This is a genomic window from Rathayibacter sp. AY1D2, assembly GCF_002932695.1.
Taxonomy (GTDB): domain Bacteria; phylum Actinomycetota; class Actinomycetes; order Actinomycetales; family Microbacteriaceae; genus Rathayibacter.
Genome location: NZ_PSVX01000024.1, coordinates 1 through 50,376, shown reverse-complemented (window position 1 = coordinate 50,376; position 50,376 = coordinate 1). Strand labels below are relative to the sequence as shown.

Here is a 50,376-nt window from a genome sequence, read left to right as displayed (position 1 = left end):
CGCCGAGACGGTCGCCCGCGACGGCTTCGGCGTGCAGGAGCGCAAGACGCAGACCAACGTCGCCGACATCGTCCGCACCTCCGACACAGGCTTCACGAAATCGATGTCTTCCGTCGGGGGCAGGGGACGAGCGGGCCTCCAGGGAGAGGCACCGCTCGGCTCCGTGAGCGCAGCCTGTGCGAACATCACGAATTCATAAAGGATAACCACGGCCGGCGGGATCCGGCCAGAGGCCGCCGCGCACAGGCGCGATCGGGGCACGACGCGCGGCGAGCCCCGGCGGGATCCTGCGCCGATCCGCCTCTCGGCGCACGGAATCCTTGTCGGCCCGGCCTGGGAGAGCGGTTACACCTCGTCCGCGCGCAGGCGGCGCAGCAGATCCTCCAGCTCGGCGAAGAGAGGATCCGGTGCCGCGATGAGCAGCCCGGAGCCGAAGGGTGCGCCGTCGAGTCCCGCGACCCGCGCACCCGCCTCCTCGGCGATGAGGGCGCCCGCAGCGAGGTCCCACGGGTTCAGGCCCCGCTCGTAGTACGCGTTCAGCTGCCCGGTGGCCACCGAGCACAGGTCGAGCGCCGCCGAGCCGATGCGGCGGATGTCGCGGACCGCGCCCAGGAGCTCCTGCACCACGGCGCCCTGACGCATCCGGCGGCCCGCGTCGTAGCCGAAGCCGGTGCCCACCAGCGCGAGCGAGAGGGAGGAGGGAGCCGAGACCTGCAGCGAGACTCCGTCCCGCTCGGCTCCCCCGCCTCGGCTGGCCGTGGTCACCTCGCCCGTCGCTCCGTTCACGACCGCGCCGGCGAGCGCGGTCCAGGTCGCGGGATCCGGCTCCCCCTCCACCACAGCGATGCTGACCGCGTAGGAGGGGATGCCGTAGAGGTAGTTGACGGTCCCGTCGATCGGATCGACGACCCAGGTCAGCCCGCTCGTGCCGCCCCCCGACCCCGACTCCTCGCCGAGGAAGCCGTCGTCCGGACGCGCCTCGGCCAGGCGCCGGCGGATCAGCTCCTCGACCTCCCGGTCCGCGGCCGTCACCACGTCCTCCGGGGACGACTTCGACGCGGCGATCTCGACACCGTCCTGCCGCCGCTGGCGGGCGAGGTGCGCCGCCTCGACGGCGATCGAGCGGGCGATGGCGAGGAGGGGGGCGTTGTCGCTCATGGCCCCAGCCTAGGGATCGGGCCCATCATGAGGGGATGAGCACCCCTATCGCCCTCACCGGAGCCACCGGAGCCGTCGGCGGCCGCGTCGCGCGCGAGCTCGCCGACGCCGGTCACGCCCTCCGCCTGCTGGTCCGCGACCCGTCCCGCGCGCCCGAGCTCCCCGGGGCCGAGGTGGTGCGCTCCTCCTTCGCCGACGCGGGCGACTCGCTCGAGGGCGTGCGCCTCCTCCTGATGGTCTCCGCCTCCGAGAACGAGGAGCGCCGCGCCGAGCACCTCGCATTCGTCGACGCAGCCGCCGCCGCGGGTGTCGAGCACGTCGTCTACACCTCCTTCGCCGGAGCCGCACCCGACGCGGTCTTCACCCTCGCCCGAGACCACGCGGCCACCGAGGACGCGATCCGCCGCTCCGGCATGGGCTGGACGTTCCTCCGCGACAACCTCTACCTCGACTTCCTGCCCGCGATGCTCGGCGAGGACGGCGCGATCCGCGGACCCGCGGGAACGGGCCGGGCCGCCGTCGTCGCGCGCGAGGACGTGGCCCGCGCCGCCGCCGCGGTCCTCCGTTCCCCCTCCGAGCACCGCGGAGCCGCCTACGAGCTGACCGGGCCCGAGGCCCTCACCCTCGACGAGGTCGCCGCGACACTGACGGCGGCCGGCCGCCCCGCCGTGTTCGTCGACGAGACCCTCGAGGAGGCGTACGCATCTCGCCGCCGCTGGAACGCACCGGACTGGCAGCTGGACGCCTGGGTCAGCACCTACTCCGCGATCGCCGCCGGACAGCTGGAGCACGTGTCGGGCGACGTCGAGCGGCTCACCGGACGGCCGCCGCTCTCCCTCGCGGGGTTCCTGGAGCAGGAGGCGCGGGGCTGAGGCGACGGCGCGGGCCGGGCCGACAGCGCGGGCCGGGCGACCGCGGAGGCCGGGCCGACGGCGTGCGGGGTGCGACGGGACGAAGACGCCGGGCCCGGCGATCCGCCGGACCTGTGCTCCCCCGGAAAGGCACTCCGCCGGAACGGCGATATCCCGACATGCGGAACGCCCCGCGCATCTCATGATGCCGGGGCGTCTGCTGGGTGTTCCTGCTCGGTGGCGAGTGAGGGATTCGAACCCCCGAAGGCTACGCCGTCTGATTTACAGTCAGATCCCTTTGGCCGCTAGGGTAACTCGCCGTGGCGCACCCGACCGCGTGTTCACAACCGGAGGCGCTCAGCAAGGATACCCACGCGACCGGCGGATCGGAAATCGGTGCCGCGAGGCCTCAGTCCGCCTCCGCCGCGTAGCGGGACGCCGCCTCCGCGACCTTCCCCGCGTAGCTCCCGGCCGGGTTGTAGGCCGCGATCGCCGCCCGCCATCCCGACTCCGTCGAGAGGTCGCCGCCGGCGTCGCAGAGGTACCGGGCGGCGGTCACCGCCTGCTGGTCCACGTTCTGCGGATCCCATCCGCTCGACGCCCACGCCATCCACGTCGCGGGGATGATCTGCAGCGGACCCATCGCCCGGTCGACCTCGGCGTCGCCGTCCAGAGCCCCGCCGTCGTTGTCGGGGACCCGGTCGAAGCGCGTTCCGTCCAGGCGCGGACCGTAGATCGGCTCCGTCGGCCGCCCGTCCTCGCCCAGCTCGCCGCCGTCGATCGTGCCGTGCCTGCTCTCGACGTAGCCGATGCCGGCCAGGGTCGCCCAGTCCAACCGGCAGTCGGGGTCGACCGACGCCGTGAGGAGGGCCGTGCCCGCGTAGGCGGTGAGCGCACGCAGCGGGATGCCGCTCCCCTCGGACGCCGAGCCCAGCCACGCCTCGTCGGCGAGCAGTCGCACCGGCGTCGCCGCGGCCTGCTCGGGATCCTCCAGCACGACGGGGTCGGCCGCGACGGGAGCGGTCGCCGCGGGAGGCACGGTGGACAGGCCCTCCTCGACCGTCAGCGCGGGCGGCCGCTGGCCGCAGCCGGCCAGGAGGAGGCCGGCGAGCGGGACGAGGACGAGAACGGGGAGGCGGCGCACCCCTCAGAGGTACCAGCCGCGCCTGGGCCCGGGCTCCGCCACGCCTGAAAGCTAAACTCGGAGCCATGGCAGATTCAACGTTCGACGTCGTCAGCAAGATCGACAAGATGGAGGCGGACAACGCCCTGAACCAGGCCCACAAGGAGGTCGAGCAGCGCTACGACTTCAAGAACGTCGGCGCCTCGATCGCCTGGAGCGGCGAGAAGATCCTGATCAAGGCCAACACCGAGGAGCGGGCGAACGCCATCCTCGACGTCTTCCAGTCGAAGCTGATCAAGCGCGGCATCAGCCTCAAGAGCCTCGACGCGGGCGAGCCCTTCGCGTCCGGCAAGGAGTACCGGATCGAGGCCACCCTCAAGGAGGGCATCGACCAGGAGCACGCGAAGAAGATCAACAAGCTCATCCGCGACCAGGCGCCGAAGTCGGTCAAGTCGCAGATCCAGGGCGACGAGCTCCGCGTCTCCTCGAAGAGCCGCGACGACCTCCAGGCGACCATGGCGCTCCTGCGCGGGGCCGACCTCGAGCTCGACCTCCAGTTCGTCAACTTCCGCTGAGGAATGACGCACACGGGAGCACGCGCGTGACCGCCGGCATCGACGAGCCCGACCGGCGGGGCCGCACCGGACTCGACCGGGAGGGCCTCGACCTCGTCGGGAACCCCGACGTGGTCGTGAAGGAGGTCACCCTCCTCTCGAGCGACTGGTACGTCCTCCGCACCACCCGCTTCGACTACCTGCACCGCGACGGCAGCTGGACGAGCGAGCAGCGCGAGACCTACGACCGGGGTAACGGCGCGGCGGTCCTGCTCTACGACGCCGACGCGCGCACCGTCGTTTTGATCCGGCAGTTCCGCTACCCCGCGTACGTGAACGGCGACCTCGACGGGATGCTCCTCGAAGTGCCCGCCGGTCTCCTGGACGAGGACGGGCCCGAGGAGGGCGCCCGCCGCGAGGCGTCCGAGGAGACCGGACTCGAGGTCGGCCGGCTCGAGCACGTGTTCGACGCGTTCATGAGCCCCGGCTCGGTCACCGAGAAGCTGCACTTCTACGCCGGGCGCTACCGCGCGGGGACCCGCAGCGGAGCGTTCGCGGGACTCGCCGTCGAGGGCGAGGACATCGAGGTCCTCGAGCTCTCGTTCGACGAGGCGCTGACCCAGATCGGCGTGCAGATCGTCGACGCGAAGACGATCATGCTCCTGCAGTGGGCGGCCCTGTCCGGCCCGTTCTCGCGCTGACCCGCGGACGTCGCGGCTCCGTGCGCCTCAGCGCGCGTACTCGGCGAGGGCGCGTCCGGTCAGCGTGTCCGCCGCCGCGAGCCCGACCGGAGTCCCCTCGAAGACGATCGTCCCTCCGTCGTGCCCGGCTCCGGGCCCCACGTCGATGATCCAGTCCGCGTGCGCCATCAGGGCGCGGTGGTGCTCGATCACCACGACCGAGTTCCCGGAGTCGACCAGCCGGTCGAGCAGTCCGAGCAGTGTGTCGACGTCCGCGAGGTGCAGGCCCGTGGTCGGCTCGTCGAGCAGGTAGACGGATCCGGACGAGGCCATGTTGATCGCGAGCTTGAGGCGCTGGCGCTCGCCCCCGGACAGCGTGTTCAACGGCTGTCCGAGCGTGAGGTAGCCGAGACCGACGTCGACGAGACGGGCGAGCACCGTGTGCGCCGGTCCGCTCGCGAAGAACTCCGCGGCGTCGACGATCGGCATCGAGAGCACCTCGTGGATGTTCCTCCCGCGCAGGCGGTACTCGAGCACCTCAGCGGTGAACCGCTTGCCGTCGCACTCCTCGCAGACCGACGAGACCGTCGCGGCGGGGCCCAGCTCGGTGAAGATCATCCCGGCCCCCTTGCAGACGGGGCAGGCGCCTGCCGAGTTCGCGCTGAAGAGCGCCGGTCTCACACCGTTCGCCTTCGCGAAGGCCGCCCGGATCGCGTCGAGGACCCCGGTGTAGGTCGCCGGATTGCTGCGCCGCGAGCCGCGGATCGGCGACTGGTCGGCCACCACCACGCCCGGCCGACCCGCGAGCGAGCCGTGCAGAAGCGACGACTTGCCCGAGCCGGCGACTCCGGTGACGACGGTCAGCACGCCCAGCGGGACGTCCACGTCGACGCCGCGGAGGTTGTGCGTGGAGGCCCCGCGGATCTCCACCGCCCCGGTCGGACGGCGCACGGCCTCCTTCAGCGGGACGCGGTGACCGAGATGACGGCCCGTCAGGGTGTCCGACGTGCGCAGCTGCGCCACCGTCCCCTCGAACCGCAGCTCGCCGCCGTGCGCGCCGGCCCTCGGACCGAGGTCGACCACGTGATCGGCGATCTCGATGATCTCCGGCTTGTGCTCGACCACCAGGACGGTGTTGCCCTTGTCCCGCAGGCGGCGCAGCAGCTCGATCATCCGCGAGACGTCGTGCGGATGCAGACCCGCCGTCGGCTCGTCGAAGACGTAGGTGACGTCCGTGAGGCTCGACCCCAGATGCCGCACCATCTTGACCCGCTGCGCCTCACCGCCCGAGAGCGTGCCCGACTCCCGATCGAGCGACAGGTAGCCGAGGCCGACCTGGACGAGGGCGTCGAGCGTCCCGAGGAGGGTCTCGACGATCGGAGCGACGGACGGCGCCTGCAGTCCGCGGAGCCACGCGGCGAGGTCGGTCGCCTGCAGCGCGGCGCACTCGGCGATGTTCCGGCCCCCGATGCGCGACTCCAGCGCCGCCCGGGTGAGCCGGCCGCCTCCGCACTCGGGACAGGCGGCGAAGGTGGCCACCCGCTCGGCGAAGGCGCGGATGTGCGGCTGCGCCGCCTCCTTGGCCAGGTAGAGGCGGGTGACCTTCACCAGGAGGCCCTCGTAGGTCATCGTCATCCCGGCGATGGCCATCTTCGTGGCCGGACGGTGGAGAAACGCGTCCATCTGCTCGGGCGTGAAATCGGCGATCGGCACATCGGCCGGATAGAGGCCCGACTCGGCGAGGCCCTTCCAGTACCAGCCGCCGACGACGAAGTTCGGGATCGCGTCGAGAGCGCCGCCCTCGAGCGACTTCGAGCGGTCGATCAGCGCGTCGAGGTCGATGCTCGACACCCGGCCCGTCCCCTCGCACCGCGGGCACATCCCCTCCGGCAGGTTGAAGGAGAACGCACCGCTCGTGCCCGCGTGCGGATCGCCGATCCGGCTGAAGAGGATCCGCAGCATCGTGTACGCGTCGGTCGCCGTGCCGACCGTGGACCGGCCGTTCGACCCCATCCGCTCCTGATCGACGACGATCGTGGCCGACAGTCCGTCGAGCGACTCCACGTCCGGGCGAGCCGGCGACCCCATGAACTGCTGCACGAAGGCGGAGTAGGTCTCGTTGATGAGGCGCTGGGACTCGGCCGCGATGGTGCCGAAGACCAGCGACGACTTGCCGGAGCCCGAGACCCCGGTGAACACGGTGATCCTCCGCTTCGGGATGTCGACGTCGATCCCCCGGAGGTTGTTCTGGCGCGCACCGCGCACCCGGATGACGTCGTGGGGCGCGGCCGTGGTCATGCTGTCTCCGTCCAGAGCGGTGCCCGAATCCTAGAGGAGGCGCAAGGCGTCCACGCCGGAACGACGAACGGCCCTCCGGACTGCACCGGAGGGCCGTTCGGAGACCACGCGTCAGAGCGCTACCGGCTCCGCCCGCGAGATCGCGATCATGTCCTCGCGGGGAACGACCTTCACCCGCGCACGGCCCTCGGGCTCGCCGAGCGCCATCTCGTGCTCGTCCAGCCGGTGCCAGCCGTCGAGATCCGTGTAGGCGATCTCCCGCTCCTCGAGCAGGGCGACCACGGCTGCCTCCTCGGGGTGCTCGGGCGTCCACCAGGACGCCTGGTCGTTGAGCACGTGCGCGACGGTCTCCATGGCGTCGGACTTGGTGTGCCCGATGAGGCCCACCGGTCCGCGCTTGATCCAGCCGGTCGCGTAGACGCCGTGGACCTGCTGGTCCTCGTCGTCCAGGACCTGGCCCTCGCGGTTCGGGATCACGCCGCGCATCTCGTCGAACGGGAGGCCGTCGAGCGGCGAGCCGAAGTAGCCGACCGCGCGGTACACGGCCTGCACGGGGACCTCGCGGATCTCACCCGTGCCGCGCACTCCGCCCTCGCCGTCCGGCTCGGTGCGCTCGTACCGGATCGCGCCGACCCGACCCGATCCGTCGTCCACGAACTCGAGCGGCTTCGCCCAGAAGTGCAGGTGGAGACGACGCGAGGCGCTCCCGACCTCGCGGGTGCGCCACTGGTTGAGCACCCGGTTGATGACCATGACCTGCTTGTTGGTCGCGATGGCGGCCTCCGAAGCGGGATCGAGGTCGAAGTCCTCGTCGGCGACGATCATGTCGACGTCGCGCAGCTCGCCCAGCTCGCGCAGCTCCAGCGGCGTGAACTTCACCTGAGCGGGACCGCGGCGCCCGAAGACGTGCACGTCGGTGACGGGAGAAGCCTTCAGCCCCTCGTAGACGTTCGGCGGGACCTCGGTGGGCAGGAGGTCCTCGGCGTGCTTCGCCAGCATCCGCGAGACGTCGAGCGCCACGTTGCCGTTGCCGATGACGGCGACGGAGGACGCCTCCAGCGGCCAGGTGCGCGACACGTCGGGGTGGCCGTCGAACCAGCTGACGAAGTCGGCCGCACCGTAGGAGCCCTCGAGCTCGACACCCGGGACGTCGAGCGGAGCGTCCCGGACGGCGCCGGTCGCGAAGATCACGGCGTGGTAGTGCCGCTTGAGATCCTCGAGCGTGATGTCGGTCCCGAAGTGCACGTTGCCGAAGATGCGGATGTCGCCCCGGTCGAGCACCTCCCGCAGCGCGGTGATGATCCCCTTGATGCGCGGGTGATCGGGCGCCACGCCGTAGCGGACCAGGCCGTAGGGCGCGGGCAGGTGCTCGAACAGATCGATCGAGACGTCGTACTTCTTCTCGGCCTTGATCATGAGGTCGGCGGCGTAGATGCCCGCGGGACCCGCGCCGACGATGGCCAGCCTGAGCTTGGTCATTGCGTTCCTCCTGCCGGGGCGCCGCAGCGCACAACCGGTCTCATTCCTGCGGCGCAGGGCGCGCCGCGACGATCGGGGTCAGCCGTTGCGCTCGACGACGGTGTCGGCGAAGCGCGTCAGCGCCTTGCGGACGGAGCCGTCGGGCAGCGGAGCGAGGGCGGCGACGGCCTCGTCGGCCCACCGGTGGGCCTCGGCGAGGGTCTGCGCGGTGACGTCGTGATCGCGCAGCTGAGCGATGGCGTCCGAGATGTCGGCGCTCTGCTCCTCCGTGTGCGCGATGGCGTCGTTCGAGCGGCTCACATAGCTCTCGATGCGGGCGAGGAGAGCCGCGGCGTCCCTGTCCGAGGAGGCGCGCTCGCGCAGGCGCAGGATCGGCAGCGTCGACACGCCGGCGCGGATGTCCGTGCCGGGGTTCTTGCCGGTCTCCTCCGGCTGGGGAGAGAGGTCGATCACGTCGTCGACGATCTGGAAGGCGACGCCGATCTTCTCGCCGAAGACGCGCATGGCCTCCTCGTACTCCTCCGGAGCCTCCGAGAACGCGACTCCCGTGCGGCCCGCCGCGGCGATCAGGGACCCGGTCTTGTCGGCCAGGACGGACAGGTAGTGCTCGACCGGGTCCTCGCCGTCGGTCGGGCCGACCGTCTCGTGCAGCTGCCCGAGGACGAGCCGCTCGAACGTGTCGGCCTGGAGCCGGATCGCCTTGTCGCCGAGCTCGACCATCAGCTGGTTCGCGCGGGCGAAAAGCAGATCGCCCGTCAGGATGGCCACGTTGTTGCCCCACACGGTCTGCGCCGACGGGACGCCGCGGCGCTTCTCCGCCTCGTCCATGACGTCGTCGTGGTAGAGCGATGCGAGATGCGTGATCTCGATCGCCTGCGCACCGAGCAGGACCTGCGGCGTGTTGCCGCGGCCCAGCGACGCGGCCAGGAGGGTGAGCATCGGGCGCACGCGCTTGCCGCCCGCCTCGAGGAGGTACCGGGTGGAGACGTCGGCCACGGCGTCCGCGAAGGACAGCTGCCGGACGAGACCCTCCTCGACCTGCTCCAGACCCGCGTCGATCGTGCGGGCGAGAGCGCGGTCCGACGAGGAGGAGAAGATGCGCTCGGAGAGGCCGAGCTGCGCCGTCAGAGACGGGCTGCGACGGGCGACGGGCGCAGTGGCGTTCACAGGGAAACCCTAACGTCTCGGCCTGTGCGGACCCCGGTCGTCATCGGGTCGCCGCGATCGGCTTGACGCCGCGGTGCAGCGCCACGATGCCCGCGGTCAGATCGCGGTAGGCCACACGCTCGAAGCCCGCCGCGCGGAGCCAGGCGGCGACGACGCTCTGCTCCGGCCAGGCCCGGATGGAATCGCCGAGATAGTCGTACGCGGGATTGTTCGACGACGCGAGGCGCACGACGGCGGGCATGACCCTCGACAGGTAGAAGTCGTACGCGGCGGCAAGCGGAGCTATCGGCGGAGTCGAGAACTCGCAGATCACGACCCGGCCGCCGGGCTTCAGCACACGCAGGAACTCGGCGAGCGCCGTCCTCGGCTCGGCCACGTTGCGCAGACCGAACGAGATGGTCACGGCGTCGAACGACTCGTCCTCGAACGGGAGGTCCATCGCGTCGGCCTGGACGAACTCGATCCGGTCGTTGCCCGCCTGACGGCGACGGCCGACGGCGATCATCCCCGGGGAGAAGTCGGCTGCGACGACCTGGGCGCCCGACCGCGCCAGCGACGCGCTCGACGTGCCGGTGCCGGCCGCGATGTCGAGGATGCGCTCACCGGGCGCAGGGTTGACGGCGCGAGTCGTCGCGATCCGCCAGAGCCGGTCGTTCCCCACCGAGAGGAGTCCGTTCACCAGGTCGTAGGCGGGAGCCACGGTGTCGAACATCGAGGCGACCTCGTCGGGCCGTTTGGTGAGGTCTGCCTTCGTCACGATCCGCAAGTCTACGGCGAGACGCGGGACGGCGGCTGTGCATCCGCCTTCCCGCGCCCGGTCGGCGCGCTCCCCCCTGGGGAAGCGCCGGGACCGCCCCGCTCCGCCTCGCGCGGCGGCCCCGGACCGGATCACGGTAGCAACGGAGCCCTGCGCCCCGAGCCCCGCGGCATGGGACGTCCCACCTTCTGGCGCGGGCGTACCCTGCTGAGGTGACGCTCATCGGCGCTGGAACCCCCCTGCTGCGTGCGGAGACGACTCCACTGGACTCTCCGCAGTCGCTCCTCTCCCACTCCGACCCGAGGCGGCCCCTCCTCTGGCAGCGCGACGGCGCCGGCCTCAGCGGACGCGGTGAGGCCCTGCGCCTCGAGTTCTCGGGCCCGGAACGGCTGCGGGATGCGGCGGCGGCCTGGCGGCGGCTCTGCGACGCGGCGTCGGTGGAGGACCGGGTCGGACTGCCCGGGACGGGGCTGGTCGCGTTCGGGACCTTCGCTTTCTCGAGCCGATCCGAGGCGGCGAGTGTGCTGATCGTGCCGCGCACCGTGATCGGGACGCGCGACGGCCGGTCATGGCTGACGCGGATCACGATCGGCGAGGCGGAGGGACCGGATACGCCGGGCGAGGAGCCGCTGGGGGCGGAGTACCACGTGCCGCTCTCCCCGGGTGCGCTGTCGCCGGACGGGTACCGCGCGGCGGTCGCTGCCGCGGTGGAGACGATCCGGGCGGGCGAGCTGTCCAAGGTCGTGATCGCGCGCGATCTGAAGGGACGGCTCCCGCCGGGGGCGGACCTGCGCCGGATGCTGGGTGCGCTCACCGAGCGTTACCCGGACTGCTGGGGCTTCGCCGTGGACGGATTCCTCGGCGCCAGTCCGGAGACGCTGGTCGCGGTCGATCGGGGCGAGATCTCGGCGAGGGTGTTGGCCGGCACGGCCGCACGAGGCGAGGATCCCCTCGCCGACGCGGACGTGGAGGCCGCTCTGCTCGAGAGTCCGAAGGACCGCTCAGAGCACGCTTTCGCTCTCGCCAGTCTGGTCCGGGAGCTCGAGCCCCACACACGGGAGCTGACGGCCGGCGCCGCCCCGTTCACGCTCCGCCTGCCGAACCTCTGGCACCTCGCGACGGACGTGCGAGGAATTCTGGACGACTCCTCCAGCGCGCTCGATCTCGTCGATGCTCTTCACCCGACCGCCGCAGTGGCCGGCACTCCGACCGCCGACGCCCTTGCGCTCATCGAGCACCTGGAGCCCTTCGACCGCGGTCGGTACGCAGGACCCGTCGGCTGGATCGACGGCAACGGCGACGGCGAGTGGGCCGTCGGACTCCGCAGCGCCGAGGTCACGGCCGAGGGCGCGGTCACGGCCTGGGCGGGCGCCGGCATCGTGGCCGACAGCGTTCCCGAGTCCGAGCTCGCCGAGACCCGCATGAAGTTCCGCCCGATCACCGACGCGCTGGCATGACGCACGTCGGGAGTCGCTGAAGCCGTCGGCTACCCCGCCGGGTCGCTCTCGAGCCGGGGAGCACCCGGCCGTCGTCCTGCGCCCACCGGCGGACGCCCGGGCAGCGCCGGCGGCCGGGTCGTCACGCGACGGCCGGTCGGTGTGGTCCAGTCCGCTGTGCCGTCCGGATGGAGCAGATACGTCCACCGGTCGCCGTGGCGCACGTGGTGGTGGGCGACGCACAGGGAGGCGAGGTTGTCGGGAGTCGTCTCTCCCCCGTTCCGCCATTCGACGCTGTGGTCGGTCTCCGTCGAGGACGCCGGCCGGGTGCAGCCCGGGAAGCGGCAGGTCTGGTCGCGGAGGCGGACCAGCAGCCTCATCCTCGGCGGCGGGAGGCGGTGGCGGCGCCCGACGGAGACGACCGCGCCGGTCTCCTCGTCGGTCAGCACGGGAGTGAAGGCGGCGGCGTCGTCGATGAGCGCTCGCACCGCCTCGGCAGGGATCGGCCCGTAGCCGTCGAGCTCGGCGGCCGCCTCGTCGTCACCCGCGGCGGTGCTCGCCGCCACGGTGACTCTCACCTCGGCCCGCAGCCCGGTCGAGGGCGCCGCGGCTCCCTCCGGAGTGGTCCCCGCCACGTCCCCGTGGCAGAGCAGGTCGGCCCACGCATCGGCGCGGAGCTGCGCCAGCGTCCGCAGATCGCGGTCCCCTTCGGCGCCGTCCCGCAGATCCCTCGCGATGCGATCGAGCCGGGCGAGCGCTCCGACGGCCTCGGGCGCGGGGACGTGCGCGCACACCGTCGCCATGCCGTCGATCCCGGCTGTCATCCACACCCGGCGGTCCTCACGGGCGCGAGCGTGCCGCTCGGCGAGGGGCTCGTCGTGCAGCTCCTCCCGCACCCGCGCGAGGGCGTGGCGCAGCTGCCCCGGGGTCAGCGTCTCCGCGAGGTCGACGGCCCGGTCGTCGTAGGCCGCGCGCGCCGCTGCCGGGAGGGTCGCCGCGACGGAGCAGACGAGCTGGCCGGCCTCCCAGCGCATCCTGGCGTCGGCGAGCGCGGAACGGGTCCGCGGCAGCTCCTCCATCAGGAGCGAGGCGTGCAGCAGCTCCCTGGCGGCGGTGCGCTCGGAGACCCCGAGGGCGACGGCGAACTCCGCTCGGATCGACCGTTCGACGAGGTCCGTCGCATCCTTGCTGTCCGCCGAGGAGCCTCGGGCGAACGCGTCGGGACAGGTCAGCGCCGCGCAGTGTCCCGCGTGCAGCGCCTCCGCCGCGGACAGGAGCACCGGGGAGGCGCTCCTCGCGAGCGCCGCCGCCCGGTCGCCGAGGGCGAGGACCTCTCCTCGCACGGTCTCCGCATCAGCCATTCCTCCAGCGAAGCAGCAGCTGACGAGCTGCGGAGCTCGAACGAGGCGTCCCCGGGAGAACAGCGTCCGACGACGACCTGTGGAGGACCGTCCGACCGGACCCGCGCGGACTCAGCGCTCGAGCCGGATCTCCACGATGCCCGGCCCGTCACCCGGCGAGGTCAGCGCCTGCTCCAGCTCGCCGCGCGTCGCCGCACGACGGTGGCCCCACCCGTAGGCGCGCGCGAGAGCCTCCAGATCGGCGCTCTGCGGGGTGAACTGCACGCGGTCGAACGCATCGGGATGCGAGCTCGACGCGACCTCGAGTCCGTCGAAGATCGTGCCGCCCCCGTCGTTCACGACGACGAGCTGCACGCGCGGGCGTCGCTCTCCGGGCGGGAGGAGGAGGCCGCCGGCCTCGTGGAGCAGAGTGAGATCGCCGAGGACCGCCCGGGTGACTCCGCCGGCTCCCTGCTCGGTCGCCTGCGAAGCCACCGCGATCCCGAGAGCCGTCGAGATCGTGCCGTCGATGCCGGCGAGGCCGCGGTTCGCCAGGACGGATATCCGCTTGCCAGGCAGGGTCCCGTCGGCGACGCGGATCAGCCGCGACGCTCCGAACAGCAGCCGGTCGTGCGGCCAGGTGACCTTCCAGACCGCGGCGACGACGAAGTCGCGGGTGAGCGGTGCCCTGATCGCGGCGAGGGCGTTGCGCGCGTAGCCGCGGCGGTCCTCGACCGACATCGACCCGGCGTCGGGGACCTCGTCCAGCTCGTCGGGGTCGACCGTCAGGGCGCGGCTCGCGGACACCCAGGATCCGGCCCAGGCGCGCTCGCCGCGCTCGGGACGCGGCGACCCCTCGGGTCGGACCACGTCGACGCCTCCGACGCGGCGGGCGCGCCGGCCGGGGTTGTAGAACTGCTCGCGCACGGCGTCCACGACGATGACCTCGACGTCCTCGCGCCGCAGCAGCTCGGGGACCTCGCGGGAGAGCGTCGGGTGTCCGAGCACGATCGCCCGGCGGATGCGTCCGCCGAAGTCGGGCTCGCCGAGCAGGCCCCGCCAGGCGACGACGAGCTGCGGTCCGAAGCGGGCGCCGGAGGAGACCTCGGCGAGCAGCGGCCAGTCGCCGGCGCGAGCGATCTCCTCGGCCGCGGCGCCCGCCTTGTCCCCGGCGATGACGACCGTGAGCGGCTCATCAGGGCCGGCGGTCACGACGGCACGCGGGATCCCGGATCCGACGGCGGGCGACGAGACCGGTTCGATCCGCTCGATGTCCGGCAGAGCGGAGGAGAGCGGATCGCGGAAGGAGAGGTTCAGGTGGACCGGCCCGCGGCGCGCCGCGGTGACGGCACGATCGGCGAGCGCCCGCGCGTCCTCGGGCAGGGAGGCGTCGTCCGGAGCAGCGACGTCCTCGAACAGCCGCGCGGCTCGCCCGTACAGCTCGCGCTGCTCGGCCGTCTGGTTCGAGCGGATGCCGCGCAGCTCGTCGGGCCGGTCGGCGGTCAGGACGATCATCGGCACGTCCGAGGCGTCCGCCTCGAGCACGGCCGGGTGCAGGTTCGCGGTCGCCGTGCCGGAGGTCGTGATGACGAGCGCCGGCATCCCGGATTCGAGGGCGAGGCCCAGCGCCAGGAACCCCGCGGAGCGCTCGTCGATCCGCACGTGCAGCCGGACGTCGCCGCGGGTCTCGAGCTCGGCCGCCACCAGGGCGAGCGCCTGCGAGCGGGAGCCCGGAGCGACGACGACGTCGCGGACGCCGAGCGCGACGAAGCGGGTGAGGAGGTCGACCGCGAATCGGGTGGAGGGGGCGACCGGCCGGTGCTCAGGCATCCCGGCGGCCGGGGCCGTCGGCCTCGCCCTGCTCGTCCATGTCGGCGAGGTCGCGCTCGAGCTGGGCGATGCGCTCGGCCTGCAGGCGTTCCTCCTCGGGGTCGCGCTCGGTGCGGAGGGTGCCGAGGAAGTCGGGGTCGTCGTCCGGAGCGGTGTAGCGGCGGCCGGCGGCGCGCTGCTTTCGGGGGCGGCCGATCCAGAACCACAGTCCCGCACCGATGACCGGGAGGATCAGCACCACCAGGAGCCAGGACCACTTCGGGATCGCCCGCACGGCGTGACGGTTGCTCATCGCGACGTCGATCACGGTGTAGACCGTGAAGACGGCGAGGGCCACGAGCAGGCCGATGACGAGGCGGATCATGGACACGAGTCTACGTCCGGCACCCCCGTCGGGAAGGGTCCGCACGGACGCTGGACAGGAGGCTCCCACGGTGCTCACGGAAGCGCGTGCAGGGGCCGACGTACACTGTCCCGGTGAAACTGAGCCGCGCGGTCGTCGTCTACTCGCTCCTGCGCCTGGCGATGTTCGCCGGCGTCTTCGTGCTGGTGTACCTGCCGGCGCGCACCTTCGTCGACTCGGAGCTGACGGCCGCGGTCACCGCGGGCTTCGTCGCCGCGATCGCGAGCCTGTCCCTCTCCTACATCCTGCTGAGGAAGCCCCGCGAGCGCATCGCGGAGGCGATCTACGAGCGCCGCAAGGACGTCCCGCGCGCCCCGACCGACGACGACGTCGAGGACGCCGCGGTCGACGCGACCCGCGACGACCGCTGAGCCGGGCGCTCCCGCCGGCGAGGGCTCCCCTCGGACGCGCTGACCCCGCTCGCACCAGGCCCGGCACGCAACAGCCGTTCTCACCCGAATCCGGCCCACCCGAGCCCGCCTCGTGCGAGCCGCCGCTCTAGAACGCCAGCGCCGCCCCGAGGATGACCGCGTAGGCGAGCCCGCCCAGGCTGGTCAGCTGCAGCGCCAGGATGAGCTCCTTCGCCGTCTTCGCCGTCAGGGTGATCAGGATGGCCGGCAGGATCATCAGAAGCACGAAGAGCGTCAGCCATGCCAGCGGGTAGAACAGCGCGAGGATCACCGCGATGCCGAACGGGATCAGCACGAAGCCCGTGTAGATCGCCCGGGACACGGCCGGTCCCGCGAGGACCGCGAGGGTCCGCTTGCCCGAGAGGCGGTCGGTCGGGATGTCGCGGATGTTGTTGACCATGAGCACGGCGCAGGCGAACAGGCCCGCCGCCACGGCGCCGAGCCACGACTCCTGGTTGGTGCGGCCGATCTGCACGAACGTGGTGCCGACGGTGGCGACCAGGCCGAAGAACACGAAGACGAAGAGCTCGCCGAGCCCGAGGTAGCCGTAGGGGCGGCGTCCGCCGGTGTAGAACCAGCCGGCCGCGATCGCCGCCGCGCCGACGATCAGGAACCACCACTGCCCCGAGAGGGCGGTGAGCACGAGGCCGGCGACGGCCGCGATCCCGAAGAAGACCAGGGCGACGGTGAGCACCTGGCGGGGCTTCGCCGCTCCGGAGCCGGTCAGCCGCGAGGGTCCGACGCGGTTGGCGTCGGTGCCGCGCACGCCGTCGGAGTAGTCGTTGGCGTAGTTGACGGCGATCTGCAGGGCGAGCGAGACGGCCAGGCAGAGCAGGGCGCGCACCCAGTGCCAGCCCTCGTCGACGACCTGGGTCGCTCCGGTGCCGATGAGCACGGGGGCGACGGCCAGCGGGAGGGTGCGGAGGCGGGCGCCGGCGATCCACTCGCGGGGACCGGCGGGCTTCACGACGACCGCTCGCGGGCTGCCCCCGGGGCGGCCGCTGGAGGACTTCTTCTTGCGACTCGTACTCGACACGGAGGGAATCCTACCCACCGGCCCGTCGACGCTCGGAGCCGGTCAGGCCTGCTCGGCGAGCACCTCGAGGGCGCGGCGGTCGGGCTTCCCGGAGGCGAGGAGGGGGATGCGGCCGACCGGCAGCACGGCCGCGGGAGCGGCGGCGCGCCCGAGGCGGTCGGCGATCAGGGCGCGCAGGTCGGTGAGCGCGGGAGCCTCCTCCGCCGTGACGACGACCGGGACCTCGCCCCACTGCTCGTCCGCCCGCCGCACCACGACCGCGTCGGGGACGGGCCCCTCGCGGAGCACGGCCTCGACGGAGTCGAGCGAGACCTTCTCCCCGCCCGACACGATCACGCGGTCGAGCCGACCGGTCACCCGGAGGCGCCCGTCGACGATCGACCCCGCGTCGCCCGTGCGGTACCAGCGCTCCCCGTCGAGCTCGAGGAAGGCGGAGGCGCTGCGCTCGTGGTCGATCGCGCCGTCGGCGTCGAGGTAGCCGTCCGCGAGGGTCGGCCCGCCGAGCAGCACCTGCCCGTCCTCGACGCGCATCCGCACGTCGTGGAGCGGGACGCCGTCGTAGACGCAGCCGCCGGACGTCTCGCTCGATCCGTAGGTCAGGCGGATGCGCACGCCGAGGGCGGCGGCGCCGTCCCGCAGCGGCTGCGGCGTCGCCTGGCCGCCGATCAGGAGGGCGTCGAACGAGCGGAGCGCCTCGGCCGCGGCCGGATCGCGCTCGGCGAGATCCAGCAGCCGCGCGAGCTGCACGGGGACCAGCGAGGAGTACCGCCGCTCCCCCGCCGGCATCGTCCGAGCGAGAGCGAGGAAGGCCGCCGCGTCGAAGCCGCCGGCCGGGAGGACGACCGGGTCGGCCTCCGCGGTCAGCGAGCGGACGAGCACCTGCAGTCCCGCGACGTAGTGGGTCGGCAGGCAGAGCAGCCAGCGTCCCGGCCCGCCCAGCTCGGCGAGGGTCGCGGAGGCGCTGGTGAGCAGTGCCGCTGTCGAGAGCGCGACCCGCTTGGGCGGCCCCGACGAGCCCGAGGTCTCGACGACGACGGCGACGCGCTGCGGCACGACGGCATCCTCGGAGGCGGTCGCAGCGCCGGGGGCGGAGACGCGGATCGCCGGGCCGCTGCCGTCCAGGGCCGCGCGAAGAGCGAGGAGGACGGCCTCGACCGTCGCGTCGACACCGGCGAGCGGGCGGGTCACCTGCGTGCCCTCCGGCTCAGAACTGCCACGGGAACGGCGACCAGTCGGGCTCGCGCTTCTCGAGGAAGGAGTCTCGTCCCTCGACGGCCTCGTCGGTGCCGTAGGCGAGGCGCGTGGTCTCGCCCGCGAAGAGCTGCTGGCCCACGAGGCCGTCGTCCACGGCGTTGAACGCGTACTTCAGCATCCGGATGGCCGTGGGCGACTTGGTGAGGATCGTCTCGGCCCACTCCACCGCGGTCGTCTCGAGCTCGGCGTGCGGGACGACCGCGTTCACGGCGCCCATCTCGTAGGCGCGCTGCGCGGAGTACTCCCGCGCGAGGAAGAACACCTCGCGCGCGGCCTTCTGCCCGATCTGGCGGGCGAAGTACGCCGAGCCGTAGCCCGCGTCGAAGGAGCCGACGTCGGCGTCCGTCTGCTTGAAGCGCCCGTGCTCGGCGGAGGCGAGGGTGAGGTCGCAGACCACGTGCAGCGAGTGCCCGCCTCCCGCGGCCCAGCCGGGGACGGCCGCGATGACGACCTTCGGCATGAAGCGGATGAGGCGCTGCACCTCGAGGATGTGCAGGCGGCCGTTCCGCGCGGAGTCGATGCCCTCGGCGGTCTCGCCGTCGGAGTACCGGTAGCCGTCGCGGCCGCGGATCCGCTGGTCTCCCCCGGAGCAGAACGCCCAGCCCCCGTCGCGCGGGCTCGGGCCGTTGCCGGTGAGGATGACGACGCCGATGCGCGGGTTCGTCCGGGCGTCCTCGAGGGCGCGGAACAGCTCGTCGACCGTGCGCGGCCGGAACGCGTTGCGGACCTCGGGCCGGTCGAACGCGACCCGCGCGATGCGGCCGGAGCGGTCGTGGTGGTAGGTGATGTCCTCGAGTGCGTCGAAGCCGTCGACGGCCGCCCAGCGGTGCGCGTCGAACAGTTCGGAGACCTGCGTGCTCATGCCACGACCCTACTGATCCGGACTGCACGGCGACTCGACACCGCTCGGGCAGACGGAAGGGGACCCCGCTGACGCGGAGTCCCCTTGCCGGTGCTCGCCCCTACTTGGCGGCGGAGGTGGTGCGGTTCTCGGCCGACACCATCCAGGCGTACTGCTCGAGGCTCTGGATGATCGCGTGGAGGAGGTCCGCGCTGGTCGGGTCCTCCTCGTCCACCTGGTCGTGGACCTCGCGCATGGTGGCGGCGGTGTTCTCGAGGCGGATCGTGACCAGGTCGACGGTCTCGGCCGTGTCGATCTCGCCGTGCGGGTACTCGGGGAGGGTGGTGGTCGCGGCGACGGTGTCGCTGCGGCCGTCCGGGATCCCGTGGAGGGCGCGCATGCGCTCGGCGATGTCGTCGCTGAACTCGCGCGCGGCCTCGATGATCTCGTCGAGCTGCAGGTGGAGGTCGCGGAAGTTCTTGCCGACGACGTTCCAGTGGGCCTGCTTGCCCTGGACGTGGAGCTCGATCAGGTCGACGAGGACGATCTGGAGGCTGTCGAGCAGCTCCTTGGAGGCCTTGAAGCCCTTCTCGGCGTTCTGACGGCGGCTGGTCTTGGCACCGGAGCCCGCGGGGGCTTCGACGTGGCGTTCGAGGGTGGTGGTCATGGACCGTTCCTTTCTCTTGCAGTGCCGGGTGCGGTGTCCCGCCCCGAGTCTGGCTTCTTCGGCTGGACGGCGCCCGCACGCGCAGGGTGCGCGCGCTGGGCGGGGCCCGTGGTTGCAGGGATCAGATCGTGGCGACGGATCCGGAGTCGACGCGGTAGTTCGAGCCGTTCACGAACGAGGCGCGGTCGGAGCAGAGGAAGGCGATCACGGCTGCGACCTCCTCGGCCTCGCCCCGGCGCTTCAGCTCCATGTACGGCCGCTCCTCGTCGAGGAAGGACGAGATCGCCTCGTCGACCGAGGTGCCCCTCTGCTCGGCGCGCTTCGACATCATCGCGTCGGTCATCGGAGTGCGGATGAACGCGGGCGAGACCGTGTTCACGAGGAGGCCCTCCTGCGCGTAGGAGCGCGAGAGGCCCTTGGCGAAGGCGAGGACGCCCGCCTTCGCGGCGCAGTAGGGCAGTTCGTCGTCGTAGGGCTGCACGGCGTCCTCGGAGGCGGTGAGCACGAGCCGGCCCCAGCCTCCGGTGCGGAGGTCGGGAAGGAACTCGCGCACGAGCCGCACAGGCCCGAGCAGGTCGACCTCGAGCGTGCTGGTCCAGCCCTCGTCGTCGATCTCGTGGAACAGGCCCTGCGCCCCCGTGACTCCGGCGCATTGCACGAGGATGTCGATCGCGCCGACCGCTCCGGCCACGCGGCGGTGCAGCTCGGCGAGCTGCTCCGTGCTGGTGACGTCGGCGGCGAAGGCGTGCAGGCGGCCCTCCGGAGCGTCGAGCCCGGCCGCGGCCCGGTCCAGCTCCGCCTGGTCATTGTCGGTGATCACGACGGTCGCGCCCTCGGCGAGGAGGAGCTGCGCCGTGGCCAGGCCGATGCCGGAGTCGCCTCCGGTGACGAGGGCGGTGCGGCCGCTGATCCCGAGATCCATGCTGAGGTGCTCCTTGTGGGTGCGGTGCGAGGGGGTGGTACCGGTCTACGCCCCTCGGAGCCGGCCCTCAACGGGTTGCGCGGACGCCGTCGGCGGGGTTACGCGCGGCCGACCTTCTCCGGCGCCAGCTCCTCGATGGTGATGGCCGCGTTGATCAACGCGAGGTGGCTGAGCCCCTGCGGCAGGTTGCCCCAGAAGGCCAGGTCGTCGACCGCGATCATCTCGGACATGATCCCGACGTCGTTCGGGACCGTGGCGACGAGCTCGTCCATCAGGGCGACCGACTCGTCGTGCCGACCGACGCAGGCCAGGGCGGAGGCGAGCCAGAACGAGCAGGCCACGAACGGGTGCTCCTCGCCCTCCATGCCGGAGTAGCGGAACAGCAGCGCACCGCGGCCGAGCTCCTTCACCAGGGCGTCGATGGTGGAGATCATCCGCTCGCCGCGCTCGTAGCCGCTGGGCGCGTGCAGGAGCACCGAGGCGTCCAGCTCCTCGCTGCCCGGGTACATCACGTAGGAGCCGAGCTCCTCGGACCAGCAGTGCTCCTCGATCCACTCCCGGATGCGGTCGCGCTCGAAGCGCCATCGGTCGGGGCTGCCCGCGACCTGGCCGAGCTCCGCCAGGTGCACGGCCGCGTCGAGCGCCTGCCAGCAGCCCATCTTCGAGGAGGTGTAGTGCTGCTCCTCCTCCAGCTCCCACATGCCCGCATCGCGGTTCCGCCACAGGTCGCAGGTGGTGTCGGCGACGCGGGCGAGGAGCCGACCGGTCTGGATGTCGAGGACGTTGCCCTCGTCGACGTAGATGCGGCAGATGTCGAAGAGGTCGCCGAAGACGCCCAGCTGCAGCTGGCTCTGCGCTGCGTTGCCTGCGACGACCGGGCCGATGCCGGCGTAGCCCGGGACGTCGAACTCCTCGAGGACGGTCGGCATGGAGCCGTCGAGTCCGTAGAAGATGTGCAGGTCCGGCCCGTGCTCCTTGATCGTGCGGAGGAGCCAGGACAGCGCGGCGTGCGTCTCCTCGCGCAGGCCGAAGCGCACCAGCGCGTGCATCGTGTACGCGGCGTCGCGCACCCAGGCGAAGCGGTAGTCCCAGTTCTTGCCGCCGTTGGGCGACTCCGGGAGCGACGTGGTCGCGGCCGCGGCGATGGCTCCCGTGGGCGAGTAGATCAGCAGCTTGAGCGCGAGGGCGCTGCGCTGGACGGCCTCGGACCACGGGCCGTCGTAGGAGAACTCCTCCGACCAGTCCTGCCAGCTGCGGATGGTGCGGTCGATGCCGCGGTCGACGTTCTTCGCGACCGGGAAGTGCAGCGGCTCGTCGTGCGTGGCCGACACGACCAGGACGTGCCGCACGGCGTCCTTCCCCGCGGTCACGACGAAGGAGCCCGTCAGCTCGTCGCCGGCGCCGGAGGGTGCGTCTTCGCCGTCGGGCCCGTGCTCCTGCCCGGTGACGCCGATGGTGATGTCTCCGGCGCGGATGAGCGAGCGGCCGTCGGCGTTCTGGATCCACGGGGAGAACCGGCCGAGTCCCGTTCCGGGACGCACGGCCCACCGCATCCGCACCTCGCCGTCGACACCGTCCACGCGGCGCGCGAGCTCGGCCCACGGGAGGCGGCCCGCGATCCCGGTGACGAGCGCGTCCGTCACGCGGACGGTGCCCGACTCGGTGGTGAAGGTGGTCTCGAGGACGTTCGTGTCGCGGATGTAGGCGCGCGAGACCTCGGCGGGCTCCTCGGGGGCGAGCTCGACGCAGCCGCCGGACTCGGCGTCGATCAGGGCGGCGAAGGCGGGGGTGGAGCCGAGGTCCGGGACGGGCATCCAGTCGACGCTGCCGTCCTTCGCGATCAGGGCGACCGTGCGACCGTCTCCGATCGCGGCGTAGTCGCGCAGGGGCCTGGTCGAGCGGGGTGCAGCCATCCCCTCACCGTAGGGCGCGGGCGGTGCACCGATTCGGGCTTGCGGGCGGACGGGCTTGCTTGTAGCGCCCGGTCAGGTCGTGGCGACTCCGCCGTACTCCTCGAGGCGGTCGGTGAACTCGCCGCGGTCCTCGTCCTGGAGGACCCCGTTCGCGTACCCCGCCAGGAACGCGCCCTGCGGGTCCGGCGAGAGGCCGACTCCGTCGAGCATGTCGGCGACCAGGCCGGTCGGATCGGCGTCGAGGTCGACGAGGCCCAGCTCGATCGCGGGCACGAGGTCGGCGGATGAGCGGGCGGTGACGATCCAGAGCGCGGCCGAGGCCTCCTCGTCCGAGAGGTCGCCGTCGAGCTCGTAGCCCGCCTCCGACCACTCCTCGGGGGTGTCGGCCACCTCGACGTCGTCGAAGCCGAGAGGCGAGAGCGCTGCGGTGAAACGGTCGACCGCCGCCTGCCTGTCGGCGTCGGTCGAGACGTCGGCGGCGGCGTACTCGGTCGCCGAGATGTAGTCGTAGAGGAGGGAGGGCCCGCCGTAGGCGTTCTGCGACTGCTCGTAGTACTCGTCGTCGGCCGAGGTCCACTCCTCGGGGACGGCGCCCTCGACGGCCGCGACGGCCTTCTCGGCACTCGCGCGCACGTCCTCCGCGGACGGCTGGCCGAGGATCGTCGCGGCGTCGCCGTCCTGGTAGCCGGGGTAGTCGTAGAGCGGATCGGACGGGTCCCCGCTGCCGAACGGGTCGTCCGTCGGGTCGCCGAACGGCTCGGACGGAGCGCTCGTCGACGCGCTGCCGGCGGCGGAGTCGAGCGCGCCGCCCACTCCGACGGCGACGAGCGTGCCGAGCACGCCGGTGTAGACGACGCCCACGAGGAGGCTCGTGCCCAGCGCGATCCAGGCGCCCCTGCCGAGCGGGCGGTGGGAGGGGACGGAGCCCTGCGTCGGGCCCGGGGCGGGCGCGGGCGGCGGGCTCATCGGCATCTGGCTCATCGCACTCCTCCGGACTCCAACGGCAGCCTCGTCAGTCTGGCACCTCGGCGGGCGCTCGGAGGAGGGACCCCGGGGGCTTGCGCGCGCGTCGCCGACCTCCTGCGCCCGGGTGGCCGCCGCGTCGCCCCGGCCGGTGGACAATGGCCGGATGGACGACGTCGTGCCCGCCTCCCCGCTCCCCTCCCTCGGCGAGATCGACGCGGGACTCCGCGTCGTCGCTCTGCCGCTGCGCACCCGCTTCCGCGGTGTGGACCACCGCGAGATCGCGCTCGTGCGCGGCCCCGAGGGCTGGACCGAGTTCTCGCCCTTCCTCGAGTACGGCGCAGAGGAGTCGGCGGCGTGGCTCCGGGCGGCGATCGACTACGGCTGGAGCGAGCAGCCGGCACCGCTGCGCGACCGCATCCCGGTGAACGCGACCATCCCGGCCGTCGCACCGCACGAGGTCGCCGCCGTGCTCGCGAGCTACCACGGCTGCCGCACGGCGAAGGTGAAGGTCGCCGAGCGCGGCCAGACGCTGGCCGACGACGTGGCCCGGGTCGTCGAGGTCCGCCGCCTGCTCGGTCCGGAGGGCCGGATCCGCGTGGACGCGAACGGCGGCTGGAACCTCGACGAGGCCGAGCACGCCGTCCACGCCCTCGCGGAGTCCGACCTCGAGTACGTCGAGCAGCCGTGCGCGAGCGTCGACGAGCTGGCGGAGCTGCGCTACCGGGTGAAGTACATGGGCATCCCGATCGCCGCCGACGAGAGCGTCCGCAAGGCCGCCGATCCACTCGCCGTCGCCCGGGCCGGAGCCGCGGACCTGCTGGTCGTGAAGGTCCAGCCGCTCGGGGGGACGCGCCGGGCGCTGGCCCTCGTCGCCGAGGCGGGGCTGCCGGCGGTGGTCTCGAGCGCGATCGACAGCTCGGTCGGACTCGCCATGGGCGCCGCCCTGGCCGCGGCGCTCCCCGAGCTGCCCTTCGACTGCGGACTCGGCACCGCGTCCCTCCTCGCCGCGGACGTCACGGAGCGGCCGCTGCGGCCGGTCGACGGCGGCATCCCCGTCGGCCGCGTGGAGGCCTCGGAGGAGCTCCTCTCCCGTCACGCCGTGTCACCGGAGCGGCTCGCCTGGTGGCGGGCGCGGCTCCGCGACTCCTACGCGCTGCTCTGATCGTCGGCGGCGGGCGCCGCGTCGGAGGAGCGGCAGAATGGGAGCGTCGGCCGCCGGTGCCCGACGCGTCCCCCACCCTCGAGCATCGGAGCACCGTGAGCGCATCGACCGTCCCCGTCTTCCTCGACTGCGACACCGGCATCGACGACTCGCTCGCTCTGGCGTACCTCCTCCGCTCGCCCCGGGCCCGCCTCGTCGGGATCAGCACGGTCAGCGGCAACACCGACGCCCGCCGGGCCGCCGTCAACAGCCTCGGCCTGCTCGCGCTGGCCGGCCGCGACGACGTGCCGGTCGCCGTGGGGGCGCACCACTTCCTCGAGGAGGACTACGCCGGCGGATCTCCGCACGTGCACGGCGACGACGGCATCGGCGGGGTCGCGCTGCCCGAGGGCGGCGAGCCGGTCGACGAGGATCCGGCCGACCTCCTCTTCCGTCTCGCCCGCGAGCACGAGGGCGAGCTGCGGCTGGTCGCGATCGGCCCGCTGACGAATCTCGCGCTCGCCCTCCGTGCGCACCCGGAGATCGCGTCCCTCGTCCACTCGGTGACGGTGATGGGCGGAGCCGCGCTGGTCCCCGGCAACGTGACCGCCGTGGCGGAGGCCAACATCTGGCATGACCCTGCGGCCGCCGCCGAGGTCGTCGCGGCCGACTGGGATCTGACGCTCGTGCCCCTGGACGTGACCATGCGGCACCTGCTGACGGAGGAGGACCGCGCCGTCCTGCTCGCGTCGCCCGATCCCCTCGCGCAGGCCATCGGGCAGGCGCTCGACTTCTACTTCGACTTCTATGTCGGCCACTTCGGCGAGCGCACCGCTGCCATGCACGACCCGATGGCCGCCGCGATCGCCGTCGATGCCGTCGCCCTCACCTCCGCCCCGCGCGTCCACGTCACTGTCGACGCCACCCACGGCCCCGGCCGCGGCCAGACCGTCGCCGACCTCCGCGGCATCTACCGCGGCGTCCACCCCTTCGACGCCCGCACCCGCATCGTCCTCGCCCTCGACGCCCCTTTCGCCCCCCACCTCATCGCCGTCGTCACCGCCGTCTGACCCGCGCGGGGCCACCCGAAGCCCGTCCGTGCCCCCGGCCCCGACACGCCCGTTCCTCGATCAGCACGCACCGACCCGGCGCTTCCGTACGCGGGAACTCGACAGGCTCGCTCCGAACGTTCGTGTCAGGGGATCTCGATACTCGCGCTGCTCACTACTCGATCAGCATGTCCCGTCGACCGCCGTCCCCCCGCCCTCCCGCGAAGCGCAGCTCCCCAGAACCCGACCGCGCAGCGGAGCGCTCCCCCACGGCGATCGCGAAGCGGAGCCCACCCACCTCGGCGACCGCGAAGCGGAGCCCACCCAGACCCGACCGCGAAGCGGAGCCCATCCACCACCGCGACCGCGAAGCGGAGCACTCCCCCACGGCGACCGCGAAGCGGAGCCCACCCAGACCCGACCGCGAAGCGGAGGCCCTCCCGCGGCGAACGCGACGCGGAGCCGTCCCCAGTGCGCGTCCTGGTGGGCGGTCGGCGGGGCCTGGTGGGGTCGATCGCAAGGCGGAGGCGTCGGGCGTAGCGGCGCTACGTTCGTCGCCGACAACGCCGCGAGGGACCCCGCCAGGCCCCGCCGATCACATGCCGGTGTCGAGGCCGGAGTAGGCGTGGAGTCCCTTGAAGAACACGTTGACGACGCCGAAGTTGAACATGACGGCGGCGAAGCCGACGATGGCGAGCCAGGCGGAGGGGGTGCCGCGCCAGCCGCGGGTGGCGCGGGCGTGGATGTAGCCGGCGTAGATGGTCCAGATGATGAAGGTCCAGACCTCCTTGGTGTCCCAGCCCCAGTAGCGGCCCCAGGCCTTCTCTGCCCAGACGGCGCCGGCGATGAGCGTGAAGGTCCAGAGGATGAAGCCGAGGATCGTGACGCGGTAGGCGAGGTTCTCGAGGGTGAGGGAGCTGGGCAGGGTGCGCAGGAAGCGGAGGACCGAGCGGGGGCTGTCGCCGGAGGATTCGCGGCGGGCCTGGAGGAGCTGGGTGACCGAGAGCGCGAAGCCGAGGGCGAAGAACGCGGTGCCGAGGATCGCGACGAGCACGTGGATGACCAGCCAGTAGGACTGGAGTGCCGGCGGGAGCGGGACGACGGCGACGTAGTAGTTGACGGTCGCGATGCCGAGGAGCACCAGGACGAGACCGGTGATGAACGCTCCGAGGAAGCGGAGGTCCCAGCGCAGCTGGACGGCGAGGAAGACGCCGATGATGATGAGCGTCCCGGTCATCGAGAACTCGTACATGTTCGCCCAGGGGACGCGGCCGGCGGCGACGCCGCGGAGGACGGTCGCGCCGAGGTGCAGCACGAAGCCGAGGAGCGTGAGCGAGAACCCGATGCGCATGGTCTTCGAGCGGGCGGGGGCGCGGTAGACCTCGTCCTCGACGCGGCTGCCGATGCGGGAGAGAGTCGCTGTGCGTCCGGAGCCTGCGGCGGCGACGGTGGCCTTGCCGCTGGCCGCGCGGTCGGCGGCGGCCGCGGAGGCGACGCGCTCCGCCTCCTGCACGACCTCGATCGACTCGCCGTCGGCCAGGGAGGCGCGGCGGGCGAGGTCGATCGCGAAGAAGACGAACGCCATGGCGTAGATGCCCATGGCGGAGGAGAGGCACAGCACCGAGTACTGCGAGAGGGTCGCGATCACATCCTCAGGGTAATCGCTCGCCGCCCCGCCCGCCCCTTCGCGCTTGCACAGACTCGGCCCCTGCCCAGCCGGGCGACGGCTGTGGAGGGGCGTCCGGGAGGCGGGTCAGTCGAGCGGGGCGTGCCGGTCGGCGATCGTCCGCACGGCGCGCACCAGCTGGGGGTCCTCGCCGCGGGCGAGTCCCGCGTACTCGAGGAGGAGGCCGCCGTCGTCCTGGGCGGTCGCCTTCACCCACACGCGGCGCCGCGGGACGAACAGCGAGGTGAGGAGTCCGGCGAGCACGAGGATCGCGAAGAGCAGCACCCAGCCCTGGGTCGCGTCGTGGTGGATGTCGAACGAGGCGAAGCGCTTGACGCTGTCGGTGCCGATCCGCGTCGGGTCGGCGCCCGTGTTGTCGAAGGTCACGCTGCCGAGCCCGTTCGGGAGCTCGGCCGTGTCGCCGGGCTTGAGGGTGATCGGCGCGACGCCGGTGGTGCCGCCGGTGAGCCGGGTCAGCGAGTCGGTGTTGAGCACGTAGACGGATGTGGGCACTCCCCCGTCGAGGCCGAGGTCGCCCGAGAAGACGTTCAGCGAGAGCACGGGGTACTGCAGGTCGGGGAAGATCGAGGTCGACGCCCCGGAGGCCAGCGTGTCCTGCGTCGGGTAGAAGAAGCCGGTGAGGCCCAGCTGCTCGGAGAGCCCGTCCGGCACCTTCACGACGCCGACGGAGGTCAGGTTCGCGTCCTGCGGGAGGAACGGCACCGAGTCGGTGAAGATCGCCCGGCCGGAGGGATCCCGGACCGTGATCGTCGGGGCGTAGCCGTTGCCGAGGAGGTAGACGTTCGTGCCGCCGATCGCGAGCGGGTCGTTGACCTTGATCGTGCGGTCCTCGGTGCGCCCGCCGCGCTCGGAGGTCGTGACGTTCGCGGTGAAGTCGACGGGCTGGCCGAGCGCCGACTGGTTCTGCTCCTCGTACTTCACGTCGAGGCTGTCGAGGGTCAGCTGGTACGGGTCGAGCTGGCTGCTGTCGAAGAAGCGACCGGGGTTGAAGGAGTCGTAGGCCGCGAGGTTGTTCGCGAACCCCTGGGAGCCCTCGACCAGCACGCGCTGCCCGCTGTAGCCGAATCCGCCGCCCACTCCGACGGCGACGAGGATGCCGACCAGGGCGGAGTGGAAGACCAGGTTGCCGGTCTCGCGGAGGTAGCCGCGCTCGGCCGAGACGCTCGACCAGCGGCCGCGCGGGTCGTCGTAGCGCTCGACGCGGTAGCCCGCCCGGCGCAGGACGGAGTGGGCGGAGGCGACGGCCTCCTCCTCCGTCGCGCCCTCGACCTCGCGGACGGTGTAGCCGGCGAGGCGCTGCAGGCGCGCCGGGGTGCGCGGCGGCCGCGATCGCATCGCCTGGAAGTGGTGACGCGTGCGCGGGACGATGCAGCCGATCAGGGAGATGAACAGCAGCAGGTAGATGCTCGAGAACCAGGCGGAGGTGTAGGTGTCGAACGCCTGCACCCTGTCGAGCAGGGGCGCGAGGTCGGGGTTGTCGACGAAGTACTGGGTCACGCCGTTGGGGTCGGAGGAGCGCTGCGGCACGAGCGATCCGGGGACCGCCGCGATCGCCAGCAGCAGCAGCAGGAACAGCGCCGTGCGCATGCTGGTGAGCTGGCGCCACATCCAGCGGAGCCAGCCGGTGAACCCGAGCGCCGGCTGCGTGACGGTGCCGTCGGAGTCGTAGTGGTCGGCGGGGCGGAAGGAGGCGTCCGTCCTCCGCTGCGCGGCCTCGTCGGGGCGGCGCGTGCTCTCCTCGGGCTCAGATCGCCGGCTGGAAGCCATCGATCACCGCCGAGAGGGATCCGTAGACGAGGGTGTTCCAGATGCCCGTGACCATCAGGACTCCGATCAGGACGAGGGCGGCGCCGCCGAGGATGTTGACCACGCGGATGTGGCGCTTCACGAAGGCGAGCGTGCTGGTCACCCAGCTGAAGCCGAAGGCGACGAGGAGGAAGGGGATGCCGAGTCCGAGGCAGTAGACCAGGGCGAGGAGGGCGCCGCGCCAGGGCGAGCCCACGCCGTAGCTGAGGGCGAGGATCGAGCTCAGCGTCGGGCCGAGGCAGGGCGTCCAGCCGACGCCGAAGACGATGCCGAGCAGCGGCGCTCCGATCAGCCCGGTGGCGGGACGGATCCCGGGTCGGAGCGTGCGCTGGAGGAACGAGAACTGCCCGATGAAGACGAGCCCCATCGCGATCACGACGAGCCCGAGGACGCGGGTGATCAGGTCGGTGTACTGGCGCAGCCAGAAGCCGACCGTGCCCGCCGCCGCCCCGTAGAGGACGAACACCAGCGAGAATCCGAGCACGAAGAGGAGCACCCCCAGCACGACCCGGCGGCGTCCGCGTGCCGCGCGCTCGTCGGCGTCGGTGAATCCGCCGACGTAGGCGAGGTAGCCGGGCACCAGCGGGAGCACGCAGGGCGACGCGAAGGACACGAGCCCGGCCAGGAGCGCGATCGGCACGGCCAGCAGGAGCTGACCGCTGACGACGATGTCGCCCACGCCGCTACTCCCCCTCGGCGAGCGTGTCGCCCACGAGGGTCGAGAGGATCGACGCCTCCTGGAGCTGGCCGAGGATGCGCGACGCGACGCGCCCCTCCCTGTCGAGGACGAGCGTCGTGGGCACGGCGTTGGGCGGGACGGTGCCGGTGAAGGCGAGCTGCACTGACGAGTCCGTGTCGACGATGGAGGGGTAGCCGAGCCCGAAGGTCTCGGCGAAGGCGGCCGCGGTGGGGGCCTGATCGCGCACGTTGACGCCGACGAACGACACGCCCTTGTCGGCGAACTCCGTGTTCACCGTCTCGAGGTCAGCGGCCTCGGCGCGGCACGGGGCGCAGCTGGCGTACCAGAAGTTGACGACGACGACCTGCCCGGCGAGGTCGGCGGAGTCGATGGTGGCGCCGGTCTCGTCGGTGCCGGAGAAGACGATGGGGTCGTCCCGGTCGGCGGCGGCGATCTCGGTGACGGTGCCGTCCCCCGAGATGTAGCCCTTGTTGCTGCCGTTGCGGTACTGGTCGGCGAGCGGATCCTCGGAGCAGCCCGTCAGCGCGAGCGCGGCGGCCAGCGCGAGGACGCCCGCTGCGCGGAGCCGCCCCGTCCGGCGCATCAGACCGCTCCCACGTCGGTGGCCAGGCCCTGCAGGCCGGCGGCCGGGTCGGAGTAGCCGACCTCGACGAAGCCGTCCCCGCGCCGCTCGAGGGTCGTGATGCTCGAGAGCGCGCAGCGGCGCTTGCGCGGATCGTGGAAGAGGCGCTCGCCGGCGAGGGCGCGGTGGACCGTCCAGATGGGGAGCTGGTGGCTGACGATCGCGGCGTCGCCCTCCTCCGTGCTCTCCCACGCCGACTCGATCGCCGCGTACATCCGCGCCGAGATGGAGAGGTACGGCTCGCCCCAGCTGGGCTCGAAGGGGTTGCGGAGCCAGGGCCAGTGCTTGGGGTTCCGCAGGGCGGAGCTGCGCGCGGCGAGGGACTTCCCCTCGAAGCGGTTGCTCGGCTCGATCACCCGCTCATCGGTGCGGATCTCGAGCTCGAACGCCTGCGAGATCGGCTGCGCGGACTCCTGCGTGCGCTGGAGCGGCGAGGCGATCAGCGCCGTGACGTGGCGCCGGCGCTCGAGCAGGTCGTCGGCGGCGGAGCGGGCCATGCGGTGGCCCAGATCCGAGAGCCGGAAGTTCGGGAGTCGCCCGTAGAGGACCCGGTCGGGGTTGAACACCTCGCCGTGCCGCACGAGATGGATCTGATCGGCAACCACGAGCGTCAAGTGTACGGAACGCGGCGTGGAGGAACGCCGGGAAAAGGGTCGCCTGAGCCGGACCTGAGCGGAGCCTCAGCGCCGCGCCGAGACCGCCGCCGACAGCCGCCGCACGAGCGGTCCGGGCAGATGCCGCACCACGGCCATCGGGACTCCGAAGCGCACCGACGGCACTGAGACGACGGAACCGCGCGCGACGTCGCGGAGGAACTCCTCCACCACCGCGTCCGCATCGAGCCAGAGGAAGGAGGGGATGGAGGAGGTGTCCATCGCCGCCCGCTCGTGGAACTCGGTGCGCACCCAGCCCGGGCAGAGCGCGGCCGAGCGGACGCCCGTGCCGCGCAGCTCGACGGCCAGCGACTGCGCGAAGGCGGTCGCCCACGCCTTCACCGCGGAGTAGGGGCCGAGGTGCACGAAGCCCGCGACGCTCGACACCGTGAGGATCGCGCCGCGACCGCGGGCGGTCATCGCCTCGGCCGCCGCACCCGAGAGCACGGCGACCGAGCGCACCATCACCTCGAAGGCGTGGTCCTGAGCGGCGACGTCCGGCTCGGCGAAGGTCCCGTCGATCCCGAAGCCGGCGTTGTTGACGAGGACGCGGACGGGCCGGCCCGGATCGACGAGCAGCGCGCGCACGCGCTCGACCTGCTCGCGGTCGCCGAGGTCCGCGGGCAGGACCTCGACCGCCGCGGCGCCGAGGCCGCGCAGTCCGACCGCCGCCTCCTGGAGGCGCTGCTCGCTGCGGGCGACGAGGACGAGGCTCCAGCCGCGGCGCGCGAACGCCCGGGCGAAGGCGAGGCCGATGCCGGAGGACGCGCCGGTGATCAGTGCGGTGCTCATGCTCCGACGCTACCCGTCGCCGCCCGGCGGCCCCCGAGTAGACTCCCCTACCGTGACCGACGAGACCCGCCTCCCCCGAACCACTGTCAAGAAGCTCGCCGCGCTCGAGGACGGACCCGTCCGCGTGTCCGGCTGGGTCGAGACCGTGCGCGACCAGAAGAAGGTGCAGTTCGTCGTCCTGCGCGACGAGTCGGGTGCCGTGCAGCTGGTGAACCCGGCCGTGCGCGAGGCGGTCGAGGGCGACGACGCGTCGGCTGCGCGCCTCGCGATCACCGAGGAGATCTCCGGCCTCGCCCAGGGCTCCTTCATCACCGTCACCGGCGCGCTCAAGCACGACGAGCGCGTGAAGCTCGGCGGCATCGAGGTCAAGCTCGAGACGCTCGAGGTCGTCGCCGCGTCGATCCCGGAGGCGCCGATCGCGCCCGACTCCGGCATCGACAAGCGCATGGACTGGCGCTTCCTCGACCTGCGCCGTCCCGAGCAGAACCTCATCGCCCGTGTGCAGACCACGTTCGAGCACGCGCTGCGCACGTACTGGATCGAGCACGACTTCATCGAGATCCACACCCCGAAGCTCATGGCGAGCGCCTCGGAGTCGCGGGCCGAGCTCTTCGAGGTCGAGTACTTCGAGACGAAGGCCTACCTGGCGCAGAGCCCCCAGTTCTTCAAGCAGATGGCGCAGCCCGCCGGCTTCGGCAAGGTCTTCGAGGTCGGCCCCGCCTTCCGCGCCGACCCCAGCTTCACCTCGCGTCACGCGACCGAGTTCACGAGCGTCGACGCCGAGGTCTCCTGGATCGACTCGCACGAGGACGTCATGGAGCTGCACGAGCAGCTGATGGTCGCCGGCCTCACCGCCGTCGTCGAGAAGCACGGCGCCGAGGTCAAGGCGCTCTTCGACATCGACCTGACCGTCCCGACCACGCCGTTCCCGCGCATCCCGCTCGCCGAGGCCAAGCGCATCGTCGCCGAGCGCGGCTACGAGGTGCCCCGCGCCGACGACGACATGGACCCCGAGGGCGAGCGCCGCATCGCGGCCTACGTGCAGGAGGAGTTCGGGCACGACTTCGTGTTCCTCACCGACTACGCGTCGAGCATCCGGCCGTTCTACCACATGCGCCGCGAGGGCGACGGGACGATCACCAACAGCTACGACCTCATCTACAACGGCGTCGAGATCTCGACCGGAGCCCAGCGCGAGCACCGCGTCGACGTCCTCGTCGAGCAGGCCCGCGAGAAGGGCCTGGACCCGGAGGAGCTCGAGTTCTACCTCGACTTCTTCCGCTACGGCGTCCCGCCGCACGGCGGCTTCGGCATGGGCCTCTCGCGCGTGATCATGCTGATGCTGAACCAGGCGAACCTCCGCGAGGTCACCTACCTGTTCCGCGGCCCGACCCGCCTGCTGCCCTAGGCGCGCACCACGGTCGAGGGAACCCCGGACCATCGAGACCGCCGCGGACGGCGGGTCCCCTCGACGGGCCGGGGTTCCCTCGCGCCAGCGGCTAGGGAGCCGGCAGCACCACGAGGTCGAGGTAGTCGGCCAGGCACGCCACCATGTCCACCGCGTCGCGCTCGAGCAGCCACTGCAGCTGCACGCCGTCCCAGAGCGCGATGATCGACGCCGCCACCCGCTCCGGATCGGACCCCTCGCGGAGGCGCCCGGCGGCCTGGAGCTCGCGCAGCTCGGCCGTGTACTCGCTGCGGAGCCGGCGGAACCGCGCGGCGAAGAAGTCGCGCCCCGGGTGCTCCTGCGTCGTCGACTCGCCGCAGAGCACGGCGTACAGCTCGATCACTCCGGGCGCCGTCTCGTTGTAGCGGGTCTGCCGCAGGATGCCGGCGACCAGCCCCTCCTCCGGGTCCGGCGGCGAGGAACCGTCGCCCGTGATCAGGTCGCGGTGCTCGAGGACCGCGAAGAGCAGGTCGGTCTTCGACGGGAAGTAGTGCAAGAGGCTCGTCTGGCTGAGCCCGACGCGGTCGGCGACCTCCTGGAGGGAGCCGCGGGCGTAGCCCCGTGCGGCGAAGACCTGGTGGGCGGCCTCGATGATGGCGCGGCGGCGCTCGGCCGACTTCGCGTACGGGCCGCGTCGCCTCGTCGCCTCCGCCATCGACCCCTCCTCAGCACTGGAGGCACCTCGCCGTGCCCCTCGAACGGCCAGCGTAGCGGCGGCGGAGGAGCAGTGCCGCCAATTTCGAGTACCTACTCGAATTCGTGGTAGCGTCCCGATCATCGCCGGGTGAGACTCCCCGGCTCTCCACCACGACGAAGTGAGGGAAGATGCATCCGTTCACCCGGAGACAGCTCATCGCCGCCGGTCTCGGCACCGCGGCACTCGGGAGCCTGACGGCCTGCGCGACACCGGGCACCGTCTCGGTCAACACGGCGCCGACGATCGCCCCGGCCACCGGCCCGGTCCGCCTGCAGTACTGGGGCTGGCTGAAGGACCTGCAGAAGGTCTGCGACGTCTGGAACGCCTCGCACCCCGAGATCCAGGTCGAGGCCGTCTGGATCCCCGGCGGCAACGCGGGCGGGTACCAGAAGCTCTACTCGGCCCTCGCCGCGGGCGGCGGGCCGGACCTCGGCCAGGTCGAGATCCGCTCCGTCCCCGAGTTCATGCTCGTCAACGGCCTGGTCGACCTCACCCGGTACGGCGTCGAGCAGTACCGCGACCTGTACGACCCCACGCTCTGGGGCCAGGTCAGCTACACGGGCGGCGTCTACGGCATCCCTCAGGACAGCGGCCCGATGGCGCTCTTCTACCAGCCCGAGGTGTTGGGGAAGGTGGGTGCGGAGCCGCCGACGACCTGGGACGACTGGGCTGCGGTGGCGACGGAGCTGCGCGGAGCCGGCTCCTACATCGACTGCTTCCCGCTCGCCGACGCCTCGGTCTTCGCCGCGTTCGCGACGCAGGCCGGTGCGCAGTGGCTGCGCCCGGAGGAGGACGGCTGGGTCATCGACATGACCGACGACGCCACGACGCGCGTCGCCTCCTTCTTCGACACGGCCATCGACCAGGACCTGGTGCAGACCGGCTACGGCGCCTACTCCCCCGCGTGGTTCGCGGCCGCGGCGAAGGGCGGCATAGCCTCCTGCGCCACCGGCAGCTGGGGCGACGCCCTGATCGAGGGGGTCAGCGGAGGCGCGGGCAAGTGGCGCGCTGCTCCCATGCCCGTCTGGGGCGACACCGGCTTCGGCTCGAGCTTCCTCGGCGGATCGACTGCGGCGGTGTTCTCGAGCAGCAAGCACCCGGAGGAGGCGATCGAGTTCGCCGTCTGGATGACCACCACGCAGGAGGGCATCGACGCGATGATCGCCAACAGCGGCATCGGCTGGTCTCCCGCGGTCGGCGAGATCGGCACGGCCCGCAAGGGTCCGAGCGACTTCTTCAGCGGGCAGAACTACAACGAGGACGTCCTCGTGCCCGCATCGAAGGAGCAGAACCCCGACTGGTCCTGGTGGCCCGTCACGCAGCAGTCCTTCAACATCCTCAGCGACGGCTTCCGGAAGAAGGCGTCCGGGCTCTCGCTCGTGGACGCGGTCGCCGAGGCGGAGCAGCAGATCATCACGGTCTTCGAGAACAAGGGCCTGAGCATCAGGAGGGCCTCCGCATGACCACCACGACCTCCCCCGCCGCCGCCGCGGTCGCGGCCACCACGCGGACGCCGGGCGCGCCCCGGCGCAGCCGCGCGGTCGCCCGCGCCCCGTGGATCCTCCTCGGACCCTTCCTGGCCCTGTTCGTCCTCACGTTCATCGTCCCGATCGTCGTCGCCGTCGGCTCCAGCTTCACGAAGGTGACGCGCTCCGGCCTCTTCGGCGAGGCCGGGGTCACCAGCGGGTTCGCGGGCTTCGACAACTACGCGCAGGCCCTCGCCGACGGCAACTTCATCGCCTCCATCGGGCGGATGTTCCTCTTCGGCGTCGTCCAGGTGCCGGTGATGATCGCCCTCTGCACCGTCCTCGCGCTGATGCTCGAGTCGGCGTCGGCGAAGTTCCCCGGCTTCTTCCGGGCGGCCTACTTCCTCCCCTACGGAGTGCCCGGAGTGATCGCGACGATCCTGTGGTCGTTCCTCTACGTGCCCGGCCTCAGCCCGCTCATCGACGCGGCGAACGTGGTCGGGCTCCAGCCCGACTTCCTCGGTGCGGACACGGTGCTCTGGTCGATCGCGAACATCTCGCTCTGGAGCTACACCGGCTACAACATGCTGATCATCGTCGCCCAGCTCAAGGCGATCCCGGTCGAGCTCTACGAGGCGGCGAAGGTCGACGGCGCCTCCACCTGGCGCGTCGCCCGCAGCATCCAGCTGCCGCTCATCCGCCCCGCGCTGGTGCTGACGACGATCTTCTCGATCATCGGAACGCTCCAGCTGTTCGCCGAGGCGCAGGTGCTGAAGACGGTCGCTCCGGCGATCGACAGCCAGTACACGCCGAACCTCAGCGCGTACACCACGGCCTTCGCCTACAACGACTACAACGTCGCCGCCGCCCAGGCCGTCCTGATCGCGCTGGTCGCGTTCCTGCTCTCCTTCACGTTCCTCTCGATCTCGAACAGGAGGTCGTCATGAGCCGCACCGAGACCCCGCCGACCACGACCACCGGAGTCGTCACCGCCGACCGCCCCGTGAAGGCCGGACGCGGGCCCGACCGCTCGGCCGGCCGCAACCGCGCCTCGACCATCATCGTCACCGCGATCCTCGTCGTCGTGGCGGTCTACTTCCTCATCCCCGTCTACTGGGTCGTCGTCGCGGCGACCAAGACGACCGAGGACCTCTTCGCCACCTACGGCTTCTGGTTCGCCCCGACGTTCGCGCTCTGGGACAACCTGACGCAGGTGCTGACCTACGGCGACGGCATCTTCGTCCGCTGGTTCCTCAACTCCGTCCTCTACGCCGGAGTGGGCGCCCTGCTCGCGACCTACCTCGCCGCGGCGGGCGGCTACGCGCTGGCCAAGTACGAGTTCCGCGGCAGCAGGCTCGTGTTCGGGACGATCCTCGCGGGCGTCCTGGTGCCGGGCACCGCGACCGCTCTGCCGCTGTTCCTGCTCTTCAGCCAGATGGGCATCGCGAACACCTACTGGAGCGTGCTGATCCCCTCGCTCGTCTCGCCGTTCGGGCTGTTCCTCTGCCGGATCTACGCTCAGGCGACCGTGGACACCGCGATCATCGAGGCGGCGCGCATCGACGGCGCCGGGGAGCTGCGGATCTTCCACACGCTCGGGCTGCGCATCCTGACTCCCGCGCTGGTCACCGTGTTCCTCTTCCAGCTGGTCGGGATCTGGAACAACTACTTCCTGCCCCTGGTGATGCTCTCGGACACGAACCTGTTCCCGATCACACTGGGACTGAACAACTGGCTCGGACAGGTCGACCGCCTGCCCGAGTTCTACGAGCTGACGACCGGCGGCGTCCTGCTGTCGATCATCCCGCTCGGCATCGCCATGATCGTGCTGCAGCGCTTCTGGCGCGGCGGCCTGACGGAAGGCTCCGTGAAGTGACGACTCCCCCGACGACCTCCCACTACCTGACGGACACCGGACCGGGCTCCGGCCGCCGCCGGGCTCCCCGCTCGTGGCTGCACACCGACGCCCCGGCGCTCCCGCTGGACGGGGAGTGGCGCTTCCGCCTGCTCCCCGCCGCTCCGGGGACCCCGGGCGGCGCCGGCGTGCTGCCGGAGGGCGAGGGCGTGGACGCCGTCGGGGACGAGTCGTTCGACGACTCCGGCTGGGACCTGATGCCGGTGCCCTCGCACTGGGTGCTGCAGGGCGACGGGCGCTACGGACTGCCGGCCTACACGAACGTGCAGTTCCCGTTCCCGACCGAGCCGCCGTTCGTTCCGGACGCGAACCCGACGGGCGACTACCGCCGCACCGTCGTGGTCCCGGAGGAGTGGGACTCCGCCGAGGCGGTCGTCCTGCGCTTCGACGGGGTCGAGTCCCGCTACCGCGTCTGGGTCAACGGCGTCGAGATCGGGATCGGCTCCGGCAGCCGGCTCGCGCAGGAGTTCGACGTCACCGGCGTCGTCCGCCCGGGCGAGAACCTCGTCGTGGTCCGCGTGCACCAGTGGTCGGCCTCGAGCTACGTGGAGGACCAGGACCAGTGGTGGCTGCCGGGGATCTTCCGCTCGGTGCACCTGCTCGCGCGCCCCGTCGGCGGGATCGAGGACGTGTGGCTGCGCTCCTCCTTCGCCGGCGGCGCGGGCCGGATCGAGGCGGAGGTGACCGCCGCGGCCGACGCGTTCCCGCTGACGCTGCGCGTGCCCGGGCTCGGGATCGAGACGGTCTGGGCCTCAGCGGAGGAGATCGCCGCGATCGAGGTCCCCGAGGTCGAGCCGTGGTCGGCGGAGGCTCCGCGCCTCTACGACGCGACGCTCGCCTCCGCCGGTGAGACGGTCTCGCTGCGGCTCGGCTTCCGCACGGTCGAGATCCGCGGCGACCGCTTCCTGGTCAACGGCGAGCGCGTCGTCTTCCATGGAGTCAACCGCCACGAGACGCACCCCGACCGCGGTCGAGCGTTCGACGAGGACTCCGCCCGCGAGGACCTCGCGATGATGAAGCGCTTCAACGTGAACGCCATCCGCACCAGCCACTACCCGCCGCATCCCCGTCTGCTCGATCTCGCCGACGAGCTCGGCTTCTGGGTGGTCCTCGAGTGCGATCTCGAGACCCACGGCTTCGAGCGGGTCGGCTGGGCGGGCAACCCCAGCGACGACCCCGCCTGGCGAGAGGCCTACCTCGACCGCATCGAGCGGACCGTCGAGCGCGACAAGAACCACCCGAGCATCGTGCTCTGGTCCCTCGGCAACGAGGCGGGCACCGGCGCGAACCTCGCCGCGATGTCCGCCTGGGTGCACGGCCGCGACCCCGAGCGCCCCGTCCACTACGAGGGCGACTACACCGGCGCGTACACCGACGTGTACTCGCGGATGTACTCCTCGATCCCCGAGACCGAGCGGATCGGCACCGACGGCTCGCTCACTCCGCTCCTCGGCTGCTCCCCCGGCGAGTCCGCTCGGCAGCGCTCCAAGCCCTTCCTGCTCTGCGAGTACGTGCACGCGATGGGCAACGGCCCGGGAGCGATCGACCAGTACGAGGACCTCGTCGACCGCTTCCCGCGGCTGCACGGCGGCTTCGTCTGGGAGTGGCGCGACCACGGCCTGCGGGCGCGCACGCCGGAGGGCGTCGAGTACTACGCGTACGGCGGCGACTTCGGCGAGGTGGTGCACGACGGCAACTTCGTGATGGACGGCATGGTGCTCTCCGACGGCACGCCCAGCCCGGGCCTGTTCGAGTGGAAGCAGATCGTCGCTCCGGTGCGCCTCACGGTCCGCGGCGACGGCGTCGTCATCGAGAACCGCCGGCACGACGCCTCCACCGCCGATCTGCGCTTCGCGTGGCGGGTCGAGCGGGACGGGCGGGTCACCGCGGAGGGAGTGCTCGACGCCCCGGTCATCGCGGCCGGCGACGCCGTCCACGTGGAGCTCCCCCCGCTCGAGGTGCGCCCCGGCGGCGAGACCTGGCTCACCGTCGACGCGGTCCTCGACGCCCCGACCGCCTGGGCGGAGGAGGGCCACGTGCTCTCCACCGGTCAGCACCTCCTCGCCGCGTCGTCGGCGGTGCCCGCGTGGACCCGCGCCGTCCGCGCCGCTCCGCCCCTCGAGGGCGGCGCGCTCGGAGTCGCGCGGTTCCGCGACGGCCGGCTCGCCTCCCTCGCCGGCCTGCCCGTCGACGGACCGCGCACCGAGCTCTGGCGCGCCCCGACCGACAACGACGAGGGCGCGGGCTTCCCCGGCTACGTCACCGGCGACCCGTACGACGGCGACGGCCGCGGGATGCCGGCCCCCTCCTCCGCCGCCCGCTGGCGCGAGGCCGGACTCGACCGCCTGGTCGGCCGCGTGCAGGAGGTGGACGCCTCCGCCGGGCTCCGCCGCGTGACCCGCTTCTCGGCCGCGGACCTCGATGCGGGACTCCTGATGGAGGAGCGCTGGAGCGTCGACGGGGAGAGCACGGTCCTCCGCGTCGACCTCGTGCCGACCCGGGGCTGGGACTCCGTCTGGCCGCGGCTGGGCATCCGGATCGACATGCCCGCGTCGATCGACGGCGCGGAGTGGTTCGGCACCGGCCCGCTCGAGTCCTACCCCGACAGCCTCCGGGCCGCGCGGGTGGGGCGCTTCACGGCGGAGATGGACCGGCTGACGACTCCGTACGCCCGCCCGCAGGAGAGCGGTCACCGCAGCAGCGTGCGCGAGCTGACGCTGACGGAGGCGGGCTCGCCCCGGCTCCGCATCGAAGCCGCGCGCGACCTGCACGGGCGCCTCCCCGGCTTCACCCTGGCGAGGCACACGCCGCAGGAGATCACGGCCGCCGCGCACCCGCACGAGCTGCCGGCGTCGGAGCGCGCGGTCCTCGTGATCGACGCCGCCCAGCACGGCCTGGGCTCCCGCGCGTGCGGTCCGGACGTGTGGCCTGACTTCCAGCTGCGGCCGGAGGCGCGGACGATCCTCCTCCGCTTCACCGCGGCCGGCTGAGCGCCGGGAGAGGACGAGGGAAGGCCCGCGGGATCGCGTCCCGCGGGCCTTCCCTCGTCCTCCGGACGCGTCAGTCGCTCTGCGTGCGCGGCAGCGGTCCGCCGATGAAGAGGTCCGTGTTCATGCGCCGGCGGCGCATCACGACCAGGACGGCCGCGCAGGCGACGAGCGACGCGGCGACCGCGCCGCCGCCGATCATCAGCGCGGTGGTCGGCGTGATGCCGGCCGGTCCCGCCGAGGCGGCCGTGCTGAGGAAGGCGGTGCGCGCGGCGCTGATCGCGGTGCCGCAGACCTGCTGCGCCTCCCACGGTGCGGCCGTGGTGTCGCTGTCACGGTAGGAGACGGTCACGGCTGCCGTGCGGTGCGACTCGCGACCGAAGGCGACGACGCAGTAGACGGAGGGGTCGGGGTCGGCGATGACCGCGTCGCCCAGCGCCAGCTCGGCCCAGCCGATGGAGTCGGACTGCACGGCGACGTCGCCGGCGGCCAGGTCGGCGCGGGACCCGGAGGTCTCGAAGGCGCCCACGGCGACCTCCTCGTCGGCGTCGAAGCCCCAGACGGCGCCGCGAGGCGCCTCGGTGCTGCCGTCGCCGAGCTCGCGCGGCTCGAGCAGGAGGCCGTTGCCGGTGGAGGGCGCCAGCCGGAAGACGACCTTGGCGGCGGAGCCCTGGTCGCCCGTGAGGTCGACCGTGAAGGCGCCCGACTTGGTGATCAGCGCGGTCGGCACGGTCGCGGTGCCGCTCCCCGCCTCGAGGGTCAGCGGGGTCTTGGTGCCGTTCGGGTCGCGGAGGACCGCGGAGACGGCCTCGCCGCTCGCGAAGCCGGTGTACGAGAAGCCGACGCCGTAGAAGCGGGCGAGCTCGACGGTGAGCGCCTCCGGCTGCACGGCGAGCTCGCGGGTGAGGAAGACGTCCGCGGTCGCGGCACCGGCCGCCGGCTTCGCGCCCTCGGTCGAGGTGCCGAGCTCGGTGCGTCCGGGGGCCGACGCCGCCGGAGTGACGGCGCCCGCACCGGAGGAGCCGGCGGTGCCGGACGTGGTGGTGCCGGAGGTGGTGCCGCCGCCGGAGGTGCCGCCGGACGTCGCTCCGCCGGTGGTGCCGCCGCCGGAGCCGGAGCCGCCGGAGGACGATCCGCCGCCGGTGGAGGGCTGGCCGCCGCCGGAGCCGCCCTGCTGACCGCCGCCGGAGCCGCCCTGCTGGCCGCCGCCGGTCGAGCCGCCGCCGGTCGATCCACCGCCGGTGGATCCGCCGCCGGTGGAGGGCTGGCTCGGCTGCTGGGGCGCGGGGTCGACCGGTGCCGGATCGACCGGCGCGGGGTCCACGGGCGCGGGGTCGACGGGCGCGGGCTGCTCGGGTTCTGCCGGCTCCTCGGGCACTCCGGGAACGGAGGGCTCCTCGGGGACGCCGGGAACGGGGTCGGAGCCGCCGTCGCCCGGCTGCTCGGGATCCTCCGGCACGCCGGGGATGGTCGTCGCGGCCGGCTGCTCGACCGTGGTCGAGACCGTCGAGGCGGAGGGGGCCGCGACGGCCGCTCCGGGGAGGGCCAGGCCGAGCACGAGCGCCGCGAGAGCGGCGGCGGGCAGGGCGAGTCGGCGGGATGACGGCATGGCGGTTCCTTCCTCCACGGGCGACGATCTGCGTCCGCGCACGGAGGAGCGCACTCCCCCCTCACGAGGGTAAGGGCGAGAGGCGAGCTATCGCGAGCCGTCCTGTCCCCCGTCAGAGGGACGTCGCGGTCGTGCTTCCGTCCGGACGGCCCGGGTCGAGGCTCACCCGCGATCGAGGAGGGCCCGCCGGAGCCGCGCGGGATCGACTCGCCAGAAGGTGTGCACGCGCCCGTCGATCAGCACCACCGGGATCTCCTCGACGAAGCGCTCGTGCAGCTCGGGATCGTCGAGGATCGACACCTCCGAGACGGCGACCGACGCCTCGCCGCCCAGATCGGCGACCACCTGCTCGACCACGGTCCGCGCGTCGTCGCAGAGATGACAGCCCGGCTTGCCCACGAGCGTCAGCTCCACGTCCACCATGCGGTCAGTGTACGGCGGCCCCGGCGCCGGGCGCCGAGACGGCGAGCGCCGCCGGGATGATCCGTGAACGCAGACGAGCGCCCGACCCCGGAAGGGCGGACGCTCGAGTGGGAAGAGGCGCGAGCCTACTTCTTGTTGCGACGCTGGTGGCGAGTCTTGCGAAGCAGCTTGCGGTGCTTCTTCTTCGCCATACGCTTGCGACGCTTCTTGATGACAGAACCCACGAAGACCTCACAACGTTCAGGGGGTCGACCGCCCGACGGGCGGCCGCTTACGAAAAACTGGCTCCCGCGAGCTTACACGACCCGGGGCTCCACCGTTTCCGGCTCCTCGGCGCCCCTCACTTGCGGATGCGCAGCGCCTCCGCGACCTTCGTCGCTCCCTCGCTGACGCCCCGCTGGATGTCCTGCACCACGGTGCTGACCTGGTGGGTGCGCTCGGCGAGCGCCCGGCCCAGCGACTCCGCCCGGGCCGCGGTCGGAGCGTCGAGCAGGGCGCCGGCCGCCTCGTCCTCGGCGAGGAAGGGCAGCAGCCAGTCCTCGACCTCCGCCAGCGGCGCGTACTCGAGCGCGTAGAAGCGGTGCTGTCCGCTCTCGCGCACCGTGACGAGGCCGGTCTCGCGCAGCACCTTGAGGTGCTTGGAGACGGTCGGCTGGCTCAGCTCGAGGCGCGCCACGATCCGCGACACGCTCATGCCCTCGGCCGAGCCGTCCCGCCGCTGCTCGAGCAGCAGGGCGAGGATGTCCCGGCGGGTCCCGTCCGCGATCACCCCGAAGATGTCAGCCATGCGCCCAGGCTAGTCAGCGCCCCGGGGGCCCGGCACCGAGCGGGTAGCATGGCCGCGATCGAGTGGAGGATCCGCCGTGGTGGTTCGGCAGCAGTTCCGCAGCCCCGTGGGCGTCTCGCCCGTCTCCCCCTGGTCGGGTTTCGAGCGGGCCCGCGACCTCATCGACGACTTCGCCGGACGCTCGCCGTCCCGCTTCGCGATCCTCATCTTCTCGGCGCTCGTGCTCGTCTTCACCCTGCTGTTCTCGCTGCCGGTGTCGAGCACCACGGGCACCGTCACTCCACTGCACGACGCCTTCTTCACCGCGATGTCGGTGATCTGCGTGACCGGCCTCGCGACGGTCGACATGGCGACGCACTGGTCGGCGTTCGGCCACTCGATCATCTTCGTCGGCGTGAACATCGGCGCTCTGGGAGTGCTGACGCTCGCCTCGATCATGGGCCTGGCGATCTCGCGCCGCCTCGGGCTCCGGGCGAAGCTCATGGTCGCCAGTGACTCGAATCCGCTGCGGATCCACTCCGGCCCCGTCGCCGAGGGCCAGGCCGTGCGCCTGGGCGAGATCGGCGGGCTGCTCGCCACCGTCGCGATCAGCGCCGCCGCGATCGAGATCATCGTCGCGCTGCTGCTGTTCCCGCGGATGCTGATCGACGGGATCCCGATCGGCGAGGCCGTCTGGCACTCCTTCTACTACTCCGCGATGGCGTTCACGAACACCGGCTTCGCCCCGAACGCCGCGGGCCTCACCCCGTTCGAGGACGACTACTGGTTCCTCGGCATCCTGATGCTCGGCGTCTTCCTCGGCTCGATCGGCTTCCCCGTCATCTACGCCTTCTCCCGCGGCTGGCGGCGCCCGCGCAAGTGGTCGGTGCACGTGAAGCTGACGCTGGTCACCTCCGTGATCCTGCTCGTCGCCGGGGCCGTCCTCTACATCGTGCTCGAGTTCGACAATCCGAGGACCTTCGGCAGCCTCGATGCGGGAGACACCGTCTTCCAGTCCTTCTTCCTCTCGACGATGACGCGGTCGGGCGGCTTCTCGACGATCTCGGTCCCCGACCTCAACGGCTCGAGCCTGCTCGTGACGGACATGCTGATGTTCATCGGCGGAGGATCGGCCTCCACGGCCGGCGGGATCAAGGTCACGACCCTCGCGATCCTGTTCCTGGCCGCCTTCGCCGAGGCCCGCGGCAACAACGACATGGAGGCGTTCGGCCGCCGGATCCCGAACGACGTCCTGCGCCTGGCCGTCTCGGTCGTGCTGTGGGGCGCGACGACGGTCGCCGTGTCGTCCGTCCTGATCCTGCACATCACCAAGGCCTCGCTCGACCACGTGCTCTTCGACGTGATCTCGGCCTTCGCGACCTCCGGGCTCTCGACGGGGCTCACCGCGGAGCTGCCGCCGTCCGGGGTCTACATCCTCGCGCTGACGATGTTCATGGGCCGCGTTGGTACCGTGACTCTCGCCGCCGCGCTCGCCGCGAGCCAGCGGAGGCAGTTGTTCAGACGACCGGAAGAGAGGCCCATCGTTGGTTGACCGCATCAGGTACGACGCCCCGGTGCTGGTGATCGGCCTCGGGCGCTTCGGAGCCGCCACGGCCGGCCAGCTCGACCGCCTCGACCGCGAGGTCCTCGCCATCGACGCCGACGCCGGTCTCGTGCAGAAGTGGTCGGAGCGGGTCACCCACGCGGTGCAGGCCGACGCCCGCTCGCTCGACGCCCTCGCGCAGATCGGCGCGCAGGACTTCCAGGTCGCCGTCGTCGCGGTCGGCTCCTCCATCGAGGCGTCCGTGCTGATCACTGCGAACCTCGTCGACCTCAAGATCCCGCAGATCTGGGCGAAGGCGATCTCGCGCTCGCACGGCAAGATCCTCGAGCGGATCGGCGCGAACCACGTGATCTACCCCGAGGCGGAGGCGGGCGAGCGCGTCGCGCACCTGGTCTCGGGCCGCATGCTCGACTTCATCGAGTTCGACGACGACTTCGTGCTCGCGAAGATGTACCCGCCCAAGCCGATCCGGGGGCTGACGCTCACGGAGTCGGGCGTGCGCCGCAAGCACCGCGTGACCGTCGTCGGCGTCAAGAGCCCGGGCAAGCCCTTCACCTACGCGACCGAGCAGACCGTCGTCTCGAACCACGACCTCATCGTGGTCAGCGGCACCCCCAGCGACATCGAGCGCTTCGCGGCCCTCGGCTCCTGACCCGCGCCCCCTTCCTCCTCCTCCTCTGCGAGATGCCGCTCCGTGACGCCCGCTCCGGCGCGTCGCATACCCGAGCGGCGTCTCGCGGAGAGGAGGGCGGAGTCAGGAGGCGGCGAGCTCGCGGGCGCGGGCCAGCGCGGCGTCGGTCGCCCGCGTGAAGAGGGCGGCGAGGTCGGCCTCCTGCAGGACCGCGACGGCCCGCTCGGTGGTGCCCTTCGGGCTCGTGACCCGCCGGCGCAGCTCCGCGGGCTCCTCGCCGGAGTCCGCGAGCAGCTCGGCCGCGCCGCGGAACGTGCCGACCACCATCGTCGACGCCTGCTCCGGAGTGAAGCCCTTCGCGACAGCGGCCGCGACGAGCTCCTCGATCAGCAGGAACACGTAGGCGGGCCCCGAGCCGGAGATCGTCGAGAGCGCGTCGAGCTGCGACTCCGGCACCTCGACCACCTCGCCGACCGTCTCGAACAGGCGGCGCACGAGCGCCAGGTCCTCGTCGCCGGACCGCGTGCCCGCGCTGAGGCCGGTGACGGCGCGGCCCACGACCGCGGGAGTGTTCGGCATCGAGCGGAGCACGGCGACGGACGCGGGCAGGTGCCGCTCGAACGTGGCCGCGGTCACGCCGGCGGCGACGGAGACGACGACCGCGCCCGGGGCGAGCGCGTCGGCGATCTCGTCGAGCAGGTCCGGCACCATGTGCGGCTTGACGGCCACGAGCACGATCGCCGCGCCCTCGACCGCACGCCGGTTGGCCTCCGGGTCGTCCGCGGTGGCGAAGGCGGTGACCACCGGGTGGCCGTCCCACGCGGCGGCCTTCGCGGAGTCGCGGTTGGTCACCCGCACGCCCCCCTCGACGCGCACGCCGGGAGCCAGCAGGCCCTGGAGGATCGCACCCCCCATCGAGCCGAGGCCGAGGACGGCGATGGACGGGAGCAGGACGGGCGCATCGGTCACGCCGCTCATCCTACGAAGAGCCCGCGGCAAGGGGGTCCGGGTGCGGTCCGGCGCCTCGTAGGATGGCCCGACCATCCAGCGGCGAGCCCGAGGAGACCACGTGAGCGCATCCGGAGGCGGCACCGCGATCATCGCGGCGCTCGCGGCCAACCTCGGCATCGCCCTGACGAAGTTCGTCGCCTGGTTCTTCTCCGGATCCGCCTCCATGCTCGCCGAGGGCGTGCACTCGCTCGCCGACTCCGGCAATCAGCTGCTCCTGCTGCTCGGCGGCCGCAAGTCGCGGAAGGCCGCCGACGAGGAGCACCCGTTCGGCTACGGACGGGAGCGCTACGTCTACGCCTTCGTGGTGTCGATCATCCTGTTCTCCGTCGGCGGCGTCTTCTCGCTCTACGAGGGCATCGAGAAGATCGCCGAGCCGCACGAGCTCGAGAACGCCTGGCTGCCGATCCTGGTCCTCGTGATCTCGATCTGCCTCGAGGGCTACTCGCTGCGCACCGGAGTGAAGGAGTCGAACCGGGTCCGCGGCTCGCAGTCCTGGTTGCAGTTCATCCGCCGGGCGAAGGCGCCGGAGCTGCCGGTCGTGCTCCTCGAGGACGTCGCCGCGCTCACCGGTCTGACGTTCGCGCTGCTCGGAGTCGGGCTGACCGTGATCACCGGCGACTCGGTCTACGACGCGATCGGAACGATCATGATCGGCACCCTGCTGATCGTGGTGGCGATCGTGCTGGGCGTCGAGACGAAGAGCCTGCTGGTCGGAGAGGGGGCGACTCCCGCCGACGCCGCCTCGATCCGCGCCGCGCTCGAGGCCGGGCGCGACGTCGAGCGCGTCATCCACATGCGCACGCTCTACCTCGGACCGGACGAGATCCTCGTGGCCGCGAAGCTCGCCTTCCCGGCCGCCGAGACCCTCGAGCACGTGGCCGCCGGGATCGACGCCGCGGAGAAGCGGATCCGCGAGGCCGTCCCGGCCGCCACCACGATCTACCTCGAGCCCGACGTCGACCGCGGACGCGCGGGATCGGTGGCGGCCCGTCCGGCCGTGACGGAGGCGGAAGGGACGGCCGCCGCGGCCGCTTCGGCCGCCGCCGCTCCGCCCGCCGCCTCCCCGCCGGCCGCGCCGCACGGGAGCGCCTGAGATGCGCCGGGCCCTGGCGATCGTCAACGAGCGCGGTGCCGGGCTCGGCGCGCTCGAGCCGATGCTGACCGAGCGGGGGTTCGCCGTCGACGCCGTCGCAGGGACGGACCTCGACGCGATCGACATCCTCGCCCCCGACCTCGTCGTCACGCTCGGCTCCAGCGCCGGCGTCTACGAGACCTCGCGGCACCCCTTCATCAGCCCCGAGATCGCGCTCCTGCAGGACCGGATGCACCACCGCCGTCCCACGCTCGGCGTCTGCTTCGGAGCGCAGCTGATCGCGGCCGCCCTGGGCGAGTCCGTCCATCCCGGATCGGCTCGCGAAGTCGGCTTCCGGCCGGTCGTGCTCACGGAGGAGGGCGCCGGCTCCCCGCTCCGGCACCTCGCCGGCGTCGACGTGATGCAGTGGCACGGCGACACCTTCGCGCTGCCGAGCGGAGCGGCGCTGCTGGCGTCGTCGCCGGCGGGCGAGGTGCAGGCGTTCGCCGTGGAGGACTGGCTCCTCGGCGTGCAGTTCCACCCCGAGCTGACCGGCACGATGGCCGCGCAGTGGCTCGAGGGCGACGGGGAGTGGGCAGGAGCGGCGGGCTACGACGCCGCCGTGCTCGCCGACGACGTCGCGGCGGAGCGCTTCGAGCGGATGCACGCGGCGACGCGGCTCGCGCTGATGGAGTGGCTGGGCGCTCCGAGCTGAGGGGTTCGGCGGCGCTCGGCGTCAGCGCCGGGCGGCGTCAGCGGCAGTCGGCGTCAGCGGCGGTCGGCGAAGAAGTCGAGCAGGAGCCGCGAGCTCTCCGCGGCGCGGACCCCGGGGTAAACCTCGACCACGTGGTTGTGCCGGCGGTCGCGGAGGAGGTCGTGCACGGATCCGGAGGCGCCCGCCTTCTCGTCCCACGCGCCGAAGACGACGCGGTCGATCCGCGCCGCCAGGATCGCTCCGGCGCAGAGCACGCACGGCTCGAGCGTGACCACCAGCGTGCAGCCCTCGAGATGCCAGTCGCCGCGGGCCTCGGCCGCCGCGCGGATCGCGACCACCTCGGCGTGCGCCGTCGGATCCCGCCGCAGCTCGCGCTCGTTGCGCCCGAGCCCGAGCACCGCACCCTCCGAGTCGAGCACCACCGCGCCCACGGGGACGTCGCCCCAGCCCGCGGCCCGCCGCGCCTCGTCGAGCGCCAGGCCCATCCACTCCTCGGAGCGGCGGGGGACGCGGAGATCGCTGTCGCGCATCGCTCCCCCTCCTGCGGCGGCCCGCTGCGGCCGGTGGGGCGCCGCTCCGGCCAGTAGATTGAGCTTATGCGCGTCCACGTAGCCGACCACCCGCTGATCACCCACAAGCTCACCGTGCTGCGTGACAAGCGCACCCCCTCCCCCACCTTCCGTCAGCTCGCCGAGGAGCTGATGACGCTCCTCGCCTACGAGGCCACCCGCGGCGTCCGCACCCGCACCGTCACCATCGAGACCCCCGTGACGCAGACCACCGGCCTCGCGCTCAGCGACCCGCAGCCGCTGGTCGTCCCGATCCTCCGGGCCGGCCTCGGGATGCTCGAGGGCATGGTCAAGCTCATCCCGACCGCCGAGGTCGGCTTCCTGGGCATGGCGCGCAACGAGGAGACGCTCGAGCCGACCACGTACGCGGAGCGCCTGCCCGACGACCTGTCGAACCGCCAGTGCTTCGTCCTCGACCCGATGCTCGCGACCGGCGGCTCGCTCGTCGCGGCCATCCAGTTCCTCTTCGACCGGGGAGCGGTCGACGTCACCGCCGTCTGCCTGCTCGCCGCCCCCGAGGGCCTGGCCGCCGTCGAGAAGGCCTTCGGCGACCGCGACGTGACCATCGTCCTCGGCTCCCTCGACGAGAAGCTCAACGAGCTCGGCTACATCGTCCCCGGCCTCGGCGACGCGGGCGACCGCCTCTACGGCCTCGCGGGCTGAGCCCGCCGGCACCCGGGCGAGCGGGCCTTCCGTCGCGCCCCGGAACAGGGAGCCCCGCTGAGCCGTGCCGGTCGGCCGGCGCAGCGAGGGTCTCGACACCCCACCGCGACCGTCCGGCAAAGCCCGTCCTGCTGATCGAGCAGCGGGCGCAGCGGGATCCCCCGACACGGCTCGCGCCTCCTCCCGAGCACCGGAACCACCCGCGACGCGCCGTCCATCCCCACGGAAGTGTTGACGCACCGCACCGGCCTCCGCTTTACTGACGGACATGACTGACACCCTGCACGCCCTGACCTCCCTCGAGGCCACCGGGAATGCCGGCATGATGATGGCCGGTGGCCCCGTCATGTGCTGTCGAATGTGTGCATGAGGAACTGACCTCGCCGGATCCCCGCACCGCCTCCGCCCGCTGATCGTCACGATCGGCTGAGCGTCCGAGGCGCGGACGATCCCCTGGATGCCCCGCATCCGTCTCTGCCGCCACCGCGCACCGCGGGCCGGCTCGATCGCGCACACCCGGATCCGCTCCCTCGGACACTCGTCCCGGATCCGACCAGCCAAGGACTCGTCATGACCCTCCTCCACACCCGCACCGTCCCCGCCGCCACCTCCACCGAGGCGCCCCGCCTCCAGCCGGTCGCCGACGCCGCGCCCGCAGCGCCCCGCCTCCGCGCCGTCCCTCAGGGCACCGAGGCCCGCGGCTTCGCCCTCTACGTCGGCATCGACGAGGCCAAGGCCCGCGCCGCCGGAGTCGACCTCGGCCGCCTGGTCGAGGAGCTGAAGCGCGTCACGGCGCAGCTCGCCCCCGACGCCGAGACGTACGCCTCCGTCGCCCTCGCCCCGCAGGGCGCCGGCGGCCGGGACGTGGACGTGGTCCGCCTCGCGCTGCAGGACCCGGCCGCCGTCGCCAAGCGCCGCTCCGACGCCGAGCCCGACCCCGACCGTGCACCCGGCGGCGTCGTCATCGACATCTCCCGCAAGCGCGTCATCCTCGACGAGGAGACCACCCCCCTCACCTACAAGGAGTTCGAGCTCCTCCAGTACCTCGTGCTCCGCGAGGGCCGCACCATCGAGCGCGCCGAGCTCATCGCCTCGCTCTGGGGCGCCGCGGACGACGACGCGCCGAACGAGCGCACCATCGACGTCCACGTCCGCCGCCTCCGCGCCAAGCTCGGCCGCTACGAGGAGATCGTGCGCACCGTCCGCGGAGTCGGCTACCGCTTCGACCGCCACGCCGACGTCGCCATCCGCTACGCGTCGACGCCGTCGCCGGATCTGTTCTGAACTGTGAGGAGAGCGCAAGCGC

48 protein-coding genes and 1 tRNA gene are annotated in these 50,376 nt (G+C 72.4%); 19 read left to right on the top strand and 30 right to left on the bottom strand.

Features of this window, described 5'->3' with window-relative positions:
* Nucleotides 1–199: hypothetical protein (locus tag C5D04_RS18520; RefSeq protein WP_219812515.1), on the top strand; the 199-nt coding region annotated here is incomplete at its 5' end.
* Nucleotides 200–345: 146 nt separating this feature from the next.
* Here C5D04_RS18520 and C5D04_RS08185 read toward each other — a convergent pair.
* Nucleotides 346–1,158, bottom strand: coding sequence for an inositol monophosphatase family protein (locus tag C5D04_RS08185; RefSeq protein ID WP_104347555.1), 813 nt, complete (start codon nt 1,156–1,158; stop codon nt 346–348).
* A 35-nt stretch (nt 1,159–1,193) separates the two neighbouring features.
* Here C5D04_RS08185 and C5D04_RS08180 point away from each other — a divergent pair, with 35 nt between their 5' ends.
* The gene (locus C5D04_RS08180) at nt 1,194–2,030 is read left to right on the top strand and encodes an SDR family oxidoreductase (protein WP_104292408.1); all 837 of its coding nucleotides are present in this window, start codon (nt 1,194–1,196) and stop codon (nt 2,028–2,030) included.
* Between the two features lie 217 nt (nt 2,031–2,247).
* Here C5D04_RS08180 and C5D04_RS08175 read toward each other — a convergent pair.
* Both C5D04_RS08175 and C5D04_RS08170 read right to left on the bottom strand, forming a co-directional pair.
* Nucleotides 2,248–2,329 (bottom strand) — tRNA-Tyr (locus C5D04_RS08175).
* An 89-nt stretch (nt 2,330–2,418) separates the two neighbouring features.
* Nucleotides 2,419–3,153, bottom strand: a complete 735-nt coding sequence (locus C5D04_RS08170; RefSeq protein ID WP_104319312.1) for a hypothetical protein — start codon at nt 3,151–3,153, stop codon at nt 2,419–2,421.
* 65 nt (nt 3,154–3,218) lie between these two features.
* Here C5D04_RS08170 and C5D04_RS08165 point away from each other — a divergent pair, with 65 nt between their 5' ends.
* Both C5D04_RS08165 and C5D04_RS08160 read left to right on the top strand, forming a co-directional pair.
* Nucleotides 3,219–3,707: a YajQ family cyclic di-GMP-binding protein gene (locus C5D04_RS08165; protein ID WP_104347554.1), complete on the top strand. Its 489-nt coding sequence runs from the start codon at nt 3,219–3,221 to the stop codon at nt 3,705–3,707.
* Between the two features lie 26 nt (nt 3,708–3,733).
* Entirely contained in the window at nt 3,734–4,387 is a 654-nt protein-coding gene (locus tag C5D04_RS08160) for an NUDIX domain-containing protein (protein WP_104347553.1), read from the top strand.
* 27 nt (nt 4,388–4,414) lie between these two features.
* On the opposite strand, the gene C5D04_RS08155 is transcribed toward C5D04_RS08160, so the two are convergent.
* The 4 genes from C5D04_RS08155 to ubiE form a co-directional block, all read right to left on the bottom strand.
* Nucleotides 4,415–6,664 carry an excinuclease ABC subunit UvrA gene (locus C5D04_RS08155; RefSeq protein ID WP_104326254.1) on the bottom strand — a complete coding sequence of 750 codons (2,250 nt, stop codon included), beginning with the start codon at nt 6,662–6,664 and terminating at the stop codon, nt 4,415–4,417.
* Between the two features lie 111 nt (nt 6,665–6,775).
* On the bottom strand, nt 6,776–8,143 hold the full coding sequence (locus C5D04_RS08150) for an FAD-dependent oxidoreductase (RefSeq protein ID WP_104223603.1): 1,368 nt from the start codon (nt 8,141–8,143) through the stop codon (nt 6,776–6,778).
* A 78-nt stretch (nt 8,144–8,221) separates the two neighbouring features.
* Nucleotides 8,222–9,310 (bottom strand): polyprenyl synthetase family protein, encoded by a 1,089-nt coding sequence (locus C5D04_RS08145; RefSeq protein ID WP_104233415.1) that lies wholly within the window; start codon nt 9,308–9,310, stop codon nt 8,222–8,224.
* Nucleotides 9,311–9,350: 40 nt separating this feature from the next.
* Complete coding sequence (gene ubiE, locus C5D04_RS08140; RefSeq protein WP_104326264.1) at nt 9,351–10,067, bottom strand: bifunctional demethylmenaquinone methyltransferase/2-methoxy-6-polyprenyl-1,4-benzoquinol methylase UbiE; 717 nt, start codon at nt 10,065–10,067, stop codon at nt 9,351–9,353.
* Between the two features lie 212 nt (nt 10,068–10,279).
* Between ubiE and C5D04_RS08135 the strand changes: the two genes are divergently transcribed.
* On the top strand, nt 10,280–11,524 hold the full coding sequence (locus C5D04_RS08135) for an isochorismate synthase (RefSeq protein ID WP_308471767.1): 1,245 nt from the start codon (nt 10,280–10,282) through the stop codon (nt 11,522–11,524).
* A gap of 29 nt (nt 11,525–11,553) precedes the next feature.
* On the opposite strand, the gene C5D04_RS08130 is transcribed toward C5D04_RS08135, so the two are convergent.
* From C5D04_RS08130 to C5D04_RS08120, 3 genes are all read right to left on the bottom strand, one after another.
* Complete coding sequence (locus C5D04_RS08130; protein WP_104347552.1) at nt 11,554–12,864, bottom strand: HNH endonuclease signature motif containing protein; 1,311 nt, start codon at nt 12,862–12,864, stop codon at nt 11,554–11,556.
* 111 nt (nt 12,865–12,975) lie between these two features.
* On the bottom strand, nt 12,976–14,673 hold the full coding sequence (gene menD / locus C5D04_RS08125; protein ID WP_104233417.1) for a 2-succinyl-5-enolpyruvyl-6-hydroxy-3-cyclohexene-1-carboxylic-acid synthase: 1,698 nt from the start codon (nt 14,671–14,673) through the stop codon (nt 12,976–12,978).
* The gene (locus C5D04_RS08120) at nt 14,666–15,037 is read right to left on the bottom strand and encodes a PLD nuclease N-terminal domain-containing protein (RefSeq protein ID WP_104225908.1); all 372 of its coding nucleotides are present in this window, start codon (nt 15,035–15,037) and stop codon (nt 14,666–14,668) included. Before C5D04_RS08120 ends, menD begins: the two co-directional genes overlap by 8 nt.
* 113 nt (nt 15,038–15,150) lie before the next feature.
* On the opposite strand from C5D04_RS08120, the gene C5D04_RS08115 reads away from it, so the two are divergent.
* A complete protein-coding gene (locus C5D04_RS08115; protein ID WP_104239140.1) occupies nt 15,151–15,447 on the top strand; it encodes a DUF4229 domain-containing protein in 297 nt (98 codons plus the stop codon).
* A gap of 127 nt (nt 15,448–15,574) precedes the next feature.
* Here C5D04_RS08115 and C5D04_RS08110 read toward each other — a convergent pair whose 3' ends face one another.
* From C5D04_RS08110 to C5D04_RS08080, 7 genes are all read right to left on the bottom strand, one after another.
* Nucleotides 15,575–16,522 (bottom strand): 1,4-dihydroxy-2-naphthoate polyprenyltransferase, encoded by a 948-nt coding sequence (locus C5D04_RS08110; protein WP_374953116.1) that lies wholly within the window; start codon nt 16,520–16,522, stop codon nt 15,575–15,577.
* A gap of 42 nt (nt 16,523–16,564) precedes the next feature.
* Nucleotides 16,565–17,710 (bottom strand): AMP-binding protein, encoded by a 1,146-nt coding sequence (locus C5D04_RS08105; protein ID WP_104347551.1) that lies wholly within the window; start codon nt 17,708–17,710, stop codon nt 16,565–16,567.
* A gap of 16 nt (nt 17,711–17,726) precedes the next feature.
* The gene (locus tag C5D04_RS08100) at nt 17,727–18,638 is read right to left on the bottom strand and encodes a 1,4-dihydroxy-2-naphthoyl-CoA synthase (RefSeq protein WP_068255374.1); all 912 of its coding nucleotides are present in this window, start codon (nt 18,636–18,638) and stop codon (nt 17,727–17,729) included.
* 100 nt (nt 18,639–18,738) lie between these two features.
* On the bottom strand, nt 18,739–19,284 hold the full coding sequence (locus C5D04_RS08095; protein WP_104223596.1) for a Dps family protein: 546 nt from the start codon (nt 19,282–19,284) through the stop codon (nt 18,739–18,741).
* A 121-nt stretch (nt 19,285–19,405) separates the two neighbouring features.
* On the bottom strand, nt 19,406–20,206 hold the full coding sequence (locus tag C5D04_RS08090) for an SDR family NAD(P)-dependent oxidoreductase (RefSeq protein WP_104347550.1): 801 nt from the start codon (nt 20,204–20,206) through the stop codon (nt 19,406–19,408).
* Between the two features lie 98 nt (nt 20,207–20,304).
* Nucleotides 20,305–22,119 carry a glycoside hydrolase family 15 protein gene (locus tag C5D04_RS08085; protein WP_104347549.1) on the bottom strand — a complete coding sequence of 605 codons (1,815 nt, stop codon included), beginning with the start codon at nt 22,117–22,119 and terminating at the stop codon, nt 20,305–20,307.
* A gap of 72 nt (nt 22,120–22,191) precedes the next feature.
* Nucleotides 22,192–23,100, bottom strand: a complete 909-nt coding sequence (locus C5D04_RS08080) for a hypothetical protein (protein WP_104233420.1) — start codon at nt 23,098–23,100, stop codon at nt 22,192–22,194.
* A gap of 148 nt (nt 23,101–23,248) precedes the next feature.
* Here C5D04_RS08080 and C5D04_RS08075 point away from each other — a divergent pair, with 148 nt between their 5' ends.
* Together C5D04_RS08075 and C5D04_RS08070 are read left to right on the top strand one after the other, a co-directional pair.
* Nucleotides 23,249–24,247, top strand: coding sequence for an o-succinylbenzoate synthase (locus tag C5D04_RS08075; protein WP_104347548.1), 999 nt, complete (start codon nt 23,249–23,251; stop codon nt 24,245–24,247).
* A gap of 95 nt (nt 24,248–24,342) precedes the next feature.
* Nucleotides 24,343–25,296, top strand: coding sequence for a nucleoside hydrolase (locus C5D04_RS08070; protein WP_104347557.1), 954 nt, complete (start codon nt 24,343–24,345; stop codon nt 25,294–25,296).
* 574 nt (nt 25,297–25,870) lie between these two features.
* On the opposite strand, the gene ccsB is transcribed toward C5D04_RS08070, so the two are convergent.
* From ccsB to C5D04_RS08040, 6 genes are all read right to left on the bottom strand, one after another.
* Complete coding sequence (ccsB, locus tag C5D04_RS08065) at nt 25,871–26,875, bottom strand: c-type cytochrome biogenesis protein CcsB (RefSeq protein WP_104224871.1); 1,005 nt, start codon at nt 26,873–26,875, stop codon at nt 25,871–25,873.
* 153 nt (nt 26,876–27,028) lie between these two features.
* On the bottom strand, nt 27,029–28,729 hold the full coding sequence (locus C5D04_RS08060; protein WP_104317663.1) for a cytochrome c biogenesis protein ResB: 1,701 nt from the start codon (nt 28,727–28,729) through the stop codon (nt 27,029–27,031).
* The gene (locus tag C5D04_RS08055; protein WP_244230512.1) at nt 28,707–29,447 is read right to left on the bottom strand and encodes a cytochrome c biogenesis CcdA family protein; all 741 of its coding nucleotides are present in this window, start codon (nt 29,445–29,447) and stop codon (nt 28,707–28,709) included. The genes C5D04_RS08060 and C5D04_RS08055 overlap by 23 nt, the downstream gene beginning before the upstream one ends.
* A 4-nt stretch (nt 29,448–29,451) precedes the next feature.
* Nucleotides 29,452–30,051 (bottom strand): TlpA disulfide reductase family protein, encoded by a 600-nt coding sequence (locus C5D04_RS08050; RefSeq protein ID WP_104249773.1) that lies wholly within the window; start codon nt 30,049–30,051, stop codon nt 29,452–29,454.
* Nucleotides 30,051–30,695, bottom strand: a complete 645-nt coding sequence (locus tag C5D04_RS08045) for a histidine phosphatase family protein (RefSeq protein ID WP_104224864.1) — start codon at nt 30,693–30,695, stop codon at nt 30,051–30,053. Before C5D04_RS08045 ends, C5D04_RS08050 begins: the two co-directional genes overlap by 1 nt.
* Nucleotides 30,696–30,770: 75 nt before the next feature.
* Entirely contained in the window at nt 30,771–31,535 is a 765-nt protein-coding gene (locus tag C5D04_RS08040) for an SDR family oxidoreductase (protein WP_104347547.1), read from the bottom strand.
* 52 nt (nt 31,536–31,587) lie between these two features.
* Here C5D04_RS08040 and aspS point away from each other — a divergent pair, with 52 nt between their 5' ends.
* Nucleotides 31,588–32,943 carry an aspartate--tRNA(Asn) ligase gene (aspS, locus tag C5D04_RS08035; RefSeq protein ID WP_244229585.1) on the top strand — a complete coding sequence of 452 codons (1,356 nt, stop codon included), beginning with the start codon at nt 31,588–31,590 and terminating at the stop codon, nt 32,941–32,943.
* A gap of 91 nt (nt 32,944–33,034) precedes the next feature.
* Here the strand turns inward: aspS and C5D04_RS08030 are convergent, their stop codons facing one another.
* Nucleotides 33,035–33,637, bottom strand: coding sequence for a TetR/AcrR family transcriptional regulator (locus C5D04_RS08030; RefSeq protein ID WP_244230513.1), 603 nt, complete (start codon nt 33,635–33,637; stop codon nt 33,035–33,037).
* A gap of 170 nt (nt 33,638–33,807) precedes the next feature.
* Between C5D04_RS08030 and C5D04_RS08025 the strand changes: the two genes are divergently transcribed.
* The 4 genes from C5D04_RS08025 to C5D04_RS08010 are packed head-to-tail and all read left to right on the top strand — an operon-like array spanning nt 33,808 to nt 40,050.
* Complete coding sequence (locus tag C5D04_RS08025; RefSeq protein WP_104347546.1) at nt 33,808–35,142, top strand: ABC transporter substrate-binding protein; 1,335 nt, start codon at nt 33,808–33,810, stop codon at nt 35,140–35,142.
* Nucleotides 35,139–36,092 carry a carbohydrate ABC transporter permease gene (locus C5D04_RS08020; protein ID WP_104266728.1) on the top strand — a complete coding sequence of 318 codons (954 nt, stop codon included), beginning with the start codon at nt 35,139–35,141 and terminating at the stop codon, nt 36,090–36,092. The genes C5D04_RS08025 and C5D04_RS08020 overlap by 4 nt, the downstream gene beginning before the upstream one ends.
* Nucleotides 36,089–37,021 (top strand): carbohydrate ABC transporter permease, encoded by a 933-nt coding sequence (locus tag C5D04_RS08015; protein ID WP_104224857.1) that lies wholly within the window; start codon nt 36,089–36,091, stop codon nt 37,019–37,021. Before C5D04_RS08020 ends, C5D04_RS08015 begins: the two co-directional genes overlap by 4 nt.
* Nucleotides 37,018–40,050 carry a glycoside hydrolase family 2 TIM barrel-domain containing protein gene (locus tag C5D04_RS08010; RefSeq protein WP_219815017.1) on the top strand — a complete coding sequence of 1,011 codons (3,033 nt, stop codon included), beginning with the start codon at nt 37,018–37,020 and terminating at the stop codon, nt 40,048–40,050. Before C5D04_RS08015 ends, C5D04_RS08010 begins: the two co-directional genes overlap by 4 nt.
* A 70-nt stretch (nt 40,051–40,120) precedes the next feature.
* Here the strand turns inward: C5D04_RS08010 and C5D04_RS08005 are convergent, their stop codons facing one another.
* From C5D04_RS08005 to C5D04_RS07990, 4 genes are all read right to left on the bottom strand, one after another.
* Nucleotides 40,121–41,656 carry a hypothetical protein gene (locus tag C5D04_RS08005; protein WP_104326262.1) on the bottom strand — a complete coding sequence of 512 codons (1,536 nt, stop codon included), beginning with the start codon at nt 41,654–41,656 and terminating at the stop codon, nt 40,121–40,123.
* A gap of 162 nt (nt 41,657–41,818) precedes the next feature.
* Nucleotides 41,819–42,079 carry a glutaredoxin family protein gene (locus C5D04_RS08000; protein ID WP_104224855.1) on the bottom strand — a complete coding sequence of 87 codons (261 nt, stop codon included), beginning with the start codon at nt 42,077–42,079 and terminating at the stop codon, nt 41,819–41,821.
* Nucleotides 42,080–42,204: 125 nt separating this feature from the next.
* Nucleotides 42,205–42,303, bottom strand: coding sequence for a 30S ribosomal protein bS22 (locus C5D04_RS07995; RefSeq protein ID WP_003792170.1), 99 nt, complete (start codon nt 42,301–42,303; stop codon nt 42,205–42,207).
* Between the two features lie 116 nt (nt 42,304–42,419).
* Complete coding sequence (locus C5D04_RS07990) at nt 42,420–42,866, bottom strand: helix-turn-helix transcriptional regulator (protein ID WP_104224854.1); 447 nt, start codon at nt 42,864–42,866, stop codon at nt 42,420–42,422.
* Nucleotides 42,867–43,026: 160 nt separating this feature from the next.
* Between C5D04_RS07990 and C5D04_RS07985 the strand changes: the two genes are divergently transcribed.
* Together C5D04_RS07985 and C5D04_RS07980 are read left to right on the top strand one after the other, a co-directional pair.
* Entirely contained in the window at nt 43,027–44,397 is a 1,371-nt protein-coding gene (locus C5D04_RS07985) for a TrkH family potassium uptake protein (protein ID WP_244229642.1), read from the top strand.
* On the top strand, nt 44,390–45,061 hold the full coding sequence (locus tag C5D04_RS07980) for a TrkA family potassium uptake protein (RefSeq protein WP_068255410.1): 672 nt from the start codon (nt 44,390–44,392) through the stop codon (nt 45,059–45,061). The genes C5D04_RS07985 and C5D04_RS07980 overlap by 8 nt, the downstream gene beginning before the upstream one ends.
* 102 nt (nt 45,062–45,163) lie before the next feature.
* Here C5D04_RS07980 and proC read toward each other — a convergent pair whose 3' ends face one another.
* On the bottom strand, nt 45,164–46,018 hold the full coding sequence (gene proC, locus C5D04_RS07975; RefSeq protein WP_104292396.1) for a pyrroline-5-carboxylate reductase: 855 nt from the start codon (nt 46,016–46,018) through the stop codon (nt 45,164–45,166).
* 91 nt (nt 46,019–46,109) lie between these two features.
* Between proC and C5D04_RS07970 the strand changes: the two genes are divergently transcribed.
* Entirely contained in the window at nt 46,110–47,144 is a 1,035-nt protein-coding gene (locus C5D04_RS07970) for a cation diffusion facilitator family transporter (RefSeq protein ID WP_104347545.1), read from the top strand.
* 1 nt (nt 47,145) lies between these two features.
* Nucleotides 47,146–47,838, top strand: coding sequence for a gamma-glutamyl-gamma-aminobutyrate hydrolase family protein (locus tag C5D04_RS07965; RefSeq protein ID WP_104347544.1), 693 nt, complete (start codon nt 47,146–47,148; stop codon nt 47,836–47,838).
* Between the two features lie 53 nt (nt 47,839–47,891).
* Here C5D04_RS07965 and C5D04_RS07960 read toward each other — a convergent pair whose 3' ends face one another.
* Complete coding sequence (locus tag C5D04_RS07960) at nt 47,892–48,368, bottom strand: nucleoside deaminase (RefSeq protein ID WP_104254860.1); 477 nt, start codon at nt 48,366–48,368, stop codon at nt 47,892–47,894.
* A 66-nt stretch (nt 48,369–48,434) separates the two neighbouring features.
* Between C5D04_RS07960 and upp the strand changes: the two genes are divergently transcribed.
* Together upp and C5D04_RS07950 are read left to right on the top strand one after the other, a co-directional pair.
* Complete coding sequence (gene upp, locus C5D04_RS07955; RefSeq protein ID WP_104224850.1) at nt 48,435–49,070, top strand: uracil phosphoribosyltransferase; 636 nt, start codon at nt 48,435–48,437, stop codon at nt 49,068–49,070.
* 570 nt (nt 49,071–49,640) lie between these two features.
* The gene (locus tag C5D04_RS07950) at nt 49,641–50,354 is read left to right on the top strand and encodes a winged helix-turn-helix domain-containing protein (protein ID WP_104233433.1); all 714 of its coding nucleotides are present in this window, start codon (nt 49,641–49,643) and stop codon (nt 50,352–50,354) included.
* Nucleotides 50,355–50,376 lie beyond the last annotated feature (22 nt).

Coding starts and splice junctions, on each gene's coding strand:
- C5D04_RS08130 (WP_104347552.1), bottom strand. CDS start 12,864: ATGGCTGATGCGGAGACCGTGCGAGGAGAGGTCCTCGCCCTCGGCGAC.
- C5D04_RS07950 (WP_104233433.1), top strand. CDS start 49,641: ATGACCCTCCTCCACACCCGCACCGTCCCCGCCGCCACCTCCACCGAG.
- C5D04_RS08075 (WP_104347548.1), top strand. CDS start 23,249: ATGGACGACGTCGTGCCCGCCTCCCCGCTCCCCTCCCTCGGCGAGATC.
- C5D04_RS08165 (WP_104347554.1), top strand. CDS start 3,219: ATGGCAGATTCAACGTTCGACGTCGTCAGCAAGATCGACAAGATGGAG.
- C5D04_RS08040 (WP_104347547.1), bottom strand. CDS start 31,535: ATGAGCACCGCACTGATCACCGGCGCGTCCTCCGGCATCGGCCTCGCC.
- C5D04_RS07965 (WP_104347544.1), top strand. CDS start 47,146: ATGCGCCGGGCCCTGGCGATCGTCAACGAGCGCGGTGCCGGGCTCGGC.
- C5D04_RS08000 (WP_104224855.1), bottom strand. CDS start 42,079: ATGGTGGACGTGGAGCTGACGCTCGTGGGCAAGCCGGGCTGTCATCTC.
- C5D04_RS08150 (WP_104223603.1), bottom strand. CDS start 8,143: ATGACCAAGCTCAGGCTGGCCATCGTCGGCGCGGGTCCCGCGGGCATC.
- C5D04_RS08050 (WP_104249773.1), bottom strand. CDS start 30,051: ATGCGCCGGACGGGGCGGCTCCGCGCAGCGGGCGTCCTCGCGCTGGCC.
- C5D04_RS08155 (WP_104326254.1), bottom strand. CDS start 6,664: ATGACCACGGCCGCGCCCCACGACGTCATCCGGGTGCGCGGTGCGCGC.
- C5D04_RS08025 (WP_104347546.1), top strand. CDS start 33,808: ATGCATCCGTTCACCCGGAGACAGCTCATCGCCGCCGGTCTCGGCACC.
- C5D04_RS08100 (WP_068255374.1), bottom strand. CDS start 18,638: ATGAGCACGCAGGTCTCCGAACTGTTCGACGCGCACCGCTGGGCGGCC.
- menD (WP_104233417.1), bottom strand. CDS start 14,673: ATGCCTGAGCACCGGCCGGTCGCCCCCTCCACCCGATTCGCGGTCGAC.
- C5D04_RS08120 (WP_104225908.1), bottom strand. CDS start 15,037: ATGATCCGCCTCGTCATCGGCCTGCTCGTGGCCCTCGCCGTCTTCACG.
- C5D04_RS08020 (WP_104266728.1), top strand. CDS start 35,139: ATGACCACCACGACCTCCCCCGCCGCCGCCGCGGTCGCGGCCACCACG.
- C5D04_RS08005 (WP_104326262.1), bottom strand. CDS start 41,656: ATGCCGTCATCCCGCCGACTCGCCCTGCCCGCCGCCGCTCTCGCGGCG.
- C5D04_RS08060 (WP_104317663.1), bottom strand. CDS start 28,729: ATGGCTTCCAGCCGGCGATCTGAGCCCGAGGAGAGCACGCGCCGCCCC.
- C5D04_RS08085 (WP_104347549.1), bottom strand. CDS start 22,119: ATGGCTGCACCCCGCTCGACCAGGCCCCTGCGCGACTACGCCGCGATC.
- proC (WP_104292396.1), bottom strand. CDS start 46,018: ATGAGCGGCGTGACCGATGCGCCCGTCCTGCTCCCGTCCATCGCCGTC.
- C5D04_RS07960 (WP_104254860.1), bottom strand. CDS start 48,368: ATGCGCGACAGCGATCTCCGCGTCCCCCGCCGCTCCGAGGAGTGGATG.
- C5D04_RS08090 (WP_104347550.1), bottom strand. CDS start 20,206: ATGGATCTCGGGATCAGCGGCCGCACCGCCCTCGTCACCGGAGGCGAC.
- C5D04_RS08095 (WP_104223596.1), bottom strand. CDS start 19,284: ATGACCACCACCCTCGAACGCCACGTCGAAGCCCCCGCGGGCTCCGGT.
- C5D04_RS08015 (WP_104224857.1), top strand. CDS start 36,089: ATGAGCCGCACCGAGACCCCGCCGACCACGACCACCGGAGTCGTCACC.
- C5D04_RS08185 (WP_104347555.1), bottom strand. CDS start 1,158: ATGAGCGACAACGCCCCCCTCCTCGCCATCGCCCGCTCGATCGCCGTC.
- C5D04_RS07990 (WP_104224854.1), bottom strand. CDS start 42,866: ATGGCTGACATCTTCGGGGTGATCGCGGACGGGACCCGCCGGGACATC.
- C5D04_RS08180 (WP_104292408.1), top strand. CDS start 1,194: ATGAGCACCCCTATCGCCCTCACCGGAGCCACCGGAGCCGTCGGCGGC.
- C5D04_RS08030 (WP_244230513.1), bottom strand. CDS start 33,637: ATGGCGGAGGCGACGAGGCGACGCGGCCCGTACGCGAAGTCGGCCGAG.
- upp (WP_104224850.1), top strand. CDS start 48,435: ATGCGCGTCCACGTAGCCGACCACCCGCTGATCACCCACAAGCTCACC.
- C5D04_RS08080 (WP_104233420.1), bottom strand. CDS start 23,100: ATGAGCCAGATGCCGATGAGCCCGCCGCCCGCGCCCGCCCCGGGCCCG.
- ccsB (WP_104224871.1), bottom strand. CDS start 26,875: ATGGGCATCTACGCCATGGCGTTCGTCTTCTTCGCGATCGACCTCGCC.